Origin of the sequence: Streptomyces sp. NPDC015130 (assembly GCF_043080005.1) — a bacterium.
In the GTDB taxonomy this organism is placed as follows: Bacteria; Actinomycetota; Actinomycetes; order Streptomycetales; family Streptomycetaceae; genus Streptomyces.
Window position 1 is genome coordinate 339,997 of sequence record NZ_JBIBVC010000007.1, and the last position, 55,653, is coordinate 395,649.

55 protein-coding genes, 1 tRNA gene and 1 riboswitch (1 of these 57 only partly in view) are annotated in these 55,653 nt (G+C 72.9%); of the genes, 38 read left to right on the top strand and 18 right to left on the bottom strand.

The genetic code is table 11. The features are described 5' to 3' along the window. Nucleotides 1–261: the 5' end (the start) of a Tex family protein gene (locus ACF08F_RS17665; protein WP_392299398.1), read on the bottom strand. Its footprint begins 2,178 nt before the window's first position; 261 of the gene's 2,439 nt are visible here — the first part of the coding sequence; the start codon lies at nt 259–261; its stop codon lies off the left edge, out of view. A gap of 176 nt (nt 262–437) precedes the next feature. Further along, nucleotides 438–1,307: a hypothetical protein gene (locus tag ACF08F_RS17670; RefSeq protein WP_392299399.1), complete on the bottom strand. Its 870-nt coding sequence runs from the start codon at nt 1,305–1,307 to the stop codon at nt 438–440. 140 nt (nt 1,308–1,447) lie between these two features. On the opposite strand from ACF08F_RS17670, the gene ACF08F_RS17675 reads away from it, so the two are divergent. Both ACF08F_RS17675 and ACF08F_RS17680 read left to right on the top strand, forming a co-directional pair. Further along, entirely contained in the window at nt 1,448–2,419 is a 972-nt protein-coding gene (locus tag ACF08F_RS17675) for a GlxA family transcriptional regulator (RefSeq protein WP_392299400.1), read from the top strand. Between the two features lie 42 nt (nt 2,420–2,461). Next, complete coding sequence (locus ACF08F_RS17680) at nt 2,462–3,106, top strand: DJ-1/PfpI family protein (protein ID WP_392299401.1); 645 nt, start codon at nt 2,462–2,464, stop codon at nt 3,104–3,106. A gap of 21 nt (nt 3,107–3,127) precedes the next feature. Here the strand turns inward: ACF08F_RS17680 and ACF08F_RS17685 are convergent, their stop codons facing one another. Further along, nucleotides 3,128–3,871, bottom strand: a complete 744-nt coding sequence (locus ACF08F_RS17685) for an enoyl-CoA hydratase/isomerase family protein (RefSeq protein ID WP_392299402.1) — start codon at nt 3,869–3,871, stop codon at nt 3,128–3,130. Between the two features lie 66 nt (nt 3,872–3,937). Between ACF08F_RS17685 and ACF08F_RS17690 the strand changes: the two genes are divergently transcribed. Further along, nucleotides 3,938–4,630: an HdeD family acid-resistance protein gene (locus ACF08F_RS17690; RefSeq protein WP_392299403.1), complete on the top strand. Its 693-nt coding sequence runs from the start codon at nt 3,938–3,940 to the stop codon at nt 4,628–4,630. 130 nt (nt 4,631–4,760) lie between these two features. Beyond that, nucleotides 4,761–5,282, top strand: a complete 522-nt coding sequence (locus ACF08F_RS17695; protein WP_392299534.1) for an ATP-binding protein — start codon at nt 4,761–4,763, stop codon at nt 5,280–5,282. Here ACF08F_RS17695 and idi read toward each other — a convergent pair. The 3 genes from idi to ACF08F_RS17710 all read right to left on the bottom strand — a co-directional run bounded on the left by idi (nt 5,248) and on the right by ACF08F_RS17710 (nt 8,449). After that, on the bottom strand, nt 5,248–5,868 hold the full coding sequence (gene idi / locus ACF08F_RS17700) for an isopentenyl-diphosphate Delta-isomerase (RefSeq protein WP_392299404.1): 621 nt from the start codon (nt 5,866–5,868) through the stop codon (nt 5,248–5,250). The two genes, ACF08F_RS17695 and idi, sit on opposite strands and share 35 nt — an antisense overlap. Nucleotides 5,869–6,019: 151 nt before the next feature. Beyond that, nucleotides 6,020–7,282: a GNAT family N-acetyltransferase gene (locus ACF08F_RS17705; protein WP_392299405.1), complete on the bottom strand. Its 1,263-nt coding sequence runs from the start codon at nt 7,280–7,282 to the stop codon at nt 6,020–6,022. 225 nt (nt 7,283–7,507) lie between these two features. Continuing rightward, entirely contained in the window at nt 7,508–8,449 is a 942-nt protein-coding gene (locus ACF08F_RS17710) for a cation diffusion facilitator family transporter (protein ID WP_392299406.1), read from the bottom strand. A gap of 412 nt (nt 8,450–8,861) precedes the next feature. Between ACF08F_RS17710 and ACF08F_RS17715 the strand changes: the two genes are divergently transcribed. The 18 genes from ACF08F_RS17715 to ACF08F_RS17800 all read left to right on the top strand — a co-directional run bounded on the left by ACF08F_RS17715 (nt 8,862) and on the right by ACF08F_RS17800 (nt 27,646). Then, nucleotides 8,862–10,682, top strand: a complete 1,821-nt coding sequence (locus ACF08F_RS17715) for a DUF5941 domain-containing protein (protein ID WP_392299535.1) — start codon at nt 8,862–8,864, stop codon at nt 10,680–10,682. Next, nucleotides 10,679–11,431, top strand: a complete 753-nt coding sequence (locus ACF08F_RS17720) for a sugar phosphate nucleotidyltransferase (RefSeq protein ID WP_392299407.1) — start codon at nt 10,679–10,681, stop codon at nt 11,429–11,431. The genes ACF08F_RS17715 and ACF08F_RS17720 overlap by 4 nt, the downstream gene beginning before the upstream one ends. Beyond that, nucleotides 11,419–12,480, top strand: coding sequence for an iron-containing alcohol dehydrogenase family protein (locus tag ACF08F_RS17725; protein ID WP_392299408.1), 1,062 nt, complete (start codon nt 11,419–11,421; stop codon nt 12,478–12,480). Before ACF08F_RS17720 ends, ACF08F_RS17725 begins: the two co-directional genes overlap by 13 nt. After that, nucleotides 12,458–13,237: a CDP-alcohol phosphatidyltransferase family protein gene (locus ACF08F_RS17730; RefSeq protein ID WP_392299409.1), complete on the top strand. Its 780-nt coding sequence runs from the start codon at nt 12,458–12,460 to the stop codon at nt 13,235–13,237. Before ACF08F_RS17725 ends, ACF08F_RS17730 begins: the two co-directional genes overlap by 23 nt. A gap of 47 nt (nt 13,238–13,284) precedes the next feature. Continuing rightward, nucleotides 13,285–14,130 (top strand): glycosyltransferase family 2 protein, encoded by an 846-nt coding sequence (locus tag ACF08F_RS17735; protein ID WP_392299536.1) that lies wholly within the window; start codon nt 13,285–13,287, stop codon nt 14,128–14,130. Between the two features lie 48 nt (nt 14,131–14,178). Next, complete coding sequence (locus ACF08F_RS17740) at nt 14,179–15,108, top strand: ABC transporter permease (RefSeq protein WP_392299410.1); 930 nt, start codon at nt 14,179–14,181, stop codon at nt 15,106–15,108. Beyond that, entirely contained in the window at nt 15,101–15,886 is a 786-nt protein-coding gene (locus ACF08F_RS17745; RefSeq protein ID WP_392299411.1) for an ABC transporter ATP-binding protein, read from the top strand. Before ACF08F_RS17740 ends, ACF08F_RS17745 begins: the two co-directional genes overlap by 8 nt. Nucleotides 15,887–16,023: 137 nt before the next feature. Then, nucleotides 16,024–16,671, top strand: a complete 648-nt coding sequence (locus ACF08F_RS17750) for a TetR/AcrR family transcriptional regulator (RefSeq protein ID WP_392299412.1) — start codon at nt 16,024–16,026, stop codon at nt 16,669–16,671. A 312-nt stretch (nt 16,672–16,983) separates the two neighbouring features. Then, nucleotides 16,984–17,895 (top strand): squalene synthase HpnC, encoded by a 912-nt coding sequence (hpnC, locus tag ACF08F_RS17755; RefSeq protein WP_392299413.1) that lies wholly within the window; start codon nt 16,984–16,986, stop codon nt 17,893–17,895. After that, a complete protein-coding gene (gene hpnD, locus ACF08F_RS17760) occupies nt 17,892–18,842 on the top strand; it encodes a presqualene diphosphate synthase HpnD (protein ID WP_392299414.1) in 951 nt (316 codons plus the stop codon). Before hpnC ends, hpnD begins: the two co-directional genes overlap by 4 nt. Nucleotides 18,843–19,020: 178 nt before the next feature. Then, on the top strand, nt 19,021–20,421 hold the full coding sequence (hpnE, locus tag ACF08F_RS17765) for a hydroxysqualene dehydroxylase HpnE (protein WP_392299415.1): 1,401 nt from the start codon (nt 19,021–19,023) through the stop codon (nt 20,419–20,421). Then, nucleotides 20,418–21,518, top strand: a complete 1,101-nt coding sequence (locus ACF08F_RS17770) for a polyprenyl synthetase family protein (protein WP_392299416.1) — start codon at nt 20,418–20,420, stop codon at nt 21,516–21,518. Before hpnE ends, ACF08F_RS17770 begins: the two co-directional genes overlap by 4 nt. 107 nt (nt 21,519–21,625) lie before the next feature. After that, on the top strand, nt 21,626–23,644 hold the full coding sequence (gene shc, locus ACF08F_RS17775; RefSeq protein WP_392299417.1) for a squalene--hopene cyclase: 2,019 nt from the start codon (nt 21,626–21,628) through the stop codon (nt 23,642–23,644). Next, on the top strand, nt 23,644–24,333 hold the full coding sequence (locus tag ACF08F_RS17780; protein ID WP_392299418.1) for a 1-hydroxy-2-methyl-2-butenyl 4-diphosphate reductase: 690 nt from the start codon (nt 23,644–23,646) through the stop codon (nt 24,331–24,333). The genes shc and ACF08F_RS17780 overlap by 1 nt, the downstream gene beginning before the upstream one ends. A gap of 7 nt (nt 24,334–24,340) precedes the next feature. Further along, nucleotides 24,341–25,363 (top strand): adenosyl-hopene transferase HpnH, encoded by a 1,023-nt coding sequence (hpnH, locus tag ACF08F_RS17785; protein WP_392299419.1) that lies wholly within the window; start codon nt 24,341–24,343, stop codon nt 25,361–25,363. A gap of 10 nt (nt 25,364–25,373) precedes the next feature. After that, complete coding sequence (locus tag ACF08F_RS17790; protein WP_392299420.1) at nt 25,374–26,759, top strand: aspartate aminotransferase family protein; 1,386 nt, start codon at nt 25,374–25,376, stop codon at nt 26,757–26,759. A gap of 66 nt (nt 26,760–26,825) precedes the next feature. Then, entirely contained in the window at nt 26,826–27,455 is a 630-nt protein-coding gene (locus ACF08F_RS17795) for a helix-turn-helix domain-containing protein (protein WP_392299421.1), read from the top strand. Between the two features lie 35 nt (nt 27,456–27,490). Continuing rightward, entirely contained in the window at nt 27,491–27,646 is a 156-nt protein-coding gene (locus ACF08F_RS17800; protein ID WP_392299422.1) for a DUF6126 family protein, read from the top strand. 33 nt (nt 27,647–27,679) lie between these two features. Here the strand turns inward: ACF08F_RS17800 and ACF08F_RS17805 are convergent, their stop codons facing one another. Then, nucleotides 27,680–28,501: a tyrosine-protein phosphatase gene (locus ACF08F_RS17805; protein WP_392299423.1), complete on the bottom strand. Its 822-nt coding sequence runs from the start codon at nt 28,499–28,501 to the stop codon at nt 27,680–27,682. A 361-nt stretch (nt 28,502–28,862) separates the two neighbouring features. Next, nucleotides 28,863–29,052, top strand: a riboswitch (cyclic di-AMP (ydaO/yuaA leader). Between the two features lie 4 nt (nt 29,053–29,056). Between ACF08F_RS17805 and ACF08F_RS17810 the strand changes: the two genes are divergently transcribed. Together ACF08F_RS17810 and ACF08F_RS17815 are read left to right on the top strand one after the other, a co-directional pair. After that, the gene (locus ACF08F_RS17810; protein WP_392299424.1) at nt 29,057–30,031 is read left to right on the top strand and encodes a peptidoglycan DD-metalloendopeptidase family protein; all 975 of its coding nucleotides are present in this window, start codon (nt 29,057–29,059) and stop codon (nt 30,029–30,031) included. Between the two features lie 161 nt (nt 30,032–30,192). Then, nucleotides 30,193–30,987: an SGNH/GDSL hydrolase family protein gene (locus ACF08F_RS17815; protein WP_392299425.1), complete on the top strand. Its 795-nt coding sequence runs from the start codon at nt 30,193–30,195 to the stop codon at nt 30,985–30,987. Here ACF08F_RS17815 and ACF08F_RS17820 read toward each other — a convergent pair. From ACF08F_RS17820 to ACF08F_RS17840, 5 genes are read right to left on the bottom strand one after another with little or no spacing between them, the layout of a single operon-like run. Continuing rightward, complete coding sequence (locus ACF08F_RS17820; protein WP_392299426.1) at nt 30,974–31,855, bottom strand: STM4011 family radical SAM protein; 882 nt, start codon at nt 31,853–31,855, stop codon at nt 30,974–30,976. The genes ACF08F_RS17815 and ACF08F_RS17820 overlap by 14 nt on opposite strands. A gap of 9 nt (nt 31,856–31,864) precedes the next feature. Further along, nucleotides 31,865–33,214, bottom strand: coding sequence for an STM4012 family radical SAM protein (locus ACF08F_RS17825; protein WP_392299427.1), 1,350 nt, complete (start codon nt 33,212–33,214; stop codon nt 31,865–31,867). Further along, nucleotides 33,211–34,032, bottom strand: coding sequence for an STM4013/SEN3800 family hydrolase (locus ACF08F_RS17830; RefSeq protein WP_392299537.1), 822 nt, complete (start codon nt 34,030–34,032; stop codon nt 33,211–33,213). The genes ACF08F_RS17825 and ACF08F_RS17830 overlap by 4 nt, the downstream gene beginning before the upstream one ends. Nucleotides 34,033–34,082: 50 nt before the next feature. Continuing rightward, entirely contained in the window at nt 34,083–35,231 is a 1,149-nt protein-coding gene (locus ACF08F_RS17835; protein WP_392299428.1) for an STM4014 family protein, read from the bottom strand. After that, complete coding sequence (locus ACF08F_RS17840) at nt 35,228–36,211, bottom strand: STM4015 family protein (protein ID WP_392299429.1); 984 nt, start codon at nt 36,209–36,211, stop codon at nt 35,228–35,230. The genes ACF08F_RS17835 and ACF08F_RS17840 overlap by 4 nt, the downstream gene beginning before the upstream one ends. A gap of 175 nt (nt 36,212–36,386) precedes the next feature. Here ACF08F_RS17840 and ACF08F_RS17845 point away from each other — a divergent pair, with 175 nt between their 5' ends. From ACF08F_RS17845 to ACF08F_RS17855, 3 genes are all read left to right on the top strand, one after another. Then, the gene (locus ACF08F_RS17845; protein ID WP_392299430.1) at nt 36,387–36,713 is read left to right on the top strand and encodes a hypothetical protein; all 327 of its coding nucleotides are present in this window, start codon (nt 36,387–36,389) and stop codon (nt 36,711–36,713) included. A gap of 26 nt (nt 36,714–36,739) precedes the next feature. Further along, nucleotides 36,740–37,774, top strand: a complete 1,035-nt coding sequence (locus ACF08F_RS17850) for a DUF6745 domain-containing protein (protein WP_392299431.1) — start codon at nt 36,740–36,742, stop codon at nt 37,772–37,774. A gap of 139 nt (nt 37,775–37,913) precedes the next feature. Further along, nucleotides 37,914–38,723, top strand: a complete 810-nt coding sequence (locus tag ACF08F_RS17855; RefSeq protein WP_392299432.1) for an SIMPL domain-containing protein — start codon at nt 37,914–37,916, stop codon at nt 38,721–38,723. A gap of 124 nt (nt 38,724–38,847) precedes the next feature. Here ACF08F_RS17855 and ACF08F_RS17860 read toward each other — a convergent pair whose 3' ends face one another. Both ACF08F_RS17860 and ACF08F_RS17865 read right to left on the bottom strand, forming a co-directional pair. Continuing rightward, nucleotides 38,848–39,480, bottom strand: coding sequence for a TetR/AcrR family transcriptional regulator (locus ACF08F_RS17860; RefSeq protein ID WP_392299433.1), 633 nt, complete (start codon nt 39,478–39,480; stop codon nt 38,848–38,850). A gap of 70 nt (nt 39,481–39,550) precedes the next feature. Further along, nucleotides 39,551–40,729, bottom strand: coding sequence for a Glu/Leu/Phe/Val dehydrogenase dimerization domain-containing protein (locus ACF08F_RS17865; protein ID WP_392299434.1), 1,179 nt, complete (start codon nt 40,727–40,729; stop codon nt 39,551–39,553). A 121-nt stretch (nt 40,730–40,850) separates the two neighbouring features. Here ACF08F_RS17865 and ACF08F_RS17870 point away from each other — a divergent pair, with 121 nt between their 5' ends. From ACF08F_RS17870 to ACF08F_RS17880, 3 genes are read left to right on the top strand one after another with little or no spacing between them, the layout of a single operon-like run. Further along, nucleotides 40,851–42,053, top strand: coding sequence for an MBL fold metallo-hydrolase (locus ACF08F_RS17870; RefSeq protein ID WP_392299435.1), 1,203 nt, complete (start codon nt 40,851–40,853; stop codon nt 42,051–42,053). A gap of 35 nt (nt 42,054–42,088) precedes the next feature. Then, nucleotides 42,089–42,847, top strand: a complete 759-nt coding sequence (locus tag ACF08F_RS17875) for a hypothetical protein (RefSeq protein WP_392299436.1) — start codon at nt 42,089–42,091, stop codon at nt 42,845–42,847. After that, nucleotides 42,816–43,157 (top strand): thioredoxin family protein, encoded by a 342-nt coding sequence (locus ACF08F_RS17880; RefSeq protein WP_392299437.1) that lies wholly within the window; start codon nt 42,816–42,818, stop codon nt 43,155–43,157. The genes ACF08F_RS17875 and ACF08F_RS17880 overlap by 32 nt, the downstream gene beginning before the upstream one ends. A 67-nt stretch (nt 43,158–43,224) precedes the next feature. Here ACF08F_RS17880 and ACF08F_RS17885 read toward each other — a convergent pair whose 3' ends face one another. Further along, nucleotides 43,225–43,479, bottom strand: a complete 255-nt coding sequence (locus ACF08F_RS17885; protein WP_392299438.1) for a hypothetical protein — start codon at nt 43,477–43,479, stop codon at nt 43,225–43,227. A 22-nt stretch (nt 43,480–43,501) separates the two neighbouring features. Next, nucleotides 43,502–44,185 carry a TetR/AcrR family transcriptional regulator gene (locus ACF08F_RS17890; RefSeq protein WP_392299439.1) on the bottom strand — a complete coding sequence of 228 codons (684 nt, stop codon included), beginning with the start codon at nt 44,183–44,185 and terminating at the stop codon, nt 43,502–43,504. 164 nt (nt 44,186–44,349) lie between these two features. Between ACF08F_RS17890 and ACF08F_RS17895 the strand changes: the two genes are divergently transcribed. The 7 genes from ACF08F_RS17895 to ACF08F_RS17925 all read left to right on the top strand — a co-directional run bounded on the left by ACF08F_RS17895 (nt 44,350) and on the right by ACF08F_RS17925 (nt 52,296). Then, nucleotides 44,350–46,098, top strand: coding sequence for an ABC transporter ATP-binding protein (locus ACF08F_RS17895; RefSeq protein WP_392299440.1), 1,749 nt, complete (start codon nt 44,350–44,352; stop codon nt 46,096–46,098). Then, nucleotides 46,095–47,810, top strand: a complete 1,716-nt coding sequence (locus ACF08F_RS17900; RefSeq protein ID WP_392299441.1) for an ABC transporter ATP-binding protein — start codon at nt 46,095–46,097, stop codon at nt 47,808–47,810. Before ACF08F_RS17895 ends, ACF08F_RS17900 begins: the two co-directional genes overlap by 4 nt. A 589-nt stretch (nt 47,811–48,399) precedes the next feature. After that, nucleotides 48,400–50,310 carry a sensor histidine kinase gene (locus ACF08F_RS17905; RefSeq protein WP_392299442.1) on the top strand — a complete coding sequence of 637 codons (1,911 nt, stop codon included), beginning with the start codon at nt 48,400–48,402 and terminating at the stop codon, nt 50,308–50,310. A gap of 7 nt (nt 50,311–50,317) precedes the next feature. Then, the gene (locus ACF08F_RS17910; protein WP_150264598.1) at nt 50,318–50,752 is read left to right on the top strand and encodes a roadblock/LC7 domain-containing protein; all 435 of its coding nucleotides are present in this window, start codon (nt 50,318–50,320) and stop codon (nt 50,750–50,752) included. Continuing rightward, the gene (locus ACF08F_RS17915; protein ID WP_392299443.1) at nt 50,749–51,126 is read left to right on the top strand and encodes a DUF742 domain-containing protein; all 378 of its coding nucleotides are present in this window, start codon (nt 50,749–50,751) and stop codon (nt 51,124–51,126) included. The genes ACF08F_RS17910 and ACF08F_RS17915 overlap by 4 nt, the downstream gene beginning before the upstream one ends. Next, entirely contained in the window at nt 51,104–51,727 is a 624-nt protein-coding gene (locus tag ACF08F_RS17920; RefSeq protein ID WP_392299444.1) for an ATP/GTP-binding protein, read from the top strand. The genes ACF08F_RS17915 and ACF08F_RS17920 overlap by 23 nt, the downstream gene beginning before the upstream one ends. Further along, nucleotides 51,724–52,296, top strand: a complete 573-nt coding sequence (locus ACF08F_RS17925; RefSeq protein ID WP_392299445.1) for a GAF domain-containing protein — start codon at nt 51,724–51,726, stop codon at nt 52,294–52,296. The genes ACF08F_RS17920 and ACF08F_RS17925 overlap by 4 nt, the downstream gene beginning before the upstream one ends. A 129-nt stretch (nt 52,297–52,425) precedes the next feature. Here the strand turns inward: ACF08F_RS17925 and ACF08F_RS17930 are convergent, their stop codons facing one another. Then, the gene (locus ACF08F_RS17930) at nt 52,426–53,634 is read right to left on the bottom strand and encodes an acyl-CoA dehydrogenase family protein (protein ID WP_392299446.1); all 1,209 of its coding nucleotides are present in this window, start codon (nt 53,632–53,634) and stop codon (nt 52,426–52,428) included. Nucleotides 53,635–54,214: 580 nt separating this feature from the next. On the opposite strand from ACF08F_RS17930, the gene ACF08F_RS17935 reads away from it, so the two are divergent. Beyond that, a tRNA-Pro gene (locus ACF08F_RS17935) sits at nt 54,215–54,288 on the top strand. 127 nt (nt 54,289–54,415) lie between these two features. Here ACF08F_RS17935 and ACF08F_RS17940 read toward each other — a convergent pair. Beyond that, nucleotides 54,416–55,423 (bottom strand): peptidoglycan-binding protein, encoded by a 1,008-nt coding sequence (locus ACF08F_RS17940; RefSeq protein ID WP_392299447.1) that lies wholly within the window; start codon nt 55,421–55,423, stop codon nt 54,416–54,418. Nucleotides 55,424–55,653 lie beyond the last annotated feature (230 nt).

Below are 55,653 nucleotides of genomic sequence, written 5' to 3' on the forward strand. Positions count from 1 at the left end.
CTCCAGCTCGGGCGTCAGCTTGCCCTGCTCACGTACCGAGTCGAGGATCGCCGAGCGGCGGTCCTCCAGCTCGCGCAGATAGCGCAGCCGCTCCTCCAGGGTGCGGAGCTGCGCGTCGTCGAGCATCTCGGTCGCTTCCTTGCGGTAGCGCGCGATGAACGGCACGGTCGAACCGCCGTCGAGCAGCTCGACGGCCGCCTTCACCTGTCGCTCGCGTACGCCGAGTTCCTCGGCGATCCTTGCTTCGATGGACGTCGTCACGGTGTCCCGACTCGCCTTCTCGTGCCTCAAGCCTGCTAGGGGGGTGTCCCGCCGGTCAGGCCGGGCTCGATCCGGCCCGATCGGCGGGACACCCCCGTGCATTGTGCCGGGTCGGTCACCCGGATGCGGCAACCGACCCGTCCCGCGCGCGTCCCCGAGCCCGCGCCGGGCGTTCGTCAGCCCTTGCCTACGAGGTCCGCGGGGAAGGCGCCGGCGACCGCGGCCGTCACCAGGAAGCCGCGCCCCAGCTCGGTGAGCCGCTCGACCCCGGCCGCGCCGAGGTGCTCGTACGGGGCGGAGTCCAGCTCGTCGGTCCGCCGCTCCAGCTCGTCGCGGAGCGCCGTACCCGCCTCGGTGAGCTCGCCCTCGGCGTCGAGGAGGCCCCGGCCGCGGAGCCGCCCCGTCGCCGCGTCCCAGTCGGCGCGCCGCCAGCCGCGCGAGCCGAGCACCCAGCGCGGGGCCATGCCCTTGCCGGTGGCGGTGTGGGAGACGAGGGCCTCGACGGGGTCGAGTCCGGCGGTGAGCAGCGCCGCGAGGTGTCCGTCGCCCCGGTGCTCGCGCAGCAGGGTGGCGGCGTGCCAGTAGGCGAGGTGCGGGGCCTCCGGGACCGGCAGGTCCGCGTGGGCCGAGTAGAGCGGCCGGGCGTGCCGGGTGCAGGCCTCGGTGGCGCGCAGGGCGAGCATCGCGGCCTCGGCCATCTCCGGGGAGGAGACGGTGTCGTCGCCCAGGAGCCGGCGCAGGGTCGCGTCGACGGTGCGCAGCCGGGCGGCCAGGACGTCGGCGGGGGAGGCGGTCTCCCAGACGGCGGGGAGGTGCCGGGCCAGCAGCTCGTGGCTGTAGTTGTAGAAGGTCGCGGCGACCGTGCCCGCTCCCACCGCGCCCAGGGCCGCGCTGCGCGCGGCGAGCCGCATCGCGCTCTGGTCGGTGAAGCCGAGCGCACCGAACTCGCGGTCCAGGTCGGGCGAGAAGTAGAGCGTGGAGTGCAGCGGGTTGAGGGCGTTGTGGCAGCGGCGTCCGGCGCGCGGCGGCAGGGCAGTCGTCGTCATGGACGGAACGTTACCGACTGGTCGGTACGACGGGAACAGCCGGGCGCTCCGGGACCGGCGACGCGCCGCCTCCCACCCATGGCAGAAAAGGTGGGATGTGCGTCGTTGCGGACACCACCGGGGCCGCCAAGGATGGGGACATGACGCAGCGATCCGTCCTCGTCGTCCTCTTCGACGGCGTGCAGAGCCTCGACGTCACCGGCCCCTTCGAGGTGTTCGCCGGTGCCGCCCGCGCCGCCGGTGACCCGGACGCGTACCGCCTCCGGACCGCCTCCCTGGACGGCGGCCCGGTCCGCACCCACAGCGGGCTGCGACTGCTCCCCGACACCACCCTCGAAGAGGCCGTCGCCGACGGCCCGCCGCACACCCTCGTCGTCCCCGGCGGCGAGGGCACCCGGGAGCCCGAACCGGCCCTCCTCGACTGGCTGCGCACGCACGCCCCGCGCGCCGGTCGCCTGGTCTCCGTCTGCACCGGGGCGCTGCTCCTCGCCGAGGCCGGGCTCCTCGACGGGCACCGGGCGACGACCCACTGGATCGCCTGCGACCACCTCGCCCGCCACTATCCCGAGGTCGACGTCGACCCGGACCCCATCTTCGTCCGGGACGGCCGCCTCTCCACCTCGGCCGGTGTCACCGCCGGCATCGACCTCGCGCTCGCCCTCGCCGAGGAGGACCTCGGCCGGGACGTCGCCCTCACCGTCGCCCGCCACCTGGTCGTCTTCCTGCGGCGCCCGGGCAACCAGGCCCAGTTCAGCGTCCAGCTCGCCGCCCAGACGGCCCACCGGGAGCCGCTGCGCGACCTCCAGCAGTGGATCGCCGAGCATCCCGGCGGCGACCTCTCCGTCGAGGCCCTCGCGGCCCGTGCCCGCCTCTCGCCCCGCCACTTCGCCCGCGCCTTCCAGGCCGAGACCGGCACGACGCCGGGCCGCTACGTCGACCTGGTCCGGCTCGAACACGCCCGCCGCCTCCTGGAGGAGACCTCGTGCGGCGTCGAGGAGGTCTCCCGGGCCTCCGGCTACGGCACTCCCGAGGCGATGCGCAGGGCCTTCGGGAAGGCGCTCGGCACCGCCCCGGCGGAGTACCGCCGCCGCTTCCACGTACCTGCCACCTGACGATCACGACCGACGATCACGACCGACACGAAAGGAACCACCGTGCAGATCGCCATCCTGCTCTACGACCGCTTCACCACCCTCGACGCCGTCGGGCCGTACGAGCTCCTCGCCCGCCTCCCCGGGGCCGAGACCGTCTTCGTGGCCAAGGAGGCCGGGCCCGTCCGCAACGACCAGGGCAGCCTGGCCCTCGTCGCCGACAAGAGCCTCGCCGAGGTCCCGAGCCCGGACATCGTGCTGGTCCCCGGCGGACCCGACGCGCGCGTGGCCATGCACGACCCGGAGACCCTGGACTGGCTGCGCGCGGCCGACGCCACCAGCACCTGGACCACCTCGGTGTGCACCGGCTCCCTGATCCTCGCCGCGGCCGGCCTGCTCAAGGACCGCCGGGCGACCACCCACTGGCTCGCCTTCGACGAGCTGCGCGCCCAGGGCGTCGAACCGACCGGCGAGCGGGTCGTCTTCGACGGCAAGTACGTCACGGCCGCCGGCGTCTCCTCCGGCATCGACATGGCGCTGCACCTGCTCGGCCGGATCGCCGGCGACGAGGTCGCCCAGACGATCCAGCTGCTCACCGAGTACGACCCTCAGCCGCCCTACGACGCGGGGTCCCCGGAGAAGGCCCCGGCGGCGATCGTCGCGCACTGGCGGGGCACGGACACCAGGGACCTCGTCAAGGAGCGCTGACCCCGTACTCAGACCCCGTACTCAGCCCCTGTAGGTGAAGCGGGGCGCGCGGCGCTCCAGGAAGGCGGCGACCCCCTCCGCGGTGTCGCCGCTGCCGCGTGCCTGCTCCGCCCAGTGCGCGTCCCGGTCGGTCCGCCCGTCGGCGAACTCCTTCGCCGCGGCCTGGGTCAGCAGCGAGCGGGACACCAGGAGCCGGGTGAACTCGGCCACCCGCTTGTCCAGTTCGCCCGCCGGGTGGACCTCGTCCACGAACCCGGTCCGCAGCGCCCGCTCGGTGTCCATCAGCTCGCCGGAGAACAGCAGGTACTTGGCGGTGGAGGGCCCCACGAGGGCGGTGAGCCTGCGGGTCGACGAGGACGGGTAGACGATGCCGAGCTTCGAGGGGGTGATCCCGAAGCGGGCGCCCTCCTCGGCGAAGCGCAGGTCGCAGGCGGCGGCGAGCTGGCTGCCGCCCCCGACGCAGAAGCCCCGGACGGCCGCGAGCGTCGGCTTCGGGAAGGCCGCGAGGGCCTCCTCGGCGCGTACGGCGAGGCTCTGCTGCTCGTCGCCGGGCTCCCTCAGGGTCGAGATGTCCGCCCCGGCGCAGAAGGTGTCGCCCTCGCCGGTCAGGACCAGGGCCCGCACCGCGGGGTCGGCGGCCAGCCGGACGAGCACGCCGGGCAGCGCGCGCCACATCGCGGCGCTCATCGCGTTGCGCTTGGCGGGGTTGGCGATGACGACGGTGGCGATCCCGTCCGTGACGCTGTCCTTCAGCTGCGGCTCCATGGGCCGGATGCTATCCGCCGTACCCGAACGTACGATCAGGAAGGGGTCGCCCGGAGGAGGCACCACATGGCGAAGGACGCCCGCGAGACGCACGCCGACCCGGACCCCGTCGGGGACATGCGGCGTGAGGGGAAGCGGCTCCGCCGCGACTTCAGCTGGCTCGCCGTCCTCGGCGTCCTGCTCGTCCTCGGCGGTGTCGTCGGCCTGGTCTACACGGGCCTCGCCACGCTCACCTCGATGCTGCTCTTCGGCTGGCTGCTGCTGATCGGCGGCGTCGTGGGCCTGCTCCAGGCCGTCCAGTCGCGGGGCACGAGCTACTTCTGGCTCGCCGCCGTGGTGGCCGCGCTGAACATCGCGGCCGGCGTCGTGGTCATCCGTCACCCGGAAGGCTCGGCGGAGGCCCTGACGATGTTCGCGGCCCTGCTCTTCCTCACCGGCGGTCTCTTCCGGCTCGTCGGCAGCGTCGTGGTGCGCGGCCCCCAGTTCGGCTGGACCCTGCTCCAGGGGGCCTTCGGCCTGCTGCTCGGACTTCTCGTCCTCCTCGACTGGCCGGACAGCAGCCGGTACGTCCTCGGGGTCTTCTTCTCCCTGGCGCTGCTCTTCGACGGCCTCGGCCTGATCGCGATCGGCGTGGGCGGGAGGCGGATCGTCGGTATGGTGACGCCGCCGGAACCGGGACCGGCGACGGCACCGGCCGACCCGGCGGAGCCTTCGGATCCGGGGCCTTCAGAAAGCGCACACGATCAGTCGAACAACTGACGTTGGCATACCCACCCGATCAGAAGGTGGCCGATAAGTGTCGACTTCTGGTCAGTAGGCCGGTCTGCCCGCGCGCATTGCCAAGACTCGATCCGTGGCGAGAATCGAGCACGAGGGTGGGAACCGGACCGTGGATGCCCACGGAGGTGTACCCACCCGGTCACCGTCCTACGAAGGAGTCTGGCGCTTCACCGCACCTGCGGTCGACGTCTCCGTCCCGCAGGCCCGGCACGCCGTACGCGACCTGTTGGTCCGCCAGGGAGTCCCCGTCCACGAGGAGATCATGGACGGCCTGCTGCTGATCGTCTCCGAGCTGGTCACCAACGCCGTGCGGCACGCGGCGCTGCTGTCGCCGGAGATAGCGGTGGAGGTCGCGATCGGCCCCGAGTGGATCCGGGTGTCCGTCGAGGACAACCACCCGTACCGCCCCAAAGCGCTGGAGGCGGACTACGGGCAGACCGGGGGCCGTGGACTGCTCCTGGTCCGGGAGGTCGCCCAGGAGGCCGGCGGAGCCTGCGACGTGGAGCACACGGCGAGCGGCGGCAAGATCATCTGGGCGGCGCTGCCCCTGGCCCCGATGGCACCGGGGCCGGGGGGCGCGCCTCACCTGCCGATGGTCACCAGCCCCCGGACGGACCCGTCAGCTCCCTGACCGCCGGACGCGCCGCGTCGAGCACCGTCATGAACCAGGCGGAGAACGGCGCGGCGGCGTGCCGCTCGGCCAGCTCGGCGGCGGTGACGAAGGCGGTGTCCTCGATCTCCTCCGGGTCCGGCTTCGGCTCGGCCTGCACCAGGCCGACGAAGAGGTGGTTGAACTCCTGCTCCACCAGACCCGAGGCCGGGTCCGGGTGGTTGTAGCGGACGGTGCCCGCCTCGGCGAGCAGCGTCGGCGAGACACCGAGCTCCTCGAAGGTCCGCCGGGCGGCCGCCGCGAACGGCGCCTCGCCCGGGTAGGGGTGGCCGCAGCAGGTGTTCGACCAGACGCCGGGGGAGTGGTACTTGCCGAGCGCCCGGCGCTGGAGCAGCAGGCGGCCGGACTCGTCGAAGAGGAAGACGGAGAAGGCGCGGTGCAGCTGGCCCGGCGCCTGGTGGGCGGCGAGCTTCTCCGCCGTGCCGATGGTCGTCCCGTCCTCGTCGACCAGTTCGAGCATGATCGGAGCCGGGGCTGCGGACGGCTGGACACCGTTCGACGTGATCTCCGGCGAGATCTGAGCCACTGTGGCTGGTGTGGTCGGCATACCCGTCCTTCGCTTCGGTCCTCGGCCCGGTGGGGCCACCCCAGTCTGCCGTACAAAAGCGGCTTGTCCGCACTTCGTCGGCCGGACGTCGCCGCTCCCGCCGCGCCGGAGTGCACCGGCGCGGCGGGAGCGGAGGACCTTCGGGCGCCGGTCAGACCCCGAAAGCCGCCGGATAGACGATCGTGCCCGAGGGGACGGGTGCGGAAGCGTCCAGGACGAGCGCCATCATGGCCTCGTCCGGAACCTCGAAACCTGGCTTGATTCCATACTCGGACGCCCGTACGAACCCGAACCGCGGGTAGTACTCCGGATGGCCGAGGACGAGGACGAGGGACTCTCCCTGCACCCGGGCCGCGTCGAGCACCGCGCGGACGACGGCCTGCCCGGCCCCCGTCCGCTGGAACTCCGGAGCCACCGAGACCGGCGCGAGCGCCGCCGCGGGGGCGCCGCCCACCCGGCAGCGGGTGATCAGGGCGTGCGCCGCGACGGTGCCGTCCGGGGCCTGGGCCACGTACGACAGACCGGGCAGCCAGGCGTCGGCGTCCAGCCGGAGGTTGTCGACCAGGTCGGCCTCCGTCTCCGACGGGTCGTCCGCCGACCCGAAGGCCGCACCGACGATCCGCCGCACCGTCGGTGCGTCCCCGGCGGTCTCCTCGCGGAGGCGCCAGCGCGGATCGGCCGGCTTCAGGACGAAGCCGGCATAGCCGTAGTCGGAGCCGTGCTCGCGCCGCAGCGCGATCTCGGCGCGCGCCCCGCCCACGGCCTCCGCCATGCCCGGCACGGTGGTGTCGGCCGCGTCGGCGTGCGCGGCGAGCGGGACGTAGTACTCGTCCCAGTCGCTCTCCGGCTGCGGGACGGTCCCGAGGACGTGGTAGCCGGCCCCGACCGCCGCCGCCGCGTTCCCGGCGACGGTGCGGAGCGTGTAGTGCTCCTCCCAGAAGGCGCGGGCCACCGGGCCCGGCTCCTCGGCGGTCCAGACGCACTCGGTCAGCACCAGCACGCCCCCGGGGGCGAGCAGCCTGCGCCATTCGGCGAGCGCCCGGTCGAAGCCCAGGACGAAGACCGAGCTCTCGGCCCAGACCAGGTCGAAGGAGCCGTCAGGGAAGGGCAGCGCGCCCATGTCGGCGCGCAGGGTGCGGATCGAGCCGTCGAGCCCCCGGGCGGCCGCGGCCTCCCGCAGCTCGGCGAGGAACGGCTCGTGGGTGTCGACCGCGGTCACCTCGGCGTTCGCCTCGGCGGCCAGGAGCAGCGCGGAACGGCCCGGGCCGCAGCCCAGGTCGAGCACGCGCGGACGCTCGGGAAGGACCCCCGCGAGCGCGAGGAGCCGACGGGTGGTGGAGTCGGAGCCCGGACCCTGCCGCGGAAGACCGTGGTGCAGGGCGAAGAAGGCGTCGTGCAATGCGTTGTCGGACAACGTGGGAAACCCTTGTGTGAGAGGGCCCCGGCCGACGACGTGACGTACCGGTGGGAAGACCGGGATCAGGTCAGCCGGTGACCCGGGAGCTGAAGCTGGACCGGGCGCTGCCGCACTGGGCAGCCTCCATCGCGACGGTCATCAACCTCAGCTCCTCTCCACACGTGTACGTCCGACGAGCGTAACAGGCCGGGTGTTCCGGCCGGGCGGGTCGGAGGCGGGGGTTCAGAGGCAGAGTTTCGCCTCGTGCTGCGCGTGGCCGGCCGGCTCCAGCTGGAAGGTGCAGTGCTCCACGTCGAAGTGGGAGCCCAGGCACCCCTGGAGGTCGTGCAGCATCTTCTCGTGTCCGACCGAGTCCAGGGCGCCCTGGTCCACCACCACGTGGGCGGAGAGCACCGGCATCCCGGAGGTGATCGTCCAGGCGTGCAGGTCGTGGACGTCCTCGACGCCCGGCAGGGCCAGGATGTGGGCCCGTACCTCCGCCATGTCGACGCCCTTGGGCGCCGCCTCCAGGAGCACGTCCAGCGTCTCGCGCAGCAGCTTGAGCGTGCGGGGCACGATCATCAGGCCGATCACGATCGAGGCGATCGGGTCGGCGTACTGCCACCCCGTGGCCAGGATGATGCCGGACGCGACGATCACCGTGACCGAGCCGAGCGCGTCCGCGAGGACCTCCAGATACGCCCCGCGGACGTTGAGGCTGTCCTTCTGGCCGCGTGCCAGCAGCGACAGGGAGATCATGTTCGCCACCAGGCCGACCACGGCGAAGGCGATCGCCAGACCGCCCTTGGTCTCGGCCGGCTCCACGAAGCGCCGGATCGCCTCGTACAGCACGTAGCCGCCGACGACGAGCAGCAGCAGACAGTTGGCCAGCGCCGCCAGGATCTCGGCCCGGGCGAAACCGAAGGTGCGGTTCCCGCTGGGCGGCCGGTTGGCGAAGTGGATCGCGAGCAGCGCCATCGCGAGGCCGACGGCGTCCGTCGCCATGTGGGCCGCGTCGGCGATCAGCGCGAGCGAGTCGGCGACCACACCGCCGATGATCTCGATCACCATCACGGAGAGCGTGATGCCGAGCGCGATCCGCAGCCGGTTCTTGTACGCGGCCCCCGCGGTGCCCGTGGGAGGGGCTCCGCCGTGGCTGTGTCCGTGGTCGTGTCCAGCCCCCATGAAATGGCCTCCCGGTCGAGTCGTTCCGTCTGCCCCAGATGGCAAGTGAACTACGGGTGGGGGGTATGTGCAACACGGTACTGAACACCGTTGTCATATGCTCTGACCTGCGGTGATGCCCTCAGGGCCGGCCATGGCGAGAACTGGTCGGCAGGGACCCCGGACGGCGGGCGCCGCCAGGGACCCCCGGCCCGGACCGCCACTCCTCCGGGCCGATCCCCCCAGGGCCTCTCGCACCCGCGAGGCCGCGGGTGGGCCCGGGGGAGTCCGGCCCGCGAAGCCTCGGTGAACTCACGCTCCGTTCATCCGATAGCCTCAGCCGACGTGCCGCCGCCCGGCGCCGGGCCGCACCGCCGCGCCCCGGGCCGCCACGGCCCGCAGGCCCCTCGTCAGCTCCAAGGAGTGAGTTCGTCTGTCGACCGCCATCCTCACCGGCCCGCCGGCACCCGGATCCTCGCTCGACGCTGATCTGCGGTCGCTCGGCTTCGACGTCCGGATCGCCAGCGGCACCGAGGAGACCGGCACCCTGCTGGCATCCGTCCCGGCGGGCGAGCGCGTCGCGCTCGTCGACCCCCGGTTCGTCGGTCATCTCCACGCCCTGCGCCTCGCCCTCACCGACCCCCGGTTCCCGGCCGAGGCCGTGCCCGGCGCGCTCACCGCGCAGAGCGAGGCCCGCCCCGCGCTCGTCCGGGCCCTGACCGCCGCGACCGCCGTGACCGTGCCCGCGGGCGCCCCCGGCACCGAAGGCCCCGCCGACGACCTGACGGGCACCCTCGCCGAGGCCCTCGACGCCGAGGGCGTCGCCGTGCACCGGCCCCAGCTCGGCACCCTCGTCGCCACCGTGCCCGCCGACGCCGAGGCCCGCCGCGAGGCGCAGGCCGCCGTCGCGGCCGTCGACGAGGAGGCCGTACGCCTCCGCTCGGCCGTCAAGGCCCAGGACGGCTTCTTCACCACCTTCTGCATCAGCCCGTACTCGCGCTACATCGCCCGCTGGTGCGCGCGCCGCGGCCTGACCCCCAACCAGGTCACCACCGCCTCGCTGCTCACCGCGCTGATCGCGGCCGGCTGCGCGGCGACCGGCGAGCGCGGCGGCTACGTCGCCGCCGGAGTCCTCCTCCTCGTCTCCTTCGTCCTCGACTGCACCGACGGGCAGCTCGCCCGCTACTCCCTGCAGTACTCGACGCTGGGCGCCTGGCTCGACGCGACCTTCGACCGCGCCAAGGAGTACGCCTTCTACGCGGGCCTCGCCCTCGGTGCCGCCCGCAACGGCGACGACGTCTGGGCCCTCGCGCTCGGCGCCATGGTCCTCATGACCTGCCGGCACGTCGTGGACTTCGCCTTCTACGAGGCCACCTACGACGCCACGGCGGGCAAGAGCGCCACCGCCGCGCTCTCCGGCCGGCTCGACAGCGTCGGCTGGACGGTCTGGGCCCGCCGCATAATCATCCTGCCGATCGGTGAGCGCTGGGCGATGATCGCCGTCCTCACCGCCGCCACCAGCCCCCGGATCGTCTTCTGGGCGCTGCTCGTCGGCTGCGCGTTCGCCGCCTGCTACACCACCGCGGGCCGCGTCCTGCGCTCCGTGATCCGTAAGGCGAAGAGGACCGACCGGGCCGCGCAGGCGCTGGCGGACCTCGCCGACTCCGGCCCACTGGCGAGCCTGGTGGCCCGGATCCTCGGCCGCCCGGGCGCCCGGGGCGCCGGGGTCGTCTTCGCCGCCGTCGCGACCGGCGGGCTGCTCTTCGCCGTGCTCGACCGGCCGTTCGGCGACCGGCAGACCGTGATCGCCGCCGTCGGCTACGCGGTCCTGGCCGGCGCGGCCGTCGCCCGCCCCCTCAAGGGCGCACTCGACTGGCTCGTGCCCCCGCTCTTCCGCGCCGCCGAGTACACCACCGTTCTCGTGCTCGCCGCCCGGTCCGACTCCGCGCACGCCCTCCCGGCGGCGTTCGGCCTGGTCGCGGCGGTCGCCTACCATCACTACGACACGGTCTACCGCATACGCGGTGGCACCGGCGCGCCGCCCGCGTGGCTGGTGCGCGTCACCGGCGGACACGAGGGGCGCACGCTCCTGGTGGTCGCTCTCGCCGCCCTCCTGGCGGACCGCGGTGACGACTTCACCCTGGCACTGACCGCCCTCGCGGTCGCCGTCGCGCTCGTGGTGCTCGTGGAGTCCATCCGTTTCTGGGTCTCTTCCGGAGCACCCGCCGTTCACGACGAAGGAGAAACAGCATGATCGGCCTCGTACTGGCAGCCGGTGCCGGACGCCGTCTGCGCCCCTACACCGAGACGCTTCCGAAGGCCCTCGTGCCCGTGTCCGGCGAGGGCACCGAGAACGAGCTGACCATCCTCGACGGGACGCTGAAGAACTTCGCCGAGATCGGCCTCACCGAGGTCGCGATCGTCGTCGGCTACCGCAAGGAGGCCGTCTACGACCGCAAGGACGCCCTGGAGGCCAAGTACGGCCTCAAGATCACCCTCGTCGACAACGACAAGGCCGAGGAGTGGAACAACGCCTACTCCCTGTGGTGCGCCCGAGAGGTCCTCAAGCGCGGTGTGATCCTCGCCAACGGCGACACCGTCCACCCCGTCTCCGTCGAGAAGACCCTCCTCGCCGCCCGCGGCAAGGGCCAGAAGATCATCCTCGCCCTCGACACGGTGAAGAAGCTCGCCGACGAGGAGATGAAGGTCGTCGTCGAGGAGGGCAAGGGCGTCCGGCGCATCACCAAGCTCATGGACCCGGCCGAGGCCACCGGCGAGTACATCGGTGTCACCCTCATCGAGGCCGAGGCCGCCGAGGAGCTCGCCGACGCCCTCAAGGCCACCTTCGAGCGCGACCCCGACCTCTACTACGAGGACGGCTACCAGGAGCTCGTCAACCGCGGCTTCACCGTCGACGTCGAGCCCATCGGCGACGTCAAGTGGGTCGAGATCGACAACCACGACGACCTCGCGAAGGGCCGTGAGATCGCGTGCCAGTACTGACCCGGCTGATCCCGTCGCCGGTCGTCGTCGACATCCGCCGAGGAGCGCTGGAGGACCTCTCCGCGCTCCTCGCGGACCAGCGGATCTCCAGCAACGGCAAGATCGCCGTGGCCATCAGCGGTGGCTCGGGCCTGAAGCTGCGTGACCAGTTCGCCGCCGAGCTCCCGGGCGCGGACTGGTACCCGGTCTCCGGCGGCACCATCGACGAGGCCGTGAAGCTCGCCGACGCCATGCGCGGCAAGCGGTACGACGCCGTGGTCGCCCTCGGCGGCGGCAAGATCATCGACGTGACGAAGTACGCGGCGGCCCGTGTCGGCCTGCCGCTGGTGGCCATCGCCACCAACCTGTCGCACGACGGGATCTGCTCCCCGATCTCGACCCTGGACAACGACAACGGCCGGGGTTCGTACGGTGTGCCCACCCCGATCGCCCTCGTCATCGACCTGGACGTGATCAGGGACGCCCCGGTGCGCTTCGTGCGCTCCGGCATCGGCGACGCGATCTCCAACATCTCCGCCCTCGCCGACTGGGAGCTGTCCCACCAGGTGAACGGGGAGCCCGTCGACGGCCTCGCGGCCGCGATGGCGCGCAGCGCCGGCGAGGCCGTGCTCCGCCACCCCGGCGGGATCGGCGACGACGACTTCCTCGTCACGCTCTCCGAGGGCCTGGTGATGTCCGGCATCGCCATGTCGATCAGCGGGGACAGCCGTCCCTCCTCGGGTGCCTGCCACGAGATCAGCCACGCCTTCGACCTGCTCTTCCCGACGCGGGCCGCGAGCCACGGCGAGCAGTGCGGCCTCGGCGCGGCCTTCGCGATGCACCTGCGCGGCGCCCACGAGGGCTCCGCCCAGATGGTCGAGACCCTGCGCCGGCACGGGCTGCCCGTGCTGCCGGAGGAGATGGGCTTCACCGTGGACGAGTTCGTCCAGGCGGTGTCCTTCGCCCCGCAGACCCGGCCGGGCCGCTTCACCATCCTGGAACACCTCGACCTGTCCGACGACGAGATCAGGGACGCGTACGCCGACTATGCAAAAGCCATCGGTAGCTGAGCTCCGCCCGGTCGTCCACCCCCCGGGTGTGAAGGACCGGCGGAGCGGTGAGCACTGGGGCGGCCGCCTCTACATGCGGGAGATCTCCCTCCGCATCACCCGGCGGCTCGTGGCCACCAAGGTCACCCCCAACCAGCTGACCTACCTGATGACCGTCTTCGGCGTGCTCGCCGCGCCGGCGCTCCTCGTGCCGGGCATCCCGGGCGCCGTCCTCGGCGTCCTGATGGTCCAGCTCTACCTGCTGCTCGACTGCGTCGACGGCGAGGTGGCCCGCTGGAAGCAGCAGTTCTCGCTGCAGGGCGTCTGGCTGGACCGGGTCGGCGCGTACCTGTGCGACGCGGCGGTCCTGGTCGGCTTCGGCCTGCGCGCCGCCGACCTGTGGGGCACGGGCCGCGTCGACTGGCTGTGGGCCTTCCTGGGCACCCTGGCCGCGCTCGGCGCGATCCTGATCAAGGCGGAGACCGACCTCGTCGGCGTCGCCCGGCACCAGGGCGGGCTCCCGCCGGTCAAGGAGTCGGCCTCCGAGCCGCGCTCCTCCGGGATGGCGCTGGCCCGCAAGGCCGCCGCCGCGCTCAAGTTCCACCGGCTGATCCTCGGGATCGAGGCCTCCCTCCTGATCCTGGTCCTCGCGATCGCGGACCAGGTCCGGGGCGACCTCTTCTTCTCCCGGCTCGGTGTCGCCGTCCTGTGCGGCATCGCCCTGCTCCAGACCGTGCTGCACCTGGTGTCGATCCTGGTCTCCAGCAGGCTGAAGTGAGGCCGGCCGTGAGTTCTCCGCTCAAGGTGGGAGCCGTCGTCATCACGATGGGCAACCGCCCCGACGACCTGCGCGCGCTGATCGAATCGGTCGAGGCGCAGGAGGGCGACCCGGTCGAGGTCGTCGTCGTCGGGCAGGGCACCCCGGTCACCGGGGTGCCCGACCGGGTCCGCACCGTCGACCTGCCGGAGAACATCGGCATCCCCGCCGGCCGCAACGTCGGCATCGAGGCCTTCGGCCCCGGCGGCACCGACGTGGACGTCCTGCTCTTCCTCGACGACGACGGGCTGCTCGCCCACACGGACACCGCCGAGCTGGTCCGCCAGGCCTTCACGGCGGACCCGCGCCTCGGCATCATCAGCTTCCGCATCGCCGATCCGGAGACCGGGGCCACCCAGCGCCGGCACGTGCCGCGGCTGCGCGCCTCCGACCCGATGCGCTCCTCGCGGGTGACGACCTTCCTCGGCGGCGCCAACGCCGTCCGTACCAAGGTCTTCGCCGAAGTGGGCGCTCTCCCGGGGGAGTTCTTCTACGCGCACGAGGAGACCGATCTCGCCTGGCGCGCGCTCGACGCCGACTGGATGATCGACTACCGTTCCGACATGGTGCTGTTGCACCCCACTACGGCACCTTCCCGCCACGCCTCGTACCACTTCAACGTGGCCCGTAACCGAGTGTGGCTGGCACGTCGCAATCTGCCCGCGCCCCTGGTGCCGGTGTATCTCGGCGTCTGGCTGCTGCTCACCCTGGCACGTCGGCCCTCGCCCTCCGCGCTCAAGGCGTGGTTCGGCGGTTTCCGCGAGGGGTGGACGACTCCCTGCGGGCCGCGCCGCCCGATGAGGTGGCGTACGGTGTGGCGCCTGACCCGGCTGGGTCGCCCCCCGGTCGTCTGACATCGTGGTACCGACGTGCCGCGCATCTTGAACACGAAAGTTTCGACTGTGAGTGACACACACCAGGGCGGGGCGGTCGCGACGAGCGCGCCCCCGTCCGTCGACGAGGGCCTGGCCCCGGCCGAGCTGGCCGCGAAGTACGGTCTCTCGGTCAGCGGCGCCCGGCCCGGGCTGTTCGAGTACGTACGCGAGCTGTGGAGCCGCCGCCACTTCATCCTGGCGTTCTCCTCGGCCAAGCTGACCGCCCAGTACAGCCAGGCCAAGCTGGGCCAGGTGTGGCAGGTGGCGACCCCGCTGCTCAACGCCCTGGTCTACTACCTGATCTTCGGGCTGATCCTGGGTGCCGGACAGGGGATGACCAAGGAGGTCTACATCCCCTTCCTGGTCACCGGCATCTTCGTGTTCACCTTCACCCAGAGCTCGGTCATGGCCGGCGTGCGGGCGATCTCGGGCAACCTCGGACTGGTCCGGGCCCTGCACTTCCCGCGGGCCAGCCTCCCGATCTCCTTCTCGCTCCAGCAGCTCCAGCAGCTGCTCTTCTCCATGATCGTCCTCGTGGCGATCGTGCTCTCCTTCGGCAGCTACCCCTCCCTCCGGTGGCTGCTGGTGATCCCGGCGCTCTTCCTGCACTTCGTGTTCAACGTGGGACTCGCCATGATCGTGGCCAGGATGGGCTCCAAGACGCCCGACCTCGCCCAGCTGATGCCGTTCATCATGCGGACCTGGATGTACGCGTCCGGCGTCATGTTCTCGATCCCGGTGATGCTCGCCGACAAGCCGGCCTGGATCGCCGACATCCTCATGTACAACCCGGCGGCGGTCTACATGGACCTGATCCGCTTCGCGCTCATCGACGGCTACGGCGCGCAGAACCTTCCCGACCACGTCTGGATGACCGCCCTCGCCTGGGCAGTGATCGTCGGCGCCGGCGGTTTCGTCTACTTCTGGAAGGCCGAGGAGAGGTACGGCCGTGGCTGATCCGAACCCGAGCAAGGTCCCCACCGTCATCTGCGACGACGTCCACATCGTCTACCGGGTCAACACCGGTGGCGGCGGCAAGGGCAGCGCCACCGCGGCGCTCAGCCGGATCGTCGGCCGCGGCAAGGCCGAGGTCAGCCGCGGCGTCCGCAAGGTCCACGCCGTCCGCGGCGTCACCTTCACCGCCTACCGTGGCGAGGCCATCGGCCTCATCGGCTCCAACGGCTCCGGCAAGTCCACCCTGCTGCGCGCCGTCGCCGGACTGCTCCCCACCGAGAGCGGCAAGGTCTTCACCGACGGCCAGCCCTCGCTCCTCGGCGTCAACGCGGCGCTGATGAACGACCTGACGGGCGAGCGCAACGTCATCCTCGGCGGCCTCGCCATGGGCATGAGCCGCGAGGAGGTGCGCGAGCGGTACGAGGGCATCGTCGACTTCTCCGGGATCAACGAGAAGGGCGACTTCATCAGCCTGCCGATGCGCACGTACTCCTCCGGCATGGGCGCCCGGCTCCGCTTCGCCATCGCGGCGGCCAAGAACCACGACGTCCTCCTCATCGACGAGGCGCTGGCGACCGGCGACCGCAAGTTCCAGATCCGCTCCGAGGAGCGCATCCGCGAGCTGCGCAAGGAGGCCGGCACGGTCTTCCTCGTCAGCCACAGCAACAAGTCCATCCGGGACACCTGTGACCGGGTGCTCTGGCTGGAGAAGGGGCAGCTCCTCATGGACGGCCCCACGGACGAGGTCCTCAAGGCGTACGAGCGGGAGACCGCCCGCTGACCGCGCCCCGTGTCGCGTGTGCCGCCCCCACCCTCCGGTGGGGGCGGTTCTGTTTTTCGCCCGCCGTGTGTCCGCTTTTCGCGCGTCGCGTGTCCGCCTGGAATGTTCATGTGGTCAACATCGGGCAGGATGAGTCCATGGCAGCGATCTCGGGGGGAAAGACCTATCACCACGGCGATCTGCGCAACGCGCTGATCTGCGCCGCCGTCGACCTGGCCACCGACGGGGGACCCGAGCGGGTCGTCCTGCGCGAGGCCGCCCGCCGGGTCGGCGTCTCGCCCACCGCCGCCTACCGGCACTTCGACGGGCGGGGTGAGCTGCTCCGTACGGTCAAGCTCCACGCGCAGTGCCGGCTCGCCGACTCCATGGAGCGCGCCGCCGCCCACGAGCCCGGCGCCGACGACCCCGCCCTGGCCGCCGAGCGCCGGCTCGTCGCCCTCTGCCGGGGGTACGTCGGCTTCGCCGTGGACGAGCCGGGCCTCTACCGGGCGGCGTTCTGCGTCCCCCGCCCCGCCGAGGCCGAGGAGCCCGCCGCCGGCCGGACCGCGGCCGAGCCCGAGATCCGCGCGTTCACCCTGCTCAGGGAGGCCCTGGACGGCCTCGCCAAGGCGGGCGGCCCCCGGCCCGAGGGCCGGACCGCGGCCGGAGCCGCCGCGTGGTCGGCCGTGCACGGACTGTCACTTCTGCTCCTCGACGGCCCGCTGCGGCGGCTGCCCGCGCAGCGCCGGGACGACGTCGTCGAATCCACCCTCGCCATGGTCGTCTCCGGCACGCGCGGGCTCTGACCTGGACCTGAGTTGAACTCCCTTTCCCCGTAGGGGTGTTGCTCGGTCGTGCGGACGAAGTCCCCGCTCCGCGCCACCCCGGAACGACGACTGCCGTCGTACAACGTAAGCTGGACCGGTCTGTTTCGAGGCAAGTAGGGCGATACCCCACGGCCATCGGGTCGCCAGGTCCCGGCCCGGCGGGCAGGAGTCGGCGGCGTGTCCGAAATAGGATGGATTGGGTCGGCAGTGTAGAACGGGAGTCGTGACGGCCATGACGCAGAATCTCCAGCTCCACGAGGGTCTCGCCGTCCCTCCGGCGGGCAGTGACCTGTGACGGACACCCGGCAGGCGCGACCCGACGCCGCCTCGCGCGCGACCCTCGGCAAGGCCTCGGACGAGAACTTCCCCGTGGCCCCCTTCTTCCTGCCCCGGGCCTGGCGTGACGACCTGATGGCCGCCTACGGCTTCGCGCGTCTCGTCGACGACATCGGCGACGGCGACCTCGCCCCCGGCGGCGCCGACGCCCGGCACCTCGGCCTCACCCCCGAGGAGGCCGAGGACCGGCTGGTCTTCCTAAACGCCTTCGAGGCCGACCTCCGCCGCGTCTTCGACGGCACCCCGCGCCACCCCCTGCTCCAGCGCCTCCGGCCGACCGTCGAGCGCTGCGGCCTCACCCCCGAACCCTTCCTCGGGCTGATCGCCGCCAACCGCCAGGACCAGCTCGTCAAGCGCTACGAGACGTACGACGACCTCCTCGCGTACTGCGAGCTCTCCGCCAACCCCGTCGGCCGCCTCGTCCTCGCCATCACCGGCACCGACACCCCCGAGCGGATCCGGCGCTCCGACGAGATCTGCACCGCCCTGCAGATCGTCGAGCACCTCCAGGACGTCGCCGAGGACCTCGGTAACGACCGCGTCTACCTGCCCGCCGAGGACCTCAAGCGCTTCCACGTCACCGAGGGCGACCTCGCCCGGCCCACCGCGGGCGCCTCCGTGCGCGCCCTCGTCGCCTTCGAGGCCGGGCGCGCCCGCGACCTGCTGCACGCGGGCGAACCGCTCGTCGGCAGCGTCCACGGCCGGCTCCGCCTGCTCCTCGCGGGCTTCACCGGCGGTGGTCTCTCGGCGCTCGACGCCATCACCGACGCCGGACACGACGTACTGACCGGCCCACCGAAGGCCACCAAGCCGAGCCTGATGCGCCAGGTGGGAGCGGTTCTGCTCCGGGCGCGGAGAGAGGGGTGAACGCGACCGTGGAGGGACAGCCCCAGTCGTCCGCACCGGTACTGGCCGCCTACAGCTACTGCGAGGCGGTCACCGGGCAGCAGGCCCGTAACTTCGCGTACGGGATCCGGCTGCTGCCGACCGACAAGCGCCAGGCGATGTCCGCGCTGTACGCCTTCTCGCGCCGCGTCGACGACATCGGCGACGGCACGCTCCCCGTCGAGACCAAGCGGGAGCGCCTCGAAGCCACCCGCGCGCTCCTCGACCGGGTCCGCGCGGGCAAGGTCGAGGAGGACGACACCGACCCCGTCGCCGTCGCGCTCGCCGACGCGTCCCGCCGCTTCCCGATCCCGCTCGGCGGGCTCGACGAGCTCATCGACGGCGTCCTCATGGACGTGCGCGGCGTGACCTACGAGAGCTGGGACGACCTCAAGGTCTACTGCCGCTGCGTGGCCGGCGCGATCGGCCGGATCTCGCTGGGCGTCTTCGGCACCCAGCCCGGCGCCCAGGGGGCCGACCGCGCCCCCGAGTACGCCGACACCCTCGGCCTCGCGCTCCAACTCACCAACATCCTCAGGGACGTCCGCGAGGACGCCGGGAACGGCCGCACCTACCTGCCGGCCGACGACCTCGCCAAGTTCGGCTGCGGGGACGGCTTCGGGAGTGCGACGCCGCCGCCCGGCTCCGACTTCGCCGGGCTCGTCCACTTCGAAGTCCGGCGCGCCCGCGCCCTGTTCGCCGAGGGCTACCGGCTGCTGCCGATGCTCGACCGGCGCAGCGGCGCGTGCGTCGCCGCCATGGCGGGCATCTACCGGCGGCTGCTCGACCGCATCGAGCGCGACCCCGAGGCCGTGCTGCGCGGCCGGGTCTCGCTGCCGGGCCGGGAGAAGGCGTACGTCGCCGTGCGCGGGCTCTCCGGGCTCGACACCCGCCACATCGCCCGGCGAACCGTCCGGAGGCGTGCCTGATGAGCCCCTGCGCCTCCGCCCACCGGGCAACCCGAAGCACCTCCCCGGCGTCCCTGCCTGCGGCGCACCTGTCCGAGGTGCTGCCGGCCACGGCCGCCTCCCGGCCCGCGGGGGCCCTTTCGGCAGGGATCCCTTCCGTGGTGTCCCCGCCGACCGACCCGACCCGAACGGAGGCCCCGTGACGACCGACGGAACCGAGCGGAACTCCCGGCAGCCCCACGCCGTCGTCGTCGGCGGCGGGCTCGCCGGCATCACGGCCGCCCTCCAGCTCGCCGAGGCCGGCGTGGGGGTCACCCTGCTCGAAGGCCGGCCCCGCCTCGGCGGCCTCGCCTTCTCCTTCCGCCGCGGCGACCTCACCGTCGACAACGGCCAGCACGTGTACCTCCGCTGCTGCACCGCCTACCGCTGGTTCCTCGACCGCGTCGACGGCACCCGGCTCGCCCCCCTCCAGGACCGCCTCGACGTCCCCGTCCTGGACGTCGGCCACCCCCGCGGCCCCCGCCTCGGCCGGATCCGCCGCGACGCCCTCCCCGTACCGCTGCACCTCGCGCGCAGCCTCGCCACGTACCCCCACCTCTCCCTCGCCGAGCGCGCCTCCGTCGGCCGCGCCGCGCTCGCGCTGAAGAAGCTCGACCCCGCCGACCCGGCCCTCGACGGCATCGACTTCGCCACCTGGCTCGGCCGCCACGGACAGTCCCCCCGGACCGTCGAGGCCCTCTGGGACCTGGTCGGCATCCCCACCCTCAACGCCCCCGCCCCGCAGGCCTCCATGGGGCTCGCCGCGATGGTCTTCAAGACCGGCCTCCTCTCCGAGCCCGGCGCCTCCGACATCGGCTGGGCCCACGTCCCGCTCGGCGAACTCCACGACACCCGGGCCGCGAAGGAGCTCGACGCCCTCGGCGTCCGCACCGAGCTGCGCACCAAGGCCGAGCGGATCTCCCGTACCGACGACGGGCGTTGGACCGTCGAGGTGCCGGGGGAGACGATCGAGGCCGACGCCGTCGTCCTCGCCGTACCGCAGGCCGAGACGCACGCCCTGCTGCCCGAGGGCGCCCTCGACGACCCCGACCGGCTCCTCGACATCGACACCGCGCCGATCCTCAACCTCCACGTCGTCTACGACCGCAAGGTGCTGAAGCGGCCCTTCTTCACCGCTCTCGGCTCGCCCGTCCAGTGGGTCTTCGACCGCACCGACTCCTCCGGACTGAAGGGCGGCGGCCAGTACCTCGCCGTCTCCCAGTCCGCCGCCCAGGACGAGATCGACGAACCCGTCGCCGCCCTGCGCGAGCGCTACCTCCCGGAGCTGGAACGGCTGCTGCCCGCCGCCCGCGGCGCCGGGATCCGCGACTTCTTCGTCACCAGGGAGCGGACGGCCACGTTCGCGCCCTCCCCGGGCGTCGGCCGGCTCCGCCCCGGCGCCCGCACCCGGGTTCCCGGCCTCTACCTGGCCGGATCCTGGACCGCCACCGGCTGGCCCGCGACCATGGAGGGCGCCGTCCGCAGCGGCTTCAGCGCAGCGGGCGCGGCGCTCTCCACCCTCGGCCGCCGTCATGACCATCCGCTGCAGGAGGCGGCATGACTGTGAGTACCGGAACTAGAGGAGAGACCGTGCCGACTGTGCCGCCGGGTAATCCGGCCGTCGACACCGCGGACGTGTCCGCACTGCTGGAGCGGGGGCGGACCCTGTCCACCCCCGTACTGCGGGCGGCCGTCGACCGCCTCGCCGCGCCCATGGACACCGTGGCCGCCTACCACTTCGGCTGGATCGACGCCGGTGGCAACCCCGCCGACGGAGACGGCGGCAAGGCGGTCCGCCCCGCGCTGGCCCTGCTGTCCGCCGAGGCCGCCGGCGCCGCGCCCGAGGTCGGCATCCCCGGTGCCGTCGCCGTGGAGCTCGTCCACAACTTCTCGCTGCTCCACGACGACCTGATGGACGGCGACGAGCAGCGCCGCCACCGCGACACCGTGTGGAAGGTGCACGGCCCCGCCCAGGCCATCCTGGTCGGCGACGCGCTGTTCGCCCTGGCCAACGAGATCCTGCTGGAGCTCGGCACCGTCGAGGCCGGGCGCGCCACCCGCAGGCTCACCACCGCCAGCCGCAAGCTCATCGACGGGCAGGCCCAGGACATCTCCTACGAGCACCGCGAGCGGGTCACCGTCGAGGAGTGCCTGGAGATGGAGGGCAACAAGACGGGCGCCCTGCTCGCCTGCGCCGTCTCCATCGGTGCCGTCCTCGGCGGCGCCGACGACCGCACCGCCGACAAGCTGGAGGAGTACGGGTACCACCTCGGGCTCGCCTTCCAGGCCGTCGACGACCTCCTCGGCATCTGGGGCGACCCGGAGTCCACCGGCAAGCAGACCTGGAGCGACCTGCGCCAGCGCAAGAAGTCGCTGCCGGTCGTCGCGGCCCTCGCCGCGGGCGGACCCGCCTCCGAGCAGCTCGGCCGACTGCTCGCCGAGGACGCCAAGTCCAACGACTTCGACAGCTTCTCCGAGGAGGAGTTCGCCTTCCGGGCGGCCCTCATCGAGGAGGCCGGAGGACGGGAGTGGACCTCCCAGGAGGCCCGCCGCCAGCACGCCGTCGCGATCGCGGCCCTGCACGAGGTGGACATGCCCGCCCGTGTGCGGGAACAGCTCACCGCGCTGGCCGACTTCGTGGTCGTACGGAAGAGATGATCACCATCACCCTGATATGAGTTCGCGGTCGCCGGCCGGTGCCTTCCGGCGCCGGCCGACGGCAGACCCGTAGAAGCAGAAGTAACCGACTGCCGCAAGGGGAAGCCATGACAGCGACGACCGACGGAAGCGCCGGGGCCGTGGGCCCCAGGGCGGCCGCGGCCAGTACCACGCAGGACACCGGCGCCGCCGCGCCGGGCCTCGACGAAGCCGCCGCACGGGCCGCGGAGCGCGCCGTCGAGCACCTGCTCGCCCGCCAGGACCCGGCGGGCTGGTGGAAGGGCGACCTGGAGACCAACGTCACCATGGACGCCGAGGACCTCCTCCTCCGCCAGTTCCTCGGCATCCTCGACGCCGACACCGTCCGCGCGGCGGCCCGCCACATCCGCGGCGAGCAGCGGGAGGACGGCGCCTGGGCCACCTTCTACGGCGGACCCGGCGAGGTCTCCGCCACCGTCGAGGCCTATGTCGCCCTGCGGCTCGCGGGGGACCCGCCCGAGGCCCCGCACATGGCCCGCGCCTCCGCCTGGGTGCGCGCCCGGGGCGGCATCGCCGCCGCCCGGGTCTTCACCCGGATCTGGCTGGCCCTCTTCGGCTGGTGGCGCTGGGAGGACCTGCCCGAGCTGCCCCCCGAGCTGCTCTTCCTGCCGAAGTGGTTCCCGCTCAACATCTACGACTTCGGCTGCTGGGCCCGGCAGACGATCGTGCCGCTCACCGTGGTCTCCGCGAAGCGCCCGGTCCGCCCCGCGCCCTTCCCGCTCGACGAGCTGCACACCGATCCGGCCCGGCCGAACCCGCCCCGTCCCCTCGCCCCGGCCACCGGCTGGGACGGGATCTTCCAGCGGCTCGACAAGGCGCTGCACGCCTACCACCGGATCGCGCCGCGCGGGCTGCGCGGGGCCGCGATGAACCTGGCCGCGCGGTGGATCGTCGAGCGCCAGGAGAACGACGGCTGCTGGGGCGGCATCCAGCCGCCCGCCGTCTACTCGGTCATCGCCCTCCACCTGCTCGGCTACGACCTCCAGCACCCGGTCATGCGCGCGGGCCTGGAGTCCCTCGACCGCTTCGCCGTCTGGCGCGAGGACGGTCCCTCCGGGCCCGACGGCCAAGGAGCCGGCCCCACCCGCATGATCGAGGCCTGTCAGTCGCCGGTCTGGGACACCTGCCTCGCCGCCATCGCGCTCGCCGACGGGGGTCTCCCCCCTGACCATCCGGCCCTGGTCAAGGCCGTCGACTGGATGCTCGACGAGGAGATCACCCGGACCGGGGACTGGGCGGTGCGGCGGCCCGGGCTGCCCCCGGGCGGCTGGGCCTTCGAGTTCCACAACGACAACTACCCCGACATCGACGACACCGCCGAGGTGGTGCTCGCCCTGCGCCGGGTCAGGCACACCGACCCGGCGAGGGTGGACGCGGCCGTCGCCCGGGGCATCACCTGGACCCTCGGCATGCAGTCGCGCAACGGCGCCTGGGCCGCCTTCGACGCCGACAACACCAGCCCCTTCCCCAACAAGCTCCCCTTCTGCGACTTCGGGGAGGTGGTCGACCCGCCCTCGGCCGACGTCACCGCCCATGTGGTGGAGATGCTGGCCCACGAAGGGCTGGCCGAGGACCCCCGTACCCGCAGGGGAATCGAGTGGCTGCTCGCGAACCAGGAGCCGAACGGCGCCTGGTTCGGCCGCTGGGGCGTCAACCACGTCTACGGGACCGGCTCGGTGCTCCCCGCGCTCACCGCCGCCGGACTGCCCGTCTCCCACCCGGCCGTCCGCCGGGCCGTCCACTGGCTCGGGACCGTGCAGAACGAGGACGGGGGCTGGGGCGAGGACCTCCGCTCGTACGAGGACGAGGCGTGGATCGGACGCGGTGCCTCCACCGCCTCCCAGACCGCCTGGGCGCTCCTCGCCCTCCTCGCGGCCGGCGAGCGAGAGTCGGAGCCCGTCCGGCGGGGTGTGGCCTGGCTCGCCGGGACGCAGCGCGAGGACGGCACCTGGGACGAGCCGTACTTCACCGGGACCGGCTTCCCCTGGGACTTCTCCATCAACTACCACCTGTACCGGCACGTCTTCCCCCTCACGGCGCTCGGGCGCTACGTGCACGGGGAGCCCTCGCCCGGCAAGGACCGCTGATGGGCCGCGGGCCGGGCCCGGACCCGGCCGCCTGCCCCGGCACGGCTCCGCCGCTGCTGATCGCCTGCGCGCTCGGCATCGAGCAGTTCGCCCTGCGCAGCGGGGACCGCGGCGGCGCCCCGGGGCCGGTGACCGTGGTGCGTACGGGCATGGGCCCCGCCCACGCCCGCCGGACCGTCGCCCGGGTGCTCGGCGAGGAGCGGTGGGCGGACGCCGCCGTCATCGCCTCCGGTTTCTGCGCGGGGCTCGCCCCGGGCATGCACCCGGGGGACCTGGTGGTCGCGGAGGAGACCCGTGGCCCCGAGGGCACGACCCCCTGCGTCGGCACCGAGCTCCTGGTGAAGGCGCTGGTCAGAGCCGTACCCGGGCGGACCGTCCACACCGGCCCGCTGAGCGGCTCCGACCATGTGGTGCGCGGCCCCGAGCGGGCCGCGCTGCGCGCCACCGGCGCGATCGCCGTCGACATGGAGTCCGCGGCGACCCTGCGCACCGCGCGGGAGGCCGGACGGCTCGGGAGCGGCCCGGACGCCCGCCCGGTTGCGGCCGTCCGGGTGGTCGTGGACGCTCCAGAACATGAACTGGTCCGGATCGGCACGGTACGCGGGGGAATATCAGCCTTCCGTGTCCTTCGTGCCGTCCTTCCCGCGTTCTTCGAATGGCACCGTTCTTTGCTGCTCCCCAGGAGGTGAACGAGTTATGGCCATGCCGCTCCGTCAGTCCATCAGGGTCGGGACCTACCTCTTCGAACAGAAGCTCCGCAAGCGGGACAAGTTCCCGCTGATCGTCGAGCTGGAGCCGCTCTACGCCTGCAACCTCAAGTGCGAGGGCTGCGGAAAGATCCAGCACCCGGCGGGTGTCCTCAAGCAGCGCATGCCGGTCGCGCAGGCCGTCGGCGCGGTCCTGGAGTCCGGCGCCCCCATGGTGTCCATCGCGGGCGGCGAGCCCCTGATGCACCCTCAGATCCACGAGATCGTCCGTCAGTTGGTGGCCAGGCGCAAGTACGTCTTCCTCTGCACCAACGCGATGCTGCTCCGCAAGAAGCTCGCGGACTTCACGCCCTCCCCGTACTTCGCCTTCGCCGTGCACATCGACGGCCTGCGCGAGCGGCACGACGAATCCGTCGCGAAGGAGGGCGTGTTCGACGAGGCGGTGGCGGCCATCAAGGAGGCCAAGCGGCGCGGCTTCCGCGTCACCACCAATTCGACCTTCTTCAACACGGACACCCCGCAGACCATCATCGAGGTGCTCAATTTCCTCAACGACGACCTTCAGGTCGACGAAATGATGATCTCGCCCGCCTACGCCTACGAGAAGGCCCCCGACCAGGAACACTTCCTCGGCGTCGAGCAGACCCGGGAACTCTTCAAGAAGGCCTTCGCGGGCGGAAACAGGCGCCGCTGGCGCCTCAACCACTCGCCGCTCTTCCTGGACTTCCTCGAAGGAAAGGCCGATTTCCCCTGCACGGCCTGGGCCATTCCCAACTACTCGCTCTTCGGCTGGCAGCGCCCCTGCTATCTGATGAGCGACGGCTACGTCCCCACGTACCGCGAACTCGTCGAGGACACCGACTGGGACAAGTACGGCCGCGGAAAGGACCCGCGCTGCGCCAACTGCATGGCCCACTGCGGCTACGAACCCACCGCCGTCCTCGCCACCATGGGTTCCCTCAAGGAGTCCCTGCGCGCGATCCGGGAGACCGTCTCCGGGAGCGACGGGTGAGGTGGCCGGCATGAGCGGCGAGTTCGACCTGCGGGCGCTGCTCGCCGAGCGCGGCGGCGAGCGTTACGAGCTGCACGCCAGGTACCTCAACCACCAGCTGCCGCGCATGCTCCACACCATCGGCTTCGACAAGGTGTACGAGCGGGCCGAAGGTGCCCACTTCTGGGACGCCGACGGCGTCGACCACCTCGACATGCTCGCCGGCTTCGGCGTGATGGGCCTCGGACGGCACCACCCTGTCGTCCGCAAGGCCCTCCACGACGTCCTGGACGCCCAGCTCGCGGACCTCACCCGCTTCGACTGCCAGCCCCTGCCGGGACTGCTCGCCGAGCGGCTGCTGGCCCACAGCCCGCACCTCGACCGCGTCTTCTTCGGCAACAGCGGCACCGAGGCCGTGGAGACCGCCCTGAAGTTCGCCCGGTACGCCACCGGGCGGCCCAGGGTCCTCTACTGCGCCCACGCCTTCCACGGGCTCACCACCGGCTCGCTCTCCGTCAACGGGGAGCGATGTTTCCGGGACGGCTTCGAGCCGCTCCTGCCGGACACCGAGATCGCCCTGGGCGACCTGGAGGCCCTGGAGCGGGAGCTGCGCCGGGGCGACGTGGCCGCCTTCGTCGTGGAGCCGATCCAGGGCAAGGGCGTCCACGAAGCGCCGCCCGGCTTCCTGCTCGCCGCCCAGGAGCTGCTGCACCGGCACGGCGCGCTGCTGATCGCGGACGAGGTGCAGACCGGCCTCGGCAGGACCGGCGACTTCTACGCGTACCAGCACGAGGCCGGGGTCGAGCCGGACCTCGTCTGCGTCGCCAAGGCGCTCTCCGGCGGCTACGTGCCGGTCGGGGCCACCCTCGGCAAGGACTGGATCTTCAAGAAGGTCTACTCCTCGATGGACCGGGTCCTCGTCCACTCGGCGAGCTTCGGGGCGAACGCGCAGGCCATGGCGGCCGGGCTCGCCGTCCTGTCGGTCATGGAGGACGAGGGCACGGTCGCCCACGCCCGCCGGATGGGCGAGCTGCTCTCGGGCCGCCTCAGGGAGCTCGTGCCCCGCTACGAGCTGCTGCACGAGATCCGCGGGCGCGGTCTGATGATCGGGATCGAGTTCGGCCGGCCGTCCTCGCTGGGGCTCCGCGGCCGCTGGACGATGCTGCAGACGGCCCGCAAGGGACTCTTCGCGCAGATGGTCGTCGTGCCGCTGCTCCAGCGGCACCACATCCTCACCCAGGTCTCCGGGGACCGTCTGGAGGTGATCAAGCTGATCCCGCCGCTGGTCGTCGACGAGACGGACGTGGACCGGTTCGTCACGGCCTTCACGGCGGTCATGGACGAGGCCCACGGCGGCGGCGGGCTGATGTGGGACTTCGGGAGGACCCTGGTGAAGCAGGCGGTCGCTCAGCGTTAGCGCGAAGGTCTTTGCCTCTGGGGCAAGAAACTTGCCTCAGAGGCATGATCCTGGCGCAATGGACACATGGACCACGTCCCCGGGGAGATCTCCCCGGACACCGCCACCCCCGGCGTCCTGCCCGACGTCGCCCCGCAGCTGCGGGCCCTGCGCCGCCGCCGGGGACTCACCCTGGAGGCCGCCGCCCAGCGGGCCGGTCTCTCGCCGGCCCACCTCTCCCGGCTGGAGACGGGGAACCGGCAGCCTTCGCTGCCGATGCTGCTCGGCCTCGCCCGTATCTACGGTACGACGGTCTCCGAGCTCCTGGGCGAGGCACCCCCCGAGCGGGACCCCGTCGTCCGGGCCGGCCGCTCCGAGCCCGTCGAGGCCGACGGCTGGATCTACCGGCAGGCCGGCGGCGCCGGGCGGGCGCTCCAGTGCCTGCGCGTCCACGTGCCGTACGCCACCCGGGCCGACATCGTGCGGGTCCACCCCGGTGAGGAGTGGATCCACGTCCTGGAGGGGCGGGTGCGGCTCGCGCTCGGCGAGGCCGTCCACGTCCTCGATCCGGGGGACAGCGCGCACTTCGACTCGCTGACCCCGCACCGCATCGGCGCCGCCACCTCCGGCGGGGCCGAGCTGCTCTTCGTGCACACCCTGCTGCAGAGTCCCGTCGCCGAGCTGTGCCTCGGGGACGGAACGCCGCACCGGCGCTGAGACCGCGTGATCCCGTCCGAGAAGAAAGGCACGACATGTCCGAGAAGTCCGTACCGGTCACCGGCGAAGAGCGCGGTGAGGGCAAGTTCCCCAAGGGGCTCGTGCTCCGCCTCTTCGCCTACCTGATCGCCGGTCACCTCTTCGCCGGCTTCCTCTACCTGCTGTTCATGCTGGGCGGCCAGAACCGGTAGGGGTCAGGGCCCGGGGGCCCTGACCCGGCGGGGTCACGCCTCGGTGAGGAGGCGCTCCCGCAGCCGCTCACGGGTCTCGGGGGCCAGCTTGAGCCCCTCCGTGAGGTAGGTCTCGACCGATCCCCAGGTCGCCTCGATCGTCTCCAGGGCGGCCCGCAGATACTCCACCCGCGCGTCGAAGAGCGGGCTCAGCAGCTCCATCACCTCGGGCGACATCGCGTCCGCGGCGGTGGAGCTGCGGCGCACCTTGTAGCGGCGGTGCGGGTCGTTCGACTTCACGTAGTCCGCCTCGATCGCCTCGCGCTCGACGCCGACGGCGAGCAGGGTGATCGCGATGGAGAGGCCGGCGCGGTCCTTGCCCGCCGCGCAGTGCATCAGGGCCGGGACGCTCTCCTCGGCCATGGAGTGCAGGATCCGGCTGTGCTCCTCGGTCCGCTCGACCACCATCTTCCGGTACGAGTCGGACATTCGGGTCGCGGCCTTGCCGTCCCCCAGGATCTCCCGCAGCTGCGCTATGTCGCCGTCGCGCACCAGCTTCCAGAACTCCTTGCCGTCGGCCGGGTCGTTGAGGGGGATGTTCACGTTCCGCACGCCGGGCAGTTCGACGTCCGCGCCCTCGACCTTGCGGTCGGCCTCGTTGCGGAAGTCGAAGACGGTGTGCAGGCCCAGAGAGGCGAGGAAGGCGGCGTCGGTCTCGGTGGCGTGGGCGAGGTGGCCGCTGCGGAAGAGCCGGCCGGGTCGCACGGCGCGCCCGTCCGTCGTCGGCAGGCCGCCCACGTCCCGGAAGTTGCGGACCTCGGCCAGCTCGGGTTCGTTCGCTTCGGTGGGCGGGACCTGCGGCAGCTGCTGCGTCACGGATGCTCCTGGGGGGTCGTCGTTCGGGGGCCCGATGCGAGATCGGTTCCTGGGGCAATCATCCAGGTGGGGCGGGGTCGGCGCACCCCCTCGGACGGGAATGGGCGATCTGTCCGAAATTGACCGTTAGGTCGAACGCGCCCTGGTTGAGGGCGAGATGGGCGCCGGCGCGTGAGCAGGGTCATAGAAGTGACGGATCGTGGCCGAGGGCCCGGAGCAATTTCCGTACGGAAAAGGGAAATCGAGGGACCGTCATCGACGGAGGGTGACCGGAATTCCGGACGGAATGCGGCCCCTGTAATGCCGGTGGAAATCTGCGGCTTGTTCGCTCCGACCCCGCTCGTCTAGCGTCACCGTCAATCCGGTCGGACCGCCGAATCCTGCCACCGTCCGGAATCCGCACTCATCCCATGTGTGGCAGGAGCGGGGGACCCAGGAAGTACGCCGGTCCCGCGACAACAGGACGGCTCGGGGTGAAGCCGCGTGGACACGCGGCCGGACATCTCCAGTCCGAACCCGACAGCTCACCTCGTAGGCGCCGGAGAGGAATTCGCCATGCCCGCGAAGGGTAAGCACCGCCGTCCCAGGATCAACCCGCTCACGCGTGGACTCGTCGCCGCCGGTACCGGAGGCGCCGTCGTCGCGCTGCCGCTCCTCGGCGCCACCGGAGCCCACGCCGCCGAGCAGGCCGCCCCGGCCGCCGTCCCCGCCCAGGCCGTCGTCGCCCAGGCGAAGGCGCCCGCCGCCCTCCAGGCCGCGCCCGCCGCCGCGAAGGCCGCGCCGAAGACGTACTCCGTCGTCAGCGGCGACTACCTGTCGAAGATCGCCGCCGAGCACCACCTCGCCGGCGGCTGGCAGAAGCTCTACGCGGACAACCGCCAGGTCGTCGGCGAGAACCCCTCGCTGATCCTTCCCGGCATGAAGCTCACCCTCGGCGCGAAGAACACCGCCGCCCCGAAGAGCGCCGCGCCCAAGGCCGCCCCGAAGGCCGCGCCCAAGGCCGCCGCGAAGGCCGCCCCGAAGAGCGGGTCGACGCAGGGCTCCGGCGACGAGACCCGCGCCTCCCGCAGCAGCCAGCGCGCCGCCGCCCCGGCCGCCGCCGTGCAGTCGGACGCCGGCTCCTCGACCGGCTGGGTCGCCCCCGTCAGCGGCGGCATCTCCACCCCGTACCGCGCCTCCGGCTCCATGTGGTCCTCCGGCTACCACACCGGTGTCGACTTCATCGCCTCCTCCGGCACGACCGTCCGCGCCGTCGGCGCCGGCAACGTCGTCTCGGCCGGCTGGAGCGGCGCCTACGGCAACGAGGTCGTCATCCAGCACGCCGACGGCACCTACTCGCAGTACGCCCACCTCTCCTCCCTCTCCGTCTCGTCCGGCCAGTCCGTGACCGGCGGCCAGCAGATCGGCCTGTCCGGCTCCACCGGCAACTCCACCGGCCCGCACCTGCACTTCGAGATCCGCAGCTCGCCGAGCTACGGCTCCGACCTGGACCCGCTGGCGTACCTGCGCCAGCACGGCGTCTCCATCTGACGTACCTGCTCACCCGCGTGGCCCGGCACCCCTGTGCCGGGCCACCGGTGTGCCCGGCCTATTCCGGCTTGGCAATTTCTTTATCGGTGGCATATGTCACCCACCGTCAACCCCTCCTTACGGTCGCGTAGGTCACATCCGAAAGGGAAGGATGTGCTCCCGTGGCAGACGATTCGAGATCAAGAGACAAGAACGCATTCGGGTCGTACGCGGCGATCGGTGACAGCTTCACCGAGGGCGTCGGAGACCCCGGCCCCGACGGGACGTACGTCGGCTGGGCGGACCGCTTCGCGGTCCTGCTCGCCGACCAGCTGCCGGAGCACGACGACTTCCGCTACGCCAACCTGGCCGTACGCGGACGCCTGCTCGACCAGATCGTGGCGGAACAGGTCCCCCGGGCGAAGGAACTCGCCCCCGACCTGGTGACCTTCTGTGCCGGCGGCAACGACATCATCCGGCCCGGCACCGACCCCGACGACGTGGCCGAGCGCTTCGAGCGCGCCGTCGCGGACCTCACCTCCGCGGTCGGCACCGTCATGGTGACCACCGGCTTCGACACCCGCGACATCCCCGTGCTCAAGCACCTGCGCGGGAAGATCGCCACCTACACCGCGCACGTCCGGGCCATCGCGGACCGCTACGACTGCCCGGTCCTCGACCTGTGGTCCCTCCGGTCCGTGCAGGACCGCCGGGCCTGGGACGACGACCGGCTGCACCTCTCGCCCGACGGCCACACCCGGGTCGCGCTGCGCGCCGCCCAGGTCATCGGCCTGCCGGTGCCCGCGGACCCGGACCAGCCCTGGCCGCCGCAGCCCCCGCGCGGCCCGCTTGAGGTGCGCCGCGACGACATCCACTGGGCCAAGGAGTACCTCGTGCCCTGGATCGGACGCAGGCTGCGCGGCGAGAGCTCGGGCGACCACGTCGAGGCGAAGCGCCCCGACCTCATGCCCCTCTGAGGAGATCCCCTCCGGGGGACGGCGGCCCGCCGGCCGGGATCCGCTCCAGGACCCCGCCGGCGAACACGTCGTACAGCGGCAGCGTCTCCAGATGGACGTAGCCGATGTGGCAGTCGCAGACGGCGAGGGGGCAGGCCCGGGGGCGCAGCGCGGCCCGGTACGAACCGTCGTACAGGTTTCCCAGCTCGGCCTTGACGAAGTGGCAGCGCCGCACCGTCCCCTCGCCGTCCACCGAGACCACCGACTCGCCGGTGCGGCACGGCAGCCCCGCCGAGCGGTGCGGCCGTCTGCTGTACGGGAAGAGCGGATCGATCCCCGTCCACTCCTCGGCCTCCGCGTCCGTGTACGTGTGCCCCTCGGCCGCGTTCACCCAGAGGTAGACGTGCGGAGGCAGGGCGGCGCGCAGCCGACGGGCGTCCTCCCGGTGCTCCGGCAGGCCGACCACGCCCACGCTGAACCGGACGCCCCGGTCCGCCAGCTCGCGGCACTTGCCGAGGAACCGCTCGTACGGCGTCTGGCCCGGGTGGTACGTGCACCAGAGGGCGACGGTCTCCGGGTCCGCCTCCGCCAGCCAGTCGGTCCGGCAGCTCAGATTGGTCTGGATCGCCACCCGCTCGACGTGCGGCAGCCGCGACAGGTCGACCAGCGCGCGCCGGTACCAGGAGCGCACCAGGCCCTCGCCCCACGGGGTGAAGAGGATCCGCAGCCGGTCGCCGGTCTGCGCGGCGGCCCAGCCGGTGAACCGGTCGAGCGCGGCCCGGTCCGCGCGCAGCTGCTCACGGCTGTCCCGGCGCTTCGCGAAGGGGCAGTACGGGCAGTCGAAGTCGCAGGAGGAGAGCGGGCCGCGGTAGAGCAGCGTCAGATCCACGGCCGCCGCCTACTTCGGCTCGTACGCGGCCATGGCGGCCCGCACGTCCGGCGAGAACAGCTCGGGACCGAGCCCGTCCGAGTGGGCGAGCCCCTCCGGCGAGAGCCGCAGCAGCCCCGCCGGGGCGTCCGCGTCGAGCCAGCCGAGGGCCTCGAAGAGGGCCAGCTCCGCGGGGAAGTCCGTGAACGGGGAGGAGCCGAACCGCTCCTCGTACCCGGCGACCGGCATGCCCTCGGCCTGGAGCAGCGACTGCAGCAGATGGCGGCGGCGGGCCTCCTCCGCGTCGACCCACCGGCCCACCTCGGCCCGCGAGAAGTCCTCGCGCTCCGTGTAGGCGTCGATGATCGAGCGGATCTCGCGCATGTCGACCGCGTAGTCGAAGGAGTAGTGCAGCGCCGAGGTGTACGAGCGTGCCCCGCAGCCCAGCCCGATCATGCCGTCCGTCTGGCACGCGTAGTCGTCGGGGCCGAGGGGAGCGGCGTCCGTCCGCCGGAACATCCGCATCGACACCTGCTCGTAGCCGTGGGCGAGGAGGTGGTCCCGGCCGTACCGGTAGAGCCGCAGCCGCTGCCCGTCCCACTCCAGGTCCGCCCGCCGCCGGTCGGCCGGGGAGATCCGGCCGAGGCCGGTGAGCGGCCGGACGTACAGCGGGTAGAGGTACAGCTCCTCGGGGCGCCAGGCGAGCGCCGCGTCGAGCGAGGAACGCCAGGACAGATCGGTCTGGCCGTCGATCCCGTAGATGAGGTCGATGTTGAGGACGGGGACCCCGGTGTCCCGGATCCGGCCGAGGGCCGCCTCGACGTCCGCGCGGCGCTGCGGCCGCACGGCGGCCCGCGCCTCCGCCTCCACGAAGCTCTGCACCCCGATGCTGAGGCGCGTCGCGCCCCGCTCGGCGAGGAGCGCGAGCCGGTCGGCGGTCGCGGTCGAGGGCGAGGTCTCGACGGAGAGCGGCACCGCCCGCAGATCGACGCCCGTCCGCTTCTCGGCGATGTCGCAGAGCCGCTCCAGCTCGGCGGCGGTGAGGAAGGTGGGCGTGCCACCGCCGAAGGCGGCCGTGGCGAACCGCACCGGGTCCGCGTCGCCGAGCGCCTCGCGGACCGCGGCGGCCTGCCGGTCGAGGGCGTCGAGGTAGCGGGTGGTCAGCTCGTCGGGGGCGCCGATGCGGGTGAAGAGGTTGCAGAAGCCGCAGCGGACCTCGCAGAACGGTATGTGCGCGTAGAGGGAGAGGGCGTCCTTCGGCTGGTCCCGCCAGAGCTCGGCGAGGGTGGGAGCCGGGGCCGGGAGGGGGCGGTACGCCGTCTTGTGCGGGTAGGCGTACACGTAACTCCGGTACGGACGCGGGGTCGTGAGGTCGCTCATGCCGCGGCCTCCTGCTCCGGGCCCGCCAGCTCGAACTGCGCGTACGGCACGGTCCACACGACCTCGTGGCCGAGCCGGTGACCGGTGTGGCCGTCCTCGCCGTAGGCGGTGCCGTGGTCCGAGCAGACGATCGCGAAACAGGGCCGCCGGCTGCTCATGGCGGCGAAGAGCCGTCCGATGTGCCGGTCGACGTATTCGAGGGCCGCCGCGTGCGTGGCCCGGGAGTCCCCGGCCTCGCGGGTCGCGCCGGGCAGATGGAACCAGTTGGGCTGGTGCAGCGCGGAGACGTTGACGAAGAGGAAGAGCCGCCGCTCGTGAGGGAGCGCGGCGACGACCTCCTCGGCGCGGGTCACCTGGGACTCGAAGGAGGTCGGGGAGGCGACGCCGAAGGACGGCTCCCAGTGGCTCTCCTGGAAGAGGCCGGGGAGGACGGAGCCGAGGGGCGGCTGCTTGTTGAAGAAGCCGACGCCGCCGACGCAGACCGTCCGGTAGCCCTCGCCGGCGAGTGCCGAGACGAAGTCCGGGGTGTCGTGGACGAAGGTCCCGCCGGCGGTCGACTCGCTGCCCGCGAAGCGGGCCGCGAAGAGCCGCGGGTGCGGTCCCGGGCTGTCCGGGGTCGGCAGGAAGCCGGCGAAGATCGCCTGGTGGGAGGCGTACGTGAAGCTGCCGGGCGCGTGCCGCCGCTCCCAGACCCCGCCGGGCAGGTGCCGGGCCAGGTTCGGGATGCGCCCCTCGGCCGCCAGCTCGGCCGCCACGTCGTGGCGCAGCGTGTCGAGGGTGACCAGGAGCAGGTCGTGGCTGCCGACGATCGCGTTCATGTCGGGCTGGTTCACGTGGTGCTCGTTCCTGTGGTGCTCGTTCGTGGTGTTCATGGGGTGCTCGGTCGAGAGCCGTGGGGGGCCGCCGTCGCGCGGCCCGCTCCGGGGAACTGCGCGGCGACCTGCGCCGCGTACGTGTCGAGGCCCTCGGCGGTGCCGCCCGGCAGGCCCGTGAGCCCGGGCAGCAGATCACCGAAGGCGTTGACCTCGCCCACCGCGAAGCGGCGCCAGCCGGTGGCCGGCAGCAGATCGACGCCCACACACCGGGTGCCGGGGAAGGCGGCGGCGGCCCCCTCGCACACGCCGAGCGCGTCCTCCCACCGTGCGCCGGCCGAGCCGATCGCGGCCCGGGCGGCGGCGAGATCGCCCCGGGCACCCCCGAGGTGCAGATTGGTCATCGGGGAGCGGCTGGTACGGACGACGGCATGGGTGGCCCGGCCGTCGATCACCACCACCCGCAGGTCTGCCGCCCGGCCGTCCTGCGTGGCCTTCGGCAGCCACCGCTCGACGTGCAGCCCGTCGGGCGCGAGGGCGTCGACGATCGCGGCGATCTCCCGCTCGCCCGTGTAGCGCCGCACCCGCAGGGAGTTGAAGAGGCGCCCGTCCGGACCGCGCTCCACCGAGGTCGTCGCCTGGATCCGGCCCGCGCCGTTCGACTCCACCGCGAGGACCCCCGAGGCGGAGGAGCCGTGCGCGAGCTTCACGAACACCCGCCGGAGCCCGGCCGTGCCGAGGAGCGACCGCAGGTCCTCCCAGCCGCCCACGGCCGGGGCGGCGGGCCCGGAGGTCGGCGACTCGGGCACCGGCACACCGGCCCCCCGCAGCCGGCCGTGGCTCAGCCGCTTGTCGAACAGGAGGGCCAACTCACGGGGGTCGTCGACGAGCACGGCCCCCGCGTCCCCGACCGTCTCCGCCAGTTCCGCGACGGCGGCGGTGAAGTGGGCGTACCAGCGGCCGGAGCCCTCGACCCGGGCCGGGTCGTCGACCCCGCGCAGCAGCCGGTCGGCCTCCGGGTCCTCGCCGGGAGAGTCGAGCCGCACGGTCTCGCCGGCGGCGAACCGCGCCCGGCCGCACAGCACGTCCGGCCAGGACACCACCCGCGCCCCGGGCAGCCCGGCGCCCCGCAGCGCGTCCTGGAAGAACGCGACGCGGCGGCCCGCCGGATCACCGACGACGACGAGGCGCGGGCGGTCGGTCATTCGGCTACCGCGACGTACCGGTAGACCTCGCCGTCGCCGTCGTCGTCCGGCTCCTGGGCGTCGTCCAGGTCGACCGTCACACCGTGCGGGACGAGCGCTCCGCGCACCCGCTCGCCCATCGCCTCCGACAGGTAGTGGTGGGAGAGGTCGAGGTGGGCGAGATGCGTCAGCGGCTGCCCGTCGAGCAGGGCGGCCGCGCCCTCGTCCGTCAGCACGCCCATCGAGAGGTCCAGCCGCTCGATCCGGGCGACGACCGGGGCGCCGGCCACGGCCGCGGCGATCTCGTCCTGGATGACGCTGTTGCACAGGCCCAGGTGGCGCAGGGCGGGGAAGCCCGAACCGGCGAGCAGGGGCGCCAGGTCCTCCACGGTGGCGTCGCCGCCGTACTCGTCGGTGCCGAGCCAGAGTTCGAGGCTCTCCAGAGCCGGCAGCTCGCTGCCGACGATCCCGCGCACGACCGCGGCGGGCAGGCCGCCCGTCTCGACCACGAGGGTCTCCAGACCCTCGTGCCGGACCGGCGGGAAGAGCAGCCCGGTGCCCCCGCGCACCCCGAACTCCCGCAGGGCCGGGTAGGCGGCGAGCAGCGGCGTCACGTCGGACTGCACGATCCAGGAGATCTCGCAGTCCTCGCCCGTCATGTCCCCGAGGAACACCGCCCGGAGGCCCGTGAGCCGGTCGCGGGCGGCGACCAGCGCCTCGACGACGAACGAGGACGAGGTCTCGTACGGCTCGTCCCAGCCCCCGACCACCAGCGCGCGCACCCGCTCCGCGTCGACCGTCTTCAGGAACCGCTCGAAGAGCGGCTCCCAGGGCTCGTCCCCGGGGTCGCTGTACGTCGGGGCGGAGATCCGCCAGGCGACCGCTTCCGCGTCGGGCAGCTCGACGGCCGTGGCCGCGCTGTCGTCGGGGTCCGCGAGTACGCCCGGGAAGTCGAACACGGGAAGGCCGTGGAACTCGTGCTGGTATTTCCCGATGGTCATGACAGTGCTCCAGACAACGGACGACGCTGAACGGCTGATGCCAAGAGTTCTACCAAGGGGCACCGACAACGCCCCTCGCCGGGGCCTCTCCACCGGCCCGGGGCCGATTGTCAGACCCTGCGCCTAGCGTCGTTCCCGTGTTCGGCCGAGCGGTGCCGAACGGGAGGGGAGAGCCATGTACCGGCAGGGAGACGTGCTGATCGCGCCCGTCGAGGAGACGGCCGTACCGGCCCGCGCGAAGGCGGCGGCGGGGGAGCCGAGGGACGCCAGGGGCCGCCTGGTCCTCGCCCTCGGCGAGGTCACCGGACACGCCCACGCGATCCCGGGACCCGGCCGGCTCGTGCGGGAGCCGGGGCCCTCGGGCCCGCTGCTCCTCGAACTGCCCGAGGGCGGCCGGGTGGTGCACGAGGAGCACGCCCCGATCCCGCTCCCCAAGGGCTGGTACCGGGTGGTGCGCCAGCGGGAGTACGTGCCCGGCGCCTACCGCATCGTCGCGGACTGACCGAGAGAGACCTGGGGGAGACCGACATGAACCACACCACCGCACAGGACAAGTGGCGGGCCGTCGCCGCGGCCACCGGACCGGCCGACCGCGCCGCCGCCGAGGCCGGGGTCCGGCTCGCCTACCGGGCGGCGGGGCTCGCCGAGCCCGCGCGCGTCCTCTGGGCCGACTCGCCGCTCGCGGCCGTCGCGCTCGTCAGGGGGCTCGCGGAGCCCGGCCGTTCGGTACGGGACGAGGTGCGCACCCGGCCCTGGGCCGAGGAGCGCCGCCGCCTCCACGACGAGCTCGGCCCCGCCGGCTGGGCGGCGCACTGGCAGGCGACCGGCGCGGGCCTCTGGGACCTGACACGGGCGCTCGCCGAGCGGATCCGGGCCGGGGTGACGGAGGCCGCCACGGCCGAGAGCACCGGTGCGGAGGCCGGGGACGCCGGGGAGGCGGCCGCCGTGCGGCTCGTGCTGCTCGACGCGGTGCTCGGCCAGCACGACGCCGCCTGGCTGGCCGCCTTCGAGGGGCGGGGCGAGCGCCTCGCCGGGCTCGCCGCCGTCGCCGAGCACGCGGGCTGGTGGTGGCCCTTCGAGAACGTCGCGGTGGTCGGCGAACGTCCCGTGGAGCTCCATCGGGACGAGGCCGGCCGGCTCGACCGGGGCGACGGACCGGCCCTCGCCTACGCCGACGGCTTCGCCCTCCACGCCTGGCGCGGCATGTCGGTCGCCGCCGACTTCCTGGCCGGTCTCGCCGGCCTCACCCCCGAGCGGATACGCGCGGAGGAGAACGCCGAGCTGCGGCGCGTGATGTTGGAGTACTACGGCTACGACCGCTACCTCGCGGTGTCCGGCGCCCGGCACGAGCACCGCGACGGGACGGGCGTCCTGTGGCGCGTCGAACTGGCCGACGACGAGGACGTGGTGATGGTCGAGGTGGTCAACTCGACCCCCGAACCGGACGGCAGCCACCGCACGTACTGGCTGCGGGTGCCGCCCTCGACCCGTACCGCGCGGGAGGGCGTGGCCTGGACCTTCGGACTCTCCGCCGAGGAGTACGAGCCCCTCGTCCAGACCTGAGCGGGCCCGGGTCCCGGGCCCGGCTGGTACGGAGAGGTGAAGGGCGCCGCCGGTCAGGAGTGGCGTGCGGGAGGCGAGGGTGCCGGGTGCTGGGATGTGCCCGCCGGAGCCCCGGCACCCACCCCCGAAGGGACCGCCTGTGACGACCCGCCAGCCCCGGACCGGTACCAGCACCATCACGACCGCCCGCGCCCGCACGACCGCCCGAGCCGCCCGTCTCCTCGCCGCCACCGCCGTGCTCGGCGGGCTCCTCACCGGCACGGCCGCCCCCGCCCTGGCGGCCGTGCCCGAGCGGACCGCGCTCCGCGGCGCCGCCGTGGAGCCCGCGCCCGCCACCGTCACCGTCACCGGGACCGGCCGGGCGGCCGCCGCGCCGGATCTGGCGATCCTGTCCGTCGGCGTCGAGGCGACCCGTAAGACGGCGAAGGAGGCGATGGCGGCGCAGAACACCGCTGCCGCGGCCCTGCTGGAGGTGCTGGGCAAGGAGGGAATCGCGGACCGGGACATCCGGACCGACAGCCTCTCGCTGTCCCCGGTGTACACGCAGGACGCCGCGGGGGAGAGCAAGGTGACCGGGTACCAGGCCGGCCAGTCGTTCTCGGTGAAGGTCCGCGACCTCGACAGAACCGGGCAGGTCATCGGCGCGGTCAACGACGTCACGGGGGACGCGGTCCGGATCAACGGCGTCGTCTTCGACGTCGCCGACCCCTCGGCGCTGCGGGTGAAGGCGCGCGAGGCCGCTTTCCAGGACGCGTACGAGAAGGCCTCGCAGCACGCGCGGCTCAGCGGACACCGGCTCGGCCGGCTGGTCTCGCTCAGCGAGGGCGACTCCCTGCGTCCCGGACCCGGCGCCCTCCCCTCGATGCCCGCGGACGAGCAGGGTGTCCCGCTGGCTCCGGGAGAGATCGAGGAGCAGGTCACCGTCTCGGCGGTCTTCGAACTGATCTGACCCGAGGAACGTCCGGTCAGAGGCCTAACCCGACGACGAGGGCCGGCTGGTCCGGGGCCGATCCGACTCCGGGGACGGCAGATCCGGGGCTGGTCCGACTCCGGGGGGACCGGCCGGTCCGAGGCTACGGACCGGGCGGTTCCGCGGCCCCGTCCTCCTCGTCCGGGGACAGGCCCAGCTCCCGGTCGAGGGCGGCGTCCGCCCACCGCAGCAGCGTGGCGCGCGGGAGGGAGCCGGTGTACGCCGTCGTCTGGACCGCAAGCCCGTCGAGGAACGCGGTGAGCCGCCAGGCCGCCGCGGTCGGGTCCGGACAGCGGAACTCGCCGGCCTCGACCCCCTCCGCGATCACCCGGGCCAGCGCCGCCTTCCACTCCCGGTCCAGCGAGGCGGCGACCTCGCGCAGCTCGGGGTCGCGCAGCGAGGCGGCCCACCCCTCGATCCACAGCCGCCAGCCCTTGGCCTGCCCCGTCGGCGCGTACCAGCGGACGGCGGCGCGCAGCCGGCGCACCGCGGTGGAGCGCCGGCCGAGCAACTGCCGCAGGCGGGCGAGATCGCCCTCGGCCGCGTGCGAGAACGCCGCCGCGACCAGTTGTTCCTTGGTGGAGAAGTGGTAGAGCACGAGGGCGTTGCTCACGCCGAGCGCCGAAGCCACGTCGGAGATCCGGACGGCCGTGACGCCCCGGGCCTCGATCTGGTCGACGGCGGCCCGCAGCAGCTCCTCCCGCCGCTCCGCCACGCTCAACCGCACTCTCGCCACGCGGAGCAGCCTACACAGCACATGACAAGGGCAAGATCATCATCGGAGCGGCGGGCACCGGCCGGAAAGATCAGTACCAGCCGTAGCGCTCCGCGATCACCGGCAGACGTTCCGTGACCAGCGCGTGCGCCGCGGCGCGGGGGCTCGTGCCGTCCGCCGCGGCCCGGTCCAGCAGGCCGCCCACCAGCTCCCGCATGGACCGGCGCACCCTCTCGAAGGCCTGCCCTGCGTCGGCCTCGATGTCACCGAAGAGCGTCCACCACCACCAGGCGTTGGTGCACGAGTTCACGACCACGTCCGGCAGCACGGTCACCCCGCGCGCGGCGAGGGCCTCCTCGGCCTCCGGCAGGACCGGCATGTTCGCCGCCTCCGCGATCCAGCGGGCCGAGATCCGCCCCTCGTTCCCTGCGTCGATCGCGTACGAGACGGCCGCCGGGACCAGGACCTCCGCGTCGACCGCGAGCCAGGCGTCCCGGGGCTCCTCCCGGTCGCCGGGCCGCAGCGCCGTGCGGTCGACCGTGCCGTGGGCGTCGCGCGCGGCGAGCAGGGCCTCGACGTCCAGGCCCTCGGGGTTCACGATCGTGCCCCGGATGTCGGCGACGGCCACGACGCGCAGCCCGGCCCGGGCCAGGAACCGGGCGGTCGCCCCGCCCATCGTGCCGAGCCCCTGCACCGACACCCGCGTCCCGGCACGCTCCCGACCGGCCCGGTCGAGGGCGACGAGCACGGACTCGGCCACCCCGAGGCCGCCGACCAGCGCGTCGAGCCCGATGCCGTCCACCTCGATCGCGAACGCGTCGGCGAGCCGCTTCCGCGCCGCCGCCTCGTCGTCCAGGAGCGGGTACACGGCCTGCACGGAGGAGACGAGCCCGGCCTCGGCCGCCGCCCGGTCCACCACCTCCTGGGTCAGCCCGAGGTCCTCCCCGGTCGTCCAGAACCGCTCGATGTACGGGCGCATGGCCCGCAGGTAGCGCACGAGGACCCCGTACGCCTCCGGGGACCGGGGGTCGCAGTCGATGCCGCCCTTGGCGCCGCCCAGCGGGACGTACCGCGCGGCGGGGTCGTAGTGCAGGGCCTCCTTCATGGTCATCCCGCGGGCGAGCCCCGCGACCTCCGCCGCCGTGCACCCCTCGCGCATCCGCAGGCCCCCGCTGGCCACCCCGCGCACCAGCCGGTCGACGACCAGATGCCCGCGGCGGCCCGTCACGTGGTCGGTCCAGTCGACGGACAGGAGGGGGGTGGGGCTCATCGCGGGTCTCCTCGTACAGGGCTGTTACTGAACAACGGTTCAGTATGACCGGTCTCCCCGGCCGCACGGGCCGCGGGCCGCCCATAATGGAACGACCCCCCTTCAGAGATCAGGAGGTCCAGTGACCGGTACCGGCTCCGACCGTTCCCCACGGGCCCGGCTGCGCGCACTGCGCCCCGAGTCCTTCGGCGCGGACCCCTCGGGCGAGCGCCTCGCCCGCATCCGCCGCTCGCCGAACTTCGCGGACGGGATCTTCCAGAACCCCGAACCGGCCCGCCGCGGGCCCTCGGGTTCCACGCTGGAGCTCGCCAAGATCTACTTCGAGAAGGAAGGGCGCGCGCGCCGGGCCCCCACCGGCACGATCCCCGTCCACCCCACCACCGTCGCCGACCTGGCCAAGGCGCCGGCCACCGGGCTGCGCCTCACCTGGATGGGGCACTCCGGCGTCCTCGCGGAGATCGACGGGCACCGGGTCCTCTTCGACCCCGTCTGGGGAGAGCGCTGCTCGCCGTTCCCCTTCGTCGGCCCCAAGCGGCTCCACCCGGTGCCCGCGCCGCTCGCCGCGCTCGGCCCGGTGGACGTCGTCGTGATCTCGCACGACCACTACGACCACCTCGACCTGCCGACGATCAAGGCGCTCGCCACCACCGACACCGTCTTCGCGGTGCCGCTGGGCGTCGGCGCGCACCTGGAGCGCTGGGGCGTGGCCCCCTCCCGCCTGCGCGAGCTGGACTGGACCGAGTCCACCGAGATCGGCGGACTGAAGCTCACGGCCACCCCGGCCCGCCACTTCTGCGGCCGGGGCATCCGCAACCGCCAGCACACGCTCTGGGCCTCCTGGGTCGTCCAGGGTCCCGAGCACCGGATCTTCCACAGCGGGGACACCGGATACTTCTCCGGATTCAAGGACATCGGCGCCGCGCACGGTCCCTTCGACGCCACGATGATCCAGATCGGCGCCTACTCGGAGTTCTGGACGGACATCCACATGACTCCCGAGGAGGGCGTACGGGCCCACCTGGACCTCCAGGGCGGCGCGGCCTCCGGTGTGCTGCTGCCGATCCACTGGGGCACGTTCAACCTCGCCCCGCACCCGTGGGCGGAGCCGGGGGAGTGGACGAAGGACGCGGCCGAGGAGGCAGGCCAGGCGGTGGCGTTCCCCCGGCCCGGCGAGCCGTTCGAGCCCGCGGGCAAGCTGCCCGGCGATCCGTGGTGGAACTCGGTGTCCCGTCCGATCGCCCGCCCGTGGCGCCGCCCCCGGGTCACCGGGGTCGCGGCCGGGGAGACGCGCAGCGACGATCTCGACCTGGCGGGCGAGCGCTGACGCCGAGGGGGACGGGAAGCGAGGGGGGAGAGCGGATGCGGCCGTCACCGTCGCCGGACGGTCAGGCCGGGGCGCGGGGCCTGCCCGACTGGCGGGTGCTCGTCGTCGGGGGTGCGTCGGGGATGGGGAAGACCGGTGTCGCCCGGGCCCTGGCGCGGCGGTACGACGTACCCGTCGTGGAGGTCGACGACATCGTCGAGGCACTCCTCGCGGTGACCCGGCCCGAGCACCTTCCGGAGGTCCACCACTGGCGCACCCACCCGGAGGCCGCCCGTCGGGCGCCCGAGTCGGTGGCCGAGCGGCAGATCGCGATCGCCGAGGCTCTGGCGCCGGCGGTCGAGGCGGTGGTGGCCAACCACGTGGGCACCGACACCCCGGTGATCCTCGAAGGGGACTACGTCCTGCCCGAGGTGGCGACGCCCGGGGGTGCGGTCCGCGCCGTCTTCCTCCACGAGGACGACGAGGCGCGGGTGACGGACAACTACCTGCGCCGGGAGCCGGAGGCCGGACCCCAGCACCATCGCGCACGCGTCAGCGTGCTGTACGGCCGTCGGCTCGCCGCCAGGGCGCGGGCGGCCGGCGTGCCGGTCGTCGCGCCGCGCCCCTGGGAGGACCTGGCCGGCCGGGTCGTCGCGACGCTGGGGCCCGCGCGAGGTGAGGCCGTGGTTCCTCGGCCCGGCGGCGGGTCCGCGCGCGGCCGGGCGCCGGGGGATGATGGGGCCGCAAGAGACGGAAGCACGGAACACGAGGTCAGGAGCGTCCATGGCGACGAAGCGGGTGCACCAGCCCCGTGAGGACGCGGAGTTCGACTTCATCCTCGGGATGAGCCGCGTCCCGGTCCTCGCGTACTTCATCGGGACCTGGCCCAAGGCTATCGAGCCCTGCCGGACGATGGACCTCGTCGTCGGAGGCGTCGCCGACGCGTACGCGGGCCGTCTGACGGTCGTCCGCGCCGACCTGACGCGCTGCCCCGACGCGACGAAGCGGTACGGGGTCACCGGGGCCCCGTCCTGCGTCCTGCTGACGGCGGGAGAGGAGGTGGCGCGGGGCGAGGGTCCCATGACCACCACCGCACTCCGGGAGCTCCTGGACGCCCACCTCTGACCTGTTCCGGCTGCGGCTACCGCCTGGAGAGGGCCGCCTCGGCTACCGCCGGGAGAGGCCGCCTCGCCTAGCGCCTGAACAGGCCGCCTCGGCGCGTCGGCCAGGTCAGGGCGCGCACGAGAGGGTTCGTGACCGCCCAGTAGGCCGGGTGCACCCAGCCCCGTTCCTTGGCGAGGAGCCCGGGGCCGTCCGGACGGTTCACATGGCGCAGGAGCCCGTCGTAGGCCGGGCCGCCGGCGATCAGGAGCAGCGGAGCGGTGAGTACCGCTCCGATCCAGACGGCGCAACGGAGCGCGAGCTGGGGAGAACCTTCTGTGCGCATCGGACGAGTATCCCGGACGGGCTCAGGCGGTGCCCCCGCGGGGGACGGCCCGGGTGAGGAGGGCGTCGACGAAGGTGCGGAGGGCCTCGGGGTAGACGTCCCGGGCGGCCAGCGCGGCCCAGCGGGTGCCGATGGCGGCCAGGTGGGGGACGCGGGACGGGTCCAGGTCGTCGCGGTGGGCGAAGGGGTGGCCCTCGGCCCGGCGGCGGGCGGAGTGGGCACGGACCAGGACCTCGCCGACCGTGAAGTACCAGACGGAGCGGAAGAGGTCGACGCTCTGCTCGTGGGTGCATCCGTGGTCGCCGGCGCCGGCCACGATGTCCTCGACCATCCACATCGCCGATTCGTCGAGGAGGCCGACGAAGCCGTCGGCCGAGAGGACCTCCGCCGCCCAGGGCCAGGCCGTGAGGGCGTCGTGCATCGCGGTGGCCGCGGTGACGATCCGGTCCCGGGGGGAGTCGGGCGACTGGGGGCGGCCGATCTGCCCGATGTGGTGGTTCAGCAGGTGGAGCAGCAGGTCGTCCTTGTTCCGGATGTGGTGGTACAGGGTCGTCGCCCCGACTCCCACCTCGCCCGCCAGGCGGCGGATCGTCAGTTTCTCCCAGCCGTCCTCGTCGATGAGCCGACGGGCGGTCTCCAGGATCTGCGCGCGGGAGGTCAGGGGCGGCCGGCCGGTGCGGCCGTGCGGTGCGGGCGTGCGGGGCATCGCCCCATCATGCCGTCCCGTCGCCGCCGTCCCCGAACGGTGCTCGGACCCGCATGGTCAGAAGGGTCCGACCGTGCTACTTTCGGAACATGTTCGCAAAGTTAAGGGGTCGCCCTGGAAGGGGAGTTGGACCCGAGCGTGACGAGAACGACGACGATGCCGCCGTGCTGCGGCCCTTCCTCCCGGGCTTCGCCGCGCTCGTGGCCCTCCAGGTCGTCGGCGCCCTCGCGGGCCTGCTGCCGCTGCTCGCCGTCGTCGAGCTGGGCCGCACCCTGCTCGCGCCCGGACCGGTCGACCGCGGGCACGTCCGGGACGCCGTGATCGTGGGCGCGGTCGGCATGCTCGTACGACTGGTGTTCACCGCCGCTTCGTCCGGAGTCGGCCATCTCCTCGACAGCCAGGTGCAACTGACGCTCCGTCGACGACTGGCCGCGCGGCTGGGGCGCGTGCCGATCGGCTGGTTCTCCCGGCGCCGGACCGGTGAGCTGGCGAAGGTGGTGGGGGAGGACGTCGGCGCCGTGCACCCGTTCATCGCCCACACCCCCGGTGAGCTCGTCTCCGCGTTCGCGGTGCCGCTCGCGTCGCTCGTCTACCTGTTCGCCGTCGACTGGCGGATGACCCTGATCACCCTGATACCCGTGGGCCTCGCGGTGGCGCTGGTCCCCCTGATGATGACCCCGACCCGGCTGCGCGAGCAGGAGGAGTTCGACGCCGGGATGGGCCGGATCGCGAGCTCGGTCGTCGAGTTCGTGCTGGGCATCGCGGTGGTCAAGGCCTTCGGCGGGGGCGAGCGCGCCCACCGCGCGTTCCTCGCCGCCGTCGACGACTTCGTCGGCAGCTTCCTCGGGATGGTGCGCGGGCTCGCCGGGATCGCCGCCGCGATGCAGGTGGTGCTGTCGCCGCCGTTCGTGCTGCTGGTCGTGCTGACCGGCGGTACGGCTCTCGTCACCGCCGGCGACCTGGCCGCGGCCGACCTGCCGCCCTTCCTGCTGCTCGGACTCGGCCTCACCGCGCCCGTGGCGGCGCTCGGCCACGGCTTCGACGACCTGCAGGCCGCCCGGCGCGCGGTCGGCCGGATCAGGGACGTGCTCGCGGTCCCGCCCCTGCCGGAGCCCGCCGAGCCCGCCATACCCCAGGGGCACCGGGTGGAACTGCGGGACGTCCGGTTCGGCTACGAAGCAGGGCACGAGGTGCTGCGCGGGATCGATCTCGTACTCGAACCGGGCACGGTCACCGCGCTCGTCGGGCCGTCGGGAGGCGGGAAGTCCACGCTGGTTCGGCTGCTGCCCCGGTTCTTCGACCCGACCCACGGCTCGGTGACCCTCGGCGGCGTCGACCTGCGCGAGATCGACAGCCGCGAGCTCCACCGGAAGATCTCCTTCGTCTTCCAGGACGTCCGGCTGCTGCGCGCCTCGGTCGCGGACAACATCGCGCTCGCCGTGCCGCACGCCGGCCCCGACGACGTCGTACGCGCCGCCCGGCTCGCGCACATCCACGACCGGATCCTCCGACTTCCCCGCGGATACGCGTCGGTGATCGGCGAGGACGCCGGGCTGTCGGGCGGCGAGGCGCAGCGGATCGCGCTCGCCCGCGCGCTCCTCGCCGACGCGCCCGTCCTCGTGCTCGACGAGGCAACCGCCTTCGCCGACCCGCAGACCGAGCGGGCGGTGCGCCGGGCACTGGCGACGGCGGAGGGGACCCGGACGGTCCTGGTCATCGCCCACCGCCTGGAGACCGTCGCCGAGGCCGACACCGTCGTGATGCTGGACGGCGGGACGGTCGTCGAGCGCGGCAGTCCGGCCGAACTGCTGAGGCGGGGAGGCGAGTTCGCCACGTTCTGGCAGGACCGGCACTCGGTCGCCGAGGCCGCCGGAGCCCACGGAGCCGTACCGCGAGGAGGCCGGTCCCGATGATCCGCATGCTGCTGCGCGTGCTCGGGCACGAGTACGGCCGGCCGGTGCGCCGCACCGTCGCCCTGATGGCGACGACCGCCCTCGTCGAGGGCCTGTCCTACGCGCTCCTGGTCCCCGTGCTGCGGGCGCTGTTCGGGAGCGCGCCCGAGGACGCCCGGCCCTGGCTGTACGCGTTCGGCGGCGCCGTCGCCGTCCACGGGGTCCTGCGCTACGCCGGCGACCGGGCCGGATTCCTCACCGGGGCCGCGCTGTTGCGCGGCACCTACCAGCGCCTCGGCGAGCATCTGGCCCGGCTGCCCGTCGGCTGGTACGAGGGCGGCCGGCTCGGGGAGGTGTCCGTCCTGGCGAGCCGGGGAGTCCTGCGGGCGATGAGCGCGATCGCGCATCTGCTGGCGCCGTTCGTCTCCGCCTGCGTCACGCCGCTGGCGATCGTCGCCGTCATGCTGGCCTTCGACTGGCGGATGGGGCTCGCCGCACTGGCCGCCGTGCCGGTCGTGGCGGTGGTCCGGACACGGGCGGGACGCGCCTCGGCCGCCGCGGACCGGGACCGCCACGAACGCGACCACGAGGCCACCGGGCGCGTCATCGAGTACCTCCGGGCCCAGCCGGTACTGCGCGCGGGCGGCCGGACCGCCGAACGCTTCCGGCTGCTCGACGACTCGCTGCGCGAGATCCGGCGCGCCTCCCGCCGCGCCGCGCTGTCGGCGCTGCCCGGGGTGGTGGGCCTCGCGCTCGCCGTGCAGGCGGCGTTCACCGCCGTGCTGGCCCTGGGTGCCTACCTGGCACTCGGCGGGAGCATCGGCGCGGCCGAGGTCCTGGCGATCCTGGTGCTGGCCGCCCGCTGCGCCGATCTGCTGCTGTCGCTGTCGGACCTCGCCGGTCAACTCCGTGCCGCGCGCCACGAACTGACACGGCTCGACGAGGTGCTGGGCACCGAGCCGCTGCCGGAGCCGGCCGAACCGGTCCAACCGGTTCTCCACGACCTGGAGTTCGAGTCCGTCGTCTTCCGGCGCGGTGGCCGCACGGTGATCGACGGACTGTCGTTGTCCGTTCCGCAGGGAGAGCGGCTGGCCGTCGTGGGGCCGTCGGGTTCGGGCAAGAGCACCCTCCTGCAGCTGCTGGCGCGCTTCCACGACGTGGACGGCGGCGCGGTGCGCCTGGGCGGGGTGGACGTCCGTGCCGTCGACTCCCGTGTGCTGATGGACCGGTTCGCCATCGTCTTCCAGGACGTCCACCTCTTCGACGGCACCATCGAGGAGAACGTACGCCTCGGCCGCCCCGAGGCCGACGAGGCCGCGGTACGGGCGGCGGCCGCGGCCGCACGGCTCGACGAGGTGATCGAGCGGCTGCCCGGCGGATGGTCGACGCACGTCGGCGAGGGCGGCGCGCTGCTGTCGGGCGGCGAGCGCCAGCGCGTCTCGATCGCGCGGGCCCTGCTGAAGGACGCGCCGGTCGTGCTGCTGGACGAGGTGACCTCCGCGCTTGACCCGGTGAACGAGGCGGCCGTCCACGAGGGCGTCGAACGCCTGATGGCGGGCCGGACGGTCGTGATGGTCGCGCACCGGATGCGGACCGTCCGGCGCGCCGACCGCGTCGTCTTCCTGGACGGCGGCCGGATCGTGGAGGAAGGCGGCCACGACGAACTGCTCCGCCGGGGCGGCCGCTACGCCGGCTTCTGGGACGTCTCCCTGACGCCGACGGCGGGCGAATGACCCGGCGTACGGCCCGCGGGGCCCGCGCCGAGCCCGGTCCTCTCACCGTCGGTCACCGGCGGTGCGGCGCCGGAACCGGCGCGAACGCGAATCCGGGGGCCGGACGGACGTCCGGGGGGCCGGGGGACGACGCAGGTCGCGGGGCGCGGGAGCGTATCCGTACGAGGTGACGGACGGGCGGACCGACGGGTTCACGCCACCTCCGGCAGATTCCGGTGGGAGACGTTTCCGCAGAGGGCGGTGGTGCGCGAGCGCCTCCGCCCTCTTCCGCTCCCGCCCCTCGCAGGCCTTCCGGAAGCAAGTCGTCGAGTTTCGGCCAGACGGTTCTCGGCCTGTCGTGCGAAGGGCGATACCAGACCGGGGCGCTGTACGGGTAAGTTTGCCAACTGCGCACCGCACATGAACGGTTGACGACTACAGTGTGTGGTTGGTGATCATCGGTAGGCTCATCGCACCCTCTGCAGTACTCCCGGCACGACACCACGGCACGACACCCCCGTACGCCCCCTGCACGACTCGTCCGAAACTCCCCGTAGTCCACCCCCTGTACCGCAGTACGCCGATTCCTGGGCACGTACCAAGGACACTCATGTCTCAACTTCGCGCACCCGCCTCGCGGTCCGATCGACGCGAGGGCGGGCGGCACGGCCGATCGGGCGCCCGCTCCGCCCCCGGCAACCCCGGCACCCCCCCGGCGCAGACGTCCGCGCCACTCCTGACGGAAGCCCGCATACGCCCCCAACTCCTGCGCACCTCCGTGCTCCCCGCCGTCGCGGTGGCACTGGGCGGCGCGGCGGCCGTCCTCTTCACCATCCGCTCCACGGGAGCCAGCCCCACGCCCGGCCTCTGGGCCGCGCTGACCGGCGCGGCCGCCCTCACCGTCGCCTCCGTGACCGCCGCGGCGCTCGGCGCCGACCGCGCGGCCAAGGCGGTCCTGGACCGCTGCAACGCCCTGCGTCGCTCCAGCGCCCGCGGCCAGAGCGAACTGCGTACGGTCGTCGAACAGCTGCGCAAGGGAGAGGGGCTCCCGCCCCGTCCCGCGCTGCCGTCCGGCCCTGCGTCGGGCGACGAGTTCGACCTGCTCTCGCAGGAGTTGAACCGCTCGCACGAGGCCGCCGTGGCGGCCGTCGTCCAGGCGTCCCGGCTCTCCAGCAGCGTCGGCAACGAACAGAAGGTCGAGGTCTTCGTCAACCTCGCCCGGCGCCTGCAGTCCCTCGTCCACCGCGAGATCCAGCTCCTCGACGAGCTGGAGAACGAGGTCGAGGACCCGGAGCTGCTCAAGGGCCTGTTCCACGTCGACCACCTGGCCACCCGCATCCGACGGCACGCCGAGAACCTCGCCGTCCTCGGCGGCGCCATCTCGCGCCGCCAGTGGTCGAACCCGGTCACCATGACCGAGGTGCTCCGCTCCTCGATCGCCGAGGTCGAGCAGTACCCGCGGGTGAAGCTGGTACCTCCGATCGACGGAACGCTCCGGGGCCACGCCGTGGCCGACGTCATCCACCTCCTCGCGGAACTGGTCGAGAACGCGACGTTGTTCTCCGCCCCGCACACCACGGTGCTGCTGCGCGCCCAGTACGTCACCGCCGGCCTCGCCATCGAGGTCGAGGACCGCGGCCTGGGCATGCCCGTCACCGAGCAGAACAAGATGAACGCCCTGCTCGCCGATCCCGACCAGGTCAACGTCGCGCATCTGCTCCAGGACGGTCGCATCGGTCTCTTCGTCGTCTCGGCGCTCGCCCGCCGGCACGGCATCGCCGTACGGCTCCAGTCGAACATCTACGGCGGCGTCCAGGCCGTCCTCGTCCTGCCGCAGGGACTCCTCGGCGCGGACCCCGAGGGCCTGGCCCAGCACGAGCGCCAGGCCGCCGCGGCCGCCGGCTCCCCGGCGGTCACGCAGGGCCAGGTGCAGATGCAGCCCCAGCCCCCGCAGCAGGCGCCGGCACCCGCACCGCTCCACGCCCCCGAGCCGGTCCACACCCCGGCCCCGGCCCGGCCCCCGGTCCACGCCCCGACACCCGTCCACGCCTCGGCACCCGTCCACGCCCAGGCACCCGCGCCGACGGCCGCGCCCGTGGCCCCGCCCGCGCCCTCCCCGGAGCGGGTCGTCACCCGTCACGAGGAGGCCCCGGCCTCCGGCCCGCTCGCGTACCCCGGCACGGGCTCGCACCTGAACGGCCACGCCAACGGCCACGCCGACACCGGTTCCACCCCCTCGATACCGGTGCAGTCGTACGGCGCCGAGCAGCAGGCACCCCTGCTGCCCCCGGCGCACGTGGCCCCTCGATCCGAGCCCTCCGGCCGGCCCCTCCTCCCGAAGCGGCGCGCACAGGAGCACCTCGTCCCGCAGCTGCGCGACGAGCCCGTGGCCCGCAAGACCGAGGACCACGCCCTGCACGACCCCGGTCTGATGGCCGCGTTCCAGCGCGGAATCGGCCTTGCCGAATCCCAGCCCGCCCCCCACGAAACGCTGCGTCCAGGCGACGCGCACAAGGAGTAGATGCACCATGGCGAGCAATGTGCCGACCGGCCATTCCTCGGATCTCGACTGGCTGCTGAGCGGACTGGTCCAGCGGGTCCCCTACACCCGCAACGCCGTTCTGCTCTCCTCCGACGGCCTCGTGAAATCCGTCCACGGTCTCGACCCCGACGCCGCCGACCACATGGCGGCCCTGGCCTCCGGCCTCTACTCTCTCGGCCGGAGCGCGGGCGCCCGGTTCGGCGACGGCGGCGAGGTCCGCCAGGTGGTCGTGGAGCTCGACTCCACGCTCCTCTTCGTCTCCACGGCCGGTTCGGGCACCTGCCTGGCCGTCCTCGCCGGGCGCGAGGCGGACGCCGCCGTGCTCGGCTACGAGATGGCGATGCTCGTCAAGAGCGTCCGGCCGTACCTGGTCACGCCCGCCCGGCAGGCAGCAGGTGCGGCAGGTGGCATCGGGCAGTGAACGTGACGTCACATCAGGAAGGGCCCTGGCTCGACGACGCGGCAGGCCGGCTGATCCGGCCGTACACCGTGAGCGGCGGCCGGACCAAGCCCAGCACCACGCTGGACCTGCTCTCGATGGTGATGGCGACCGGCTCGATCCCCCAGGCCCACATGGGCCCCGAGCACAGCCTGGCACTCGGGCTGTGCGACGGGCCCACCTCGGTGGCCGAGATCGCGGCGCACTTACGGTTGCCGGCCGTCGTCACCAAGGTCCTGCTCTCCGATCTCGTGGACTGCGGGGCGCTCACCGCCAGGGCCCCCCGTCTCCACGCCAACCCAACCGACCGTTCCTTGCTGGAGGCAGTGCTCGATGGCCTACGACAACGGCTCTGAGCGCCACGAGAGTTTCGCGACCGACCCCTTCCCCACCGCACTCAAGATCCTCGTGGCGGGCGGCTTCGGCGTGGGCAAGACGACCTTCGTGGGCGCGGTCAGCGAGATCGAACCGCTCAGCACCGAGGAGCTGCTGACCTCGGTCAGCGCGGCCACCGACAGCCTGGAGGGCGTGGAGTCCAAGACCACGACCACCGTGGCCATGGACTTCGGGCGCATGACGCTCGACGACCGCCATGTGCTGTACCTGTTCGGCACCCCCGGGCAGGAGCGTTTCTGGTTCATGTGGGACGAGCTCTCCGAGGGAGCGCTCGGCGCGGTCGTCCTCGCCGACACCCGCAGGCTCCAGGAGTGTTTCTCCGCCGTGGACTTCTTCGAGCGGCGGGGCATCCGCTTCGTCGTGGCGGTCAACGAGTTCGACGGCGCCTACCGCTACGAGCCGGACGAGGTGCGGGCCGCGCTCGACCTCAAGCCGGACGTGCCGGTCGTCGTCTGCGACGCCCGGATCTCCAGCTCCGGCATCCGTACCCTGCTGACCCTCGTCCAGCATCTGATCACCAACATCCCGGCCGCCGTGCCGAGCTTCGGAGCCACGTCATGACCTACGACCCGACCGGTCATCTCCTGCTGACCCCCATCGACAAGGAGGCACCCGCCCGGGTGCAGCGGCTGCGTGAACTCGGGCTCGGGGAGCGGCCGGACCCGGCCTTCGACGAGTTCGCCCACCGGCTCGCGGACGTGACCGGGGCCCCCTTCTCGATGGTCAACTTCATCGACGAGAACCGGCAGTTCTTCGCCGGTCTGCACACCCCCGAGGGCACTCACTCGGGCAGCGACCTGGGCGCCGCCGCGGCCAGCACCGGGGGCGTCGGCCGCTACATGGCCCGCGACCACGGCTACTGCCCGCACGTGGTGGTCCGGCGCAAGGCGCTCGTCCTGGAGGACGTCTGCGACTACCCGCGCTTCGCGGGGAACCCGGTCGTCGACGAGATCGGGATCCGTTCCTACATGGGAGCGCCGCTGATCGACCGTACGGGCGTCGCGCTGGGCACGATCTGCGTCGTCGACACCGACGTCCGGCCGTGGGGGCGCGCCGGTCTGGAGACGATCAAGGCCATGGCGGCGGAGCTCGTGGAGCAGATCCACCGCCGCGAGGACGGCATGTTCTGACCCGTACCGACGGGAGGACGGCCGGGGCCCCGGTACGGCGTGTGTCGCCGTACCGGGGCCCCGGCCGTCTCCGCCCCCTGGGGCGTGCGCGTCGGAGGACGTGCGCTCAGGCCGCGCCGGAGTGCCTGCTCAGGCGTGCGCCGGTTCGAGCTCCGGCGTGCGGACCAGTTCGGAGAGCCGCTCCGACCAACTGCCCTTGTCCTGGCCGAGGGCGACCTCGGCCAGCCGCAGGAGCTGGATGTCGGAGGTGCCCGCCGGGGCGAAGATGTGGTGCGCGTCGCGGAGGTACCGCTCGATGGGCCGGTTCGTGAAGAGCCCGGCGGCGGCGTGGACCTCCATGGCGTTGCGGCCGGAGTCGATGGCCGACTCGACGTTGACGAGCTTCGCGTTCATCAGCTCGGCATCGCAGGACATGCCCTGGTCGAGCAGGTGGACGGCGTGGTACGCGGCGAGCCGGGCGGTCATCAGCCGGGACTGCATCTGGCCCAGCTTCAGCTTGACGGTGGGCAGGTCGTGGAGCGGCTTGCCGTAGCGGATGCGCTCGGAGGCGAAGCGGGTCGTCTCCTCCAGGATCGCCTGATGGATGCCGAGGGAGACGGCGGTGAGGTTGGCCCGCCCGTACAGCACGCTGGAGGAGTACGCGACGGCCAGGCCGTCGCCCTCGTCGCCGAGACGGTTGGACGCGGGGACGCGGCAGTTCTCGAAGATCAGCTCGCCGAAGCTGAAGCCGTGGAGCCCCATGGCGGGCTGCTGCGGACCGGTCCTGAAGCCGGGGCGATCGGATTCGACCAGGAAGGCCGAGAGTCCCTTCGATCCGGGACCGGTCCTGACGACGACTCCGTGCAGGTCGCCCACGTGGCTGTTGCCGACGTAGACCTTGCTGCCGTTGAGGATGTAGTCGTCGCCGTCGCGGACCGCGCTGGCGGTCATGCCGAGGACGTGGCCGCCGGACTCGGGCTCGGTGACCGCGATGGTCGGCAGGCACTCGCCGCTGGCCACGGCCGGCAGCCAGGTCTTGCGCTGCTCGTCGCTGCCGAAGTGGACGATCTTGGCGGTGCCCAGCTGCGAGGCCTGGACCATGGCGCCCATGGCGCCGCTGACCCGGGAGAGCTCCTCGATGATGATCGTCTTGGCGAGGTGGCCGGCGCCCATCCCGCCGTACTCCTGGCTGACCGTCGCGCCCAGCCAGCCCTGCTCGGCGATGCGTCGGGAGAGTTCGTGATGGACCGTCCGGGACGCTTCCATCTCGGCTATTCGTGGCCGAACCTCACGCTCTGCGAAGTCTCGGACCGTTGCCCTGAGTTGATGATGCAGTCGACTGCTGAAGTAGCCGTCCATCCGAGTCCTCCTCTGCGAACGCCTGCTCGCTCTGTCGAGCGGACAGGTGGTGCATCGGCAGTGGTCCCGTCCCGAACAGGCCGACCTCTTCATGGTGTTGATCTTTCCGGGACGGAGCAATATCGCCACGACTTTTGTCTGAAACAGGAGCTGTTGACGATTGAAACCGACTGTGTTTCGTGTGGTGTTGGCCCCCTTGGGTCGATCCGGAGTCCATTCCCCGTAGGCATGTTTCTGCCACATGCCAAAGGCAACAGATCTCCCGGCATATGGCCATGAGCCCTCCGAGTTCGCCACATGGGTCACTTCATCCCCATGGAGGCGACATTCCGCTACGTGCCCGACCTGCTGCCGGCCCCGGGAGCACGGGCCTTGCCCTCGCCCTCCCCGCTCCGGGAGTCCGCGCCACGGGCGCGCGAGCGCTCCGGAGGGGCGCACGGAAGCGTTACGGAGAGTGAGCGGCGTGCCGTCGGCGCGTGCCCCGGATCGGGCGCCGGATAAGGGTTCGTGACCACCGTCGAAAGTGCGGTATTGTTCTCATGCGCGTTCGGCCAGGGGAAACCCCAGGTCAGACGGGCACCGGGACGTGGCGCAGCTTGGTAGCGCACTTGACTGGGGGTCAAGGGGTCGCAGGTTCAAATCCTGTCGTCCCGACTCGAAAGAGTCGTAGGTCAAGGGGCCGTTTCAGAGCAATCTGAAACGGCCCCTGACTCGTTTCGGAGCCCTCCTCGTCTTGTCGGGAGGGCCGCACGGGCGAGCGCCTACCCTCGGGCGGCGGCCCTCATCCGATGCCGCCCAGGCCGCTCCACCTGCCCCAGGGGTTGCCGCCGTGGCCGGAACGGTCGCCGCGTCCGGTCTCCGCCTGAAGGGCGGCACGCGTCAGCGGGCCGTACACGCCTCGCTCCTCCGGGATGTCGCGGGCCCGCTGAAATCGGCTCAGGGCCGCCTCCACGAACGGGTCGAACACGCCGTCGGCCGATCCGAGGAAGAGGTAGAGCTCCTGGAGCCGCCGCTGGAGGTCCGCCACCTCGGGACCGGTGCTGCCGAGGCGGAGGGCCCCACTGTCCGGGCGTTCGGGCGGCGGGGCGGTGCGGGTCCGGGTCGGGGCCGGATCGGGCCGGTGGGTGGCGGGGCGCGTGGGCGGTGCGGATGCCGGCGCCGGGTTGCGGGGCGCCGCGGTGGCCGTCGCGCCGGGGGAGACGGCCGGCCGCGCGGTGGCCGCCCCGGAGGACGGGGGCGTCGCCGTGGCGGTGCCGGATCCGGTGGGCGTGGTCGGAGGCGTGGTGGCCGGCGTCGTGGCCGGTGGAGGAGGCGTCGCCGTCGACGTCCCCGTGGGGGGCGGCGGTTCGGCGCTCGCGGTCTCCAGGTGCGGCGCGAGATCGGGCATCGTGAGGGTCAGCTTGTCCGCGGGCTCCCGCTCCATCCCGGAGGTCAGTCCCACCGAGAGTCCCAGCCCGGCCGTGAGCGCACCGGTGATCAGCAGCGGCAGCGCCATGCCGCCCCGCCTCTCGGGCTCGGGCACGGGTGCGGCCTTCCGCGCCCGGGGGACCTTTCGCGCCCGGGTGGTCTTCCGCCCGTGCCGGGGCTTCCCCGCCCGGTGGCGCGCGGGCGAGCCGCCTGCCCGTGAGACCGACGGCAGGCTCGGAGTGTCGTCGAAGAGTTCGACGTCCTGCATGCGGGCCCCCGGGCCGTCGCCGCCGGGCTGGGCGACCTTCCCGAAGACGTCGTTGTCCGGCGCGGGGCCTGGCTCCGGTTCGGGGCCGGCGCCGGATGTGACTGCTGCGGTCAAGGCAGTCCTGTTGCGCATACAGGTGCTCCATATGTGGCGAAGCCGTGTGTGTCGGGAGGGGACGAGGAGACTTTGACCGCGACTCAAGGTGAGCGTCAACTGTGGACGAGACGCGCAAAACCGGACGCTCACAACATTGATTCTTAAACAATCCTTAATAAGTGACGCACGTCACTCCATGGCACCCATATGTGGCCGGCGCACCACATGCCATGGCCGCCCGCCGGCCC

Bases quoted from the DNA above. Each gene is read 5' to 3' on its own strand.
- hpnH (WP_392299419.1), top strand. From the start codon at position 24,341: ATGGCCATGCCGCTCCGTCAGTCCATCAGGGTCGGGACCTACCTCTTC.
- ACF08F_RS17795 (WP_392299421.1), top strand. From the start codon at position 26,826: ATGGACCACGTCCCCGGGGAGATCTCCCCGGACACCGCCACCCCCGGC.
- ACF08F_RS17900 (WP_392299441.1), top strand. From the start codon at position 46,095: ATGATCCGCATGCTGCTGCGCGTGCTCGGGCACGAGTACGGCCGGCCG.
- ACF08F_RS17800 (WP_392299422.1), top strand. From the start codon at position 27,491: ATGTCCGAGAAGTCCGTACCGGTCACCGGCGAAGAGCGCGGTGAGGGC.
- ACF08F_RS17920 (WP_392299444.1), top strand. From the start codon at position 51,104: ATGGCCTACGACAACGGCTCTGAGCGCCACGAGAGTTTCGCGACCGAC.
- ACF08F_RS17890 (WP_392299439.1), bottom strand. From the start codon at position 44,185: ATGCCCCGCACGCCCGCACCGCACGGCCGCACCGGCCGGCCGCCCCTG.
- ACF08F_RS17865 (WP_392299434.1), bottom strand. From the start codon at position 40,729: ATGAGCCCCACCCCCCTCCTGTCCGTCGACTGGACCGACCACGTGACG.
- ACF08F_RS17825 (WP_392299427.1), bottom strand. From the start codon at position 33,214: ATGAGCGACCTCACGACCCCGCGTCCGTACCGGAGTTACGTGTACGCC.
- ACF08F_RS17720 (WP_392299407.1), top strand. From the start codon at position 10,679: ATGATCGGCCTCGTACTGGCAGCCGGTGCCGGACGCCGTCTGCGCCCC.
- ACF08F_RS17735 (WP_392299536.1), top strand. From the start codon at position 13,285: ATGGGCAACCGCCCCGACGACCTGCGCGCGCTGATCGAATCGGTCGAG.
- ACF08F_RS17930 (WP_392299446.1), bottom strand. From the start codon at position 53,634: ATGGACGGCTACTTCAGCAGTCGACTGCATCATCAACTCAGGGCAACG.
- ACF08F_RS17910 (WP_150264598.1), top strand. From the start codon at position 50,318: ATGGCGAGCAATGTGCCGACCGGCCATTCCTCGGATCTCGACTGGCTG.
- ACF08F_RS17850 (WP_392299431.1), top strand. From the start codon at position 36,740: ATGAACCACACCACCGCACAGGACAAGTGGCGGGCCGTCGCCGCGGCC.
- ACF08F_RS17830 (WP_392299537.1), bottom strand. From the start codon at position 34,032: ATGAACGCGATCGTCGGCAGCCACGACCTGCTCCTGGTCACCCTCGAC.
- shc (WP_392299417.1), top strand. From the start codon at position 21,626: ATGACAGCGACGACCGACGGAAGCGCCGGGGCCGTGGGCCCCAGGGCG.
- ACF08F_RS17780 (WP_392299418.1), top strand. From the start codon at position 23,644: ATGGGCCGCGGGCCGGGCCCGGACCCGGCCGCCTGCCCCGGCACGGCT.
- ACF08F_RS17670 (WP_392299399.1), bottom strand. From the start codon at position 1,307: ATGACGACGACTGCCCTGCCGCCGCGCGCCGGACGCCGCTGCCACAAC.
- ACF08F_RS17875 (WP_392299436.1), top strand. From the start codon at position 42,089: ATGCGGCCGTCACCGTCGCCGGACGGTCAGGCCGGGGCGCGGGGCCTG.
- ACF08F_RS17750 (WP_392299412.1), top strand. From the start codon at position 16,024: ATGGCAGCGATCTCGGGGGGAAAGACCTATCACCACGGCGATCTGCGC.
- ACF08F_RS17710 (WP_392299406.1), bottom strand. From the start codon at position 8,449: ATGGGGGCTGGACACGACCACGGACACAGCCACGGCGGAGCCCCTCCC.
- ACF08F_RS17790 (WP_392299420.1), top strand. From the start codon at position 25,374: ATGAGCGGCGAGTTCGACCTGCGGGCGCTGCTCGCCGAGCGCGGCGGC.
- ACF08F_RS17690 (WP_392299403.1), top strand. From the start codon at position 3,938: ATGGCGAAGGACGCCCGCGAGACGCACGCCGACCCGGACCCCGTCGGG.
- ACF08F_RS17770 (WP_392299416.1), top strand. From the start codon at position 20,418: ATGACTGTGAGTACCGGAACTAGAGGAGAGACCGTGCCGACTGTGCCG.
- ACF08F_RS17845 (WP_392299430.1), top strand. From the start codon at position 36,387: ATGTACCGGCAGGGAGACGTGCTGATCGCGCCCGTCGAGGAGACGGCC.
- ACF08F_RS17885 (WP_392299438.1), bottom strand. From the start codon at position 43,479: ATGCGCACAGAAGGTTCTCCCCAGCTCGCGCTCCGTTGCGCCGTCTGG.
- idi (WP_392299404.1), bottom strand. From the start codon at position 5,868: ATGCCGACCACACCAGCCACAGTGGCTCAGATCTCGCCGGAGATCACG.
- ACF08F_RS17880 (WP_392299437.1), top strand. From the start codon at position 42,816: ATGGCGACGAAGCGGGTGCACCAGCCCCGTGAGGACGCGGAGTTCGAC.
- ACF08F_RS17685 (WP_392299402.1), bottom strand. From the start codon at position 3,871: ATGGAGCCGCAGCTGAAGGACAGCGTCACGGACGGGATCGCCACCGTC.
- ACF08F_RS17905 (WP_392299442.1), top strand. From the start codon at position 48,400: ATGTCTCAACTTCGCGCACCCGCCTCGCGGTCCGATCGACGCGAGGGC.
- ACF08F_RS17675 (WP_392299400.1), top strand. From the start codon at position 1,448: ATGACGCAGCGATCCGTCCTCGTCGTCCTCTTCGACGGCGTGCAGAGC.
- ACF08F_RS17835 (WP_392299428.1), bottom strand. From the start codon at position 35,231: ATGACCGACCGCCCGCGCCTCGTCGTCGTCGGTGATCCGGCGGGCCGC.
- ACF08F_RS17810 (WP_392299424.1), top strand. From the start codon at position 29,057: ATGCCCGCGAAGGGTAAGCACCGCCGTCCCAGGATCAACCCGCTCACG.
- ACF08F_RS17925 (WP_392299445.1), top strand. From the start codon at position 51,724: ATGACCTACGACCCGACCGGTCATCTCCTGCTGACCCCCATCGACAAG.
- ACF08F_RS17730 (WP_392299409.1), top strand. From the start codon at position 12,458: ATGCAAAAGCCATCGGTAGCTGAGCTCCGCCCGGTCGTCCACCCCCCG.
- ACF08F_RS17840 (WP_392299429.1), bottom strand. From the start codon at position 36,211: ATGACCATCGGGAAATACCAGCACGAGTTCCACGGCCTTCCCGTGTTC.